Below are 56,828 nucleotides of genomic sequence, written 5' to 3'. Positions count from 1 at the left end.
CCATCGGTTTTCGACGATGTGGGTGACGGGGAGCTCGCTTGAGACGATTGCTGAGAAGGTGAGGCGGGCCGACATGCGCTACTTTCCGCATCGGATCGCCTCGAGCCTCGGGACAGAGTTATACCATGTCACAACTGCAGGAGAACTCGAGCTAGACTCGAACTTCCAGTCACTGTTCCCGTCTGATTTCTCTCGCCGTGTCGAACAGGTCGTGACTCACCATGCGCTCACGATTGAGCCGCAGACGAACATGGGGACGAACGCGTGGATGCACAACTATTATTACTTCGGTGAAGATGAAGTCGAGCTAGAGCGTATCCAAACGGCCGCTCGTGATTTTGGGATCGCGGTCAACGTCAGTCGCTGCAATCCGCTCGCCGGAGATCCCGTCGGGGCGTATGATATCGACTTCATCCCACGCGGAGCCGGGAAGACCGCCGCGGTCGATTACGTCTGTACCCGCTGTGCATTTCAAGTGGGCGAAGCGTATGCGTTCGGTGACAGTGGGAACGACTTGGCGATGTTGAAGCACGTCGGTAACGGATACGTCCTCGGCAACGGGACGGAGCAAGCCATGTCTGAGCACGATCGTGTGACCGCGGGAAGTTATGCGGAAGGAATACTAGAGGTGTTGATGCGGTTTGTGCAGGAGACACGGTCGCACTAGTTCACTTCATGCACTTTAAGCGAAACGGAGTGCCGATTGTTGCGCGCTCGCGAGCAAATAGGACCGAACCGTTCTCGTGGAAAAATCAAACGAGACGTGACTGTGCCAAAGTTCGGTGAACACGGTCACGAGGGCGGCTTCCGCCAAGTCAGGGCGTGTCGTCAAACGCAGTGTAACGGCGTATAAGATTCGTTCGTAACGGTCGTATAGGAGTTCTAAAGCGAGGGTGTCTTTTTGTTGGATGCGTTCGTACAATTCGTGGTCGGTAATAAATGACATTGTAAACTCCTTTAGAGGGTCCAGTTCTCTCATGTTTTGGTCGCGGTGGTCAATCGGCTAAATAAGTAATGGTTATATTTCACTAATCACCGTGCCGTAAACGGTTACTTTGACCGCGGAGCACATTCAAAAACACCCGAAGAACCGTTTGTGCGGGTCTTCGGGTGTTTTAGGTCAAAATGAATGATAGCAGTGGGGGCAAGTTTGGCTACTGCCCGGTGCCCGTTTGAACGTCTGTTTACAGTTCGGGCACGTGACGGTCTTGCTCTCTTGACCGAACAAGCTTCCGCGGTTGAATAAGACGTCTTTCAAGTTCGGCAACGCCTTGGCGGCAAAAATCATGGAAATAAATAAGAAGATGGCCAAAACGGCCAACATGACGTATGTCATGACGGGCGTACCCCTTTCACAAAAGATTCGTTTCTTCTAGCATACGGGAAATTACTCAAACGTACACCTTTAGATTAGAAACAAGAACAAATGTTCTGTATAATGAATGTAACAAAGGAGGGGGCAGGATGAAGGATGAAGTGACGCGTTGGATGCGGATGGGCCGGGTCGTCGAATTGATGTATGTGGATCGTCACGGGATCATCTCGAAGCGACGGGTCAAGTTGATGAAGCTACAAGGGGAACAAGTAATCGCATGGGACATCATGAAGCAAGCCCGGCGGACGTTTTGCATCGAGCGCATCCTCGCCTGCCTCCCGATGGTCGACCGGAAATTTGGAGGAGAAGAGGGAGTCGGATGACGCCACTCCCCAAATGTTCGGCGCCGGCAGAACGCGCACTGCCGCCTCTACTGATACGCTCGAACAACTCATGGCTTATCCGAGAATGAAGATCGCCGTGATGCATGGTGTCGGACCGAGTGTGTTTCGATTGTTAAAGAGTGCTTTCGCTGAACAAGGACTTCGGTTCACGGATAGCGAAATGAATTCCTAGTCCCGTTATGGGCTAGGAATTTTCTGGTTAGACGTATGTTTTCCTATGAAAGAGGGAAGTAATATATTTGTCATCTCTATTTCAGCCTAAAATCTAGTACCATGACGATAAGGTTTGTTAACCTAGCGACACCCATGAGAAAGGAAGTACACAGCATGAGGACGAAACATTTATCCGCCATTCTAGGAAATGAGATGGATGATATCGAATGTGATCCATGGGTGACCGGAATTGAAACAGATTCCAGAAAGGTCAGTCCAGGGAATTTGTTTATATGCATCCGTGGTTATACGGTGGACGGACATGAATTCGCCGAAGACGCTGTCTCTAAAGGAGCGAGCGCGGTGATTTCTGAATCTCCGCTTGACCTCGAGGTGCCAAACATTGTCGTTGCCGATACGAAACGAACGGCCGGAGTGGTGGCGAGCGCGTTTTACGACCACCCGTCCCATCGGATGCGAATTTACGGCGTCACCGGTACGAACGGGAAGACGACGACTGCTACGTTAACATATGATTTATTTCGTTTATCAGGACGTCCGGTCGGGATTGTCAGTACGATTGGAGCCCGTTATAAAGATAAGAAGTTAAAGACGCCTAACACGACGCCAGAAGCCGTCGTCTTGCACCGCATCTTGGCCGAAATGGCAGATGCCGGGGTGACCGACTGTGTCGTCGAAGTATCGTCGCACGCCATGATGGAAGGGCGCGTCGAAGGAGTCCGCTTCCATGCGGCGGCGTTTACGAACTTGACGCACGACCACCTCGACTACCACCGTTCAATGGATGAATACGCACGGGCGAAAGCGCGTCTATTCGAACAAGTTGAAACGACGGACGGCGACGCCATCATCTTGAACGCGGAAGACCCGGCGAGCGAGACGATGGCCGCATTCGCACCGACGCGGCGGAAAGTCATGTACAGTACGCACGCAGACGTCCCGGCCGATATTCAAGTCATCTGGCTAGGTCACACCGTCCGCATCAAAATGAACGCGATGACAATCGAAGCACCTGTTCACTTTATGGGATCGTTCAACGCTGCCAACTTGGCCGCGGCCATCGGTCTCGTCTCGACGTCGGAGCTCATGCTTCGCGCGATTATCGATAATGTTCCAGGGCTCACACTTCCGAAAGGTCGTCTCGAGCGGCTTGACACGGAAGATGCGGAGATTTATATCGACTACGCCCATACACCGGACGGGCTTGAAAAATGTCTGTCCACTTTACAAAAAGGGGAGCGGCAGCTCGTCGTCGTCTTGAGCGCGGCCGGAGACCGTGACCCGACGAAACGGGCTGAGATGGGACGCATCGCGAGCCGCTATTCGGACGATTTGATTGTGACGGTACACGATGTCCGAACCGAAAATCCGAAGCAGATCATCGACGGGCTGCTCGAAGGGGTCGACGCGGACACGCATTATGTGACGTTTGAAGCACGAAGAGACGCGTTGCACCACGCGGCCGTGCAAGCGCTCGACGGCAAGCGCATCGTCGTCGTCGGAAAAGGGCACGACCATGTCGAACGTGTCGGCAGCGAAGCGATCCCGTTCAATGAATCGGATATCTTGTTAGAAGAACTGAAAAAATTAAAAGGCCAAGAACCGGCCGTTTGAATTTCATTACCAAGCATACAGAAGAAGGGCTGAATCGTTGGATTCAGCCCTTCTTTGACGTTTAGTCGTTCATGCGGACGACGGTCCGGCCACTCAGCTCACCGCGCATCATCGCCTCGGCTTGACGCGGGACGTCATGGAGCGGGATCTCGTGCACCATCTGGTTGAGTACGTGCGGTTCGATCAGCTCGTGTAGACGCTCCCACGCCGTCACTCGTCTTGCGATCGGCTGCATGACCGAATCGATGCCGACGAGACGGACGCCTCGCAGGATGAACGGGTAGACGGTCGCAGGAAGTTCGTGCCCTCCAACTAGTCCACAAGCGGCGACGGTTCCTTCGTATCGGGTTTGGCTTAAAATATTTGCGAGTGTGTTACCACCGATCGAGTCGATCGCAGCATCGAACCGTTGGCGAGCGAGTGGTCGGGGGGTTCCTTCCAATTCACTGCGTGGTATTGTCTGTTCAGCACCGAGATCAGTTAAATAAGATGAATCTGTTTTTCCAGTCGAGGCAATGGCGTGATAGCCGAGTTTATGGAGCAAGGCAATCGAGAAACTTCCAACTCCTCCGGATGCTCCCGTGACGAGCACTTCTTGACCGGGATGAACGCCTTCGTGTTCGAGTGCCTCAATCGCGAACATGGCGGTCAGTCCGGGTGTCCCGATCGTGATGGCATCTCGCATGTTCATGCCTTCCGGTAATTTCACGAGCCAATTTCCTGGAACTTGTGCAAACTGGCTGAAGCCACCGAAATGACGCTCACCGATGCCAAAGCCGGTCGCGATGACTTCGTCCCCAGGCTTGAAATCAAGATGATCAGATTCGGTGACTTTCCCGACGAATTCGCAGCCTGGGATGAACGGATAATGGCTGACGATTTTGCCCGATCCGGTCAATCCGAGGGCGTCTTTGTAGTTGAGTGCCGAATAATGGACCTCGACGAGGACGTTGCCGTCCTCTTCTTTAGGTAGTGAGTCGAGCTCGACCTCAGTCACCTCGGAATGGAGTCGGTCGTCACGATTGTCGAGCACGAGTGCTTGAAATGAGTCGTTCATTGTAAATTGGCCCCTTTCTGTATGGCAAATCTGTTCCCTTTGTATCATTACCCACTCTGGAAAATATATACGCGAATGTTTCGTTATAACGAGGTGTGGAATGGTACAATGTAGTAGATTCAATTAGAGTGAGGAGGAATGAAGCATGCGGCACGACGACTATGAGTTTGATGAAGAAGTAGAAGTAGAAGAAGGCGAATTGTTCAACGTATACGACATTCTGCCACCAGATGGAACTATTCTCGAAATGGCGACTGCCGAAGAGATGGTCCGCGCGGCGGAGCTTGAAGCGACACATAACGCGCTCGAGCGAATCCAAGAATCAAACTTCCAGTTGTCAGGAGTAACGTTTAAAGAGTTACTGACAGAGTTCGAACGATACGAGCAAGAATCGATGGAATTCTGGACGGGCGTATATAGCCGACTGCGCATTCCATGGGCATGGACGATTCGAATCGATGTGGCCAATGGCCCGATTCACGTCGTCAATGATCGTGACATCTTTATCGATGAGGCAGACTTCGAAGAGTACGATTTTGAAGAGTTTGCCGATGATGACTTTGAAGATGAGACCGATAACCAAAACTGAATCCAAAACGTCTTTCCCTTATTCAGAAGGGAAAGACGTTTTTTTGACTTCGCTCATGTCCATACGCATACGCATCACTTCCGTGGCACCGAACCAGAGCCCGACGCTACACAGCAGGGACACACCGCTCACCAACGCTCCGACGATCGCGATATCTCCAATCATCGTGAACGATAGCACGAGGCTGAATATCCCGAAAAACAGCAATCCTCCCGCTATAGTCTTCATACATCACGCCACCCTTTCTCATTTGATTTGACTCTAGTGTAGCCGGTCAAACGAGACAGGGTTGGTCTATTTTTATACCTGGTTGAAAATTAGATGAGGTCGTGGATGGTATACGTTTTTCCATTGACAAACGGCTTGTCGATCAACTGCTCGACGAGGACGCGGCCGACCGTCTCAGGCGAGCGGAGTTTTCCTTCCGTCTCGTAAGCTTGAAACTGTTCGACATCTTGAAACGCTTCTCGTGAAGACGCGCGGATCGTCTGTTGCATGGATGTGTCCATCACGCCCGGGTTGAACAAGGCGAGGCGATGTCTCGTTCCTTCTAGTTCGAGCGCGACGGTCTCACTAAAGTGGTCGAGTCCAGCTTTCGTGCCGCAGTAGGCGCTCCACCCCGAGATCGGACGTTTGGCGGCACCTGACGTCACGTGGATGAGCGAGACGGGCACATCGTAAGCGAGGACGGCGTTCGTGATCAGCATCGGGGCGAGCAGATTCGCCTGAACGTGAGCGGTGAGCTGCTCCGTGTCGAGGTGGCCGGCCCGATGAATCGGTTCGATCAACGCCGCATTTTGGATGATGAGTAGCGACGTGGCGTCAGCGATGTACGGCTTGATTTGGTCAAGGGCTCGAAGTGTACTCGATACGTCGGATAAATCGACTTCGATATGTTTGAACGTTAAATCGCGTGATTGCGAGCGTGATAGGTTGATGACGTCGTAGTTTCGTCTCGACAGTTCTTCAGCGACAGCACGGCCGAGACCGCGTGACGCACCGGTGACAAGGGCAAGTTTCAAATAAATTCTCTCCTATTCGTGAATCGTTTTTCGAAAACCGTAGAAGGGGCGGAAGTTCAAGCGTTCATAATACGTATGCGAGGAAGCGCTCGCGAGCATCTCGAGTCGTGTCTCAGGATAGAGTGCATGGACGTGTGTCAATAACCGTTCCCCGAGGCCAAGCCGGCGGTGCGAAGCAGCGATGAGCAACTCGCACACGTAAAGGCTGACTTTTGTGTCGGTCAAACCGCGAAGATAGGCGATCACGTGTCCCGTTTCAGACTCGATGACGAAAGCGATGTTCGAGCGGCGCCATGCTTCTTTTGTCAACTCATCTTGACGAACGAGCTGGTGCCAGCCCTCAGCTTCGTTCAATGCTTGAATCTGTTCAAAATCTCGTTCATCGTAAAGACGGATGATCATCAAGACACACCCACTTTCACTTCAATCGCTTTCATCACATCAAACGCCCCCTCTGACTCGTTCGAACAGACGATCGAAATGACTTTTAAAGCAGGGTAATAGGCAGAATGGAAGCTGACACCGGGATCGTAGCCCATCACGTGATATTTGAATACATCTTCATTGGGTTCGAGTTGAATCCAGACGCCATACCCGTAATGTCCGCCCCGGTCATTGACGGTCACGTGAGGAGTCAACAATCGTGCTGTCATCTGTTGTCCGAGAAGACGGTGCCCGAGCAACGCGTCCCATAGTTTGGCCATGTCGGCCACCGTTACGAACGCCCCTCCGTCCGAACCGCCTTTGACGGGAATAGAGTACTGGTTCGTCCGCCATGAACCGTCCGGATTGTTGATGTAGCCGAGCGCTGTATCAGCAGGCAGGGCGTCAAGCGAGAAGTAACCGGAATCGGTCATGCCGGCCGGTGTGAAGATGAACTGTTCGATGTAATCCGAGAACGTCAATCCGCTCGCTTGTTCGACAATGAGACCGAGCAAAATGTAACCGGCGTTATTATAGTGGAATTCGCCGATTTCATGTTTCATTGACTGTTGCTGGAACATGGGCAAAAAGTCGCTCAATCGTCGTAGCTGATACATCGGCCGAACTTGCCATAACTCTTCAAAGTCGTCCATGACGGATTCATCAAAATAGTCCGGGATGCCTGACGTATGAGTGAGTAACGTTTCGACTGTCACACGTGTATCAAACTTAGGTAAATCAAGGGATAGACAGTCTCGGAGCAGCGAAGTGAACGCCAGCTTCCCTTGTTCGACGAGCTGACAGATGGCGATCGCCGTGAACAGCTTACAGCCAGAGGCGATCCCGAAACGAGTCACGTCACGGTTTGGCAGTCGTTCGGAACGATTCGCATATCCTTGTTGGCGTTCGATTAATAGGTCATGCTTTCGGACAGCGAGACATGTGCCTGAAAAAGCGGATGAGATTTCAAAATCTGACCAATTAGTATTCATGAGTGGACCTCCGACGTTTGGCTGTTCCTTTCCGTTTCTAAGTATGTAAATCATACCATTACACATTAACCTAAATAATGGAAAAATGATAGGTGTCATTCTTATGGTGAGGCGATTTTGCAGATGAAAAAACACCGTTCGAACTGATTCATTTCAGCAGGAACGGTGTTTTTGTAAAGAGGCAGGTCACCCGCCGCTCGCTTTTTCTTCGATCTCAGTTTCGGTCGTTCCAAGGTTGTTCAAGTACACCTCGTATCTCGGGAGCCAGTACCGGTACGATACCCAGACGAGACCGCTCGTCGCGGCGAACAATGTCAGCGTCGCTGGCCAGAACCAGCCCGAGACGATCCCGTCCGCATAGGCGAGACCGATCGGAGAGAAGACGAAGTAGACGAACACCATCGAGGCGACGAGGATGATTGACGTCGAGATCGCATGACGCCAAGGTTTCACCCGACCGAGGTCGATCCGGATCGGCTTGATTTGTTGCATCGGACGCAGTTTGGCGAACAACAACATGATACTCGTCTCGATGACGAACAAGATGCCGTAGATGTGGATGAAGTTGATGCCAAGGTCAAATCCGAACCATTGTTTCATACCCCAGACTAAGAAGTAGTACGTGATGACGTGGAAGCCGATGACGATTTTAGCGGCGATCGGCGGCACGCGCTTGACGAGCATGCCAATCAAGACGACGACGAGAATCGGGATGTTGAAGAAACCGGTGAAACGGCGAATCAAGTCCCAAAGACCGTCCGGCGCGTACATCAAGTTCGGTGCGACGAAGAACGAGACGAGCGCGACGAACGTCCCGAACCATTTGCTGACCCGGATCAAATCTTTGTCCGAGGCATCGGGTTTGAACTTCGGTTTATAAATGTCGAGCACGAACAGTGTGGCGATACTGTTCAGCAATGAGTTGAACGAACTGAACACCGCACCGAGCAAGACGGCGAGGAAGAAGCCCATGAGCCACGTCGGTAACAAGTCGGCGATCAAACTCGGATAGGCGAGGTCTGCCTTGTCCATGTTCGTGCCGTATAAGTGAAACGCGATGATGCCTGGAAGCAGCATAAAGATCGGAACGAGCAACTTCAAATAACCGGTGAAGAGGACACCTTTTTGTCCTTCGGCGAGGTTTTTAGCCCCAAGAGCCCGTTGAATGACATATTGATTCAACGCCCAGTAGAACAAGTTCGCGAAAATCATTCCGGTGAAGATGGATAGGAATGGCACCGAGTCGTTCGATGACCCGATCGCGTTCAACTTTTCAGGGCTCGACGTCGCGATCGTCTTCATTCCTTCGACGACGCTGCCGTCGCCGAGTGCGATAAAGCCGAGCGTCGGGACGAGGAAGCCGATGATGATGAGCCCGATGCCGTTGAGTGTATCCGACACCGCGACGGCGCGGAGGCCGCCGAAAATGGCGTAGATAGCGCCGATGATGCCGATGAACCAAATGACGAGCCAAAGTGACTGTTCAAAGCTGATCCCGAGCAGTTCGGGCACGTCGAAGAGCTGAAGGACCGCGAGGCCGCCGGAATAGAGCATCGACGGAATCGTGACGCACATGTAACCGAACAAGAACAAGAGGACGGTCAAGCGCCGGACGTCCTCGTCATAGCGTTGGCTTAAAAACTCAGGGATCGTCGTGATCCCGATGCCGAGAAAGCGTGGCAGTAGGAATAGTGCCATGATGATGGCGGCAATCCCGGCCGTCACTTCCCACGCCATCGCCGACATGTTGCCTGCGAACGACTGTCCGTTCAAGCCGATCAACTGCTCGGCCGATAAGTTTGTGAGCAGGAGCGACCCGGCGATGAAGAGACCGGTCAGCCCGCGACCAGCCAAGAAATAATCATCGGCGCTGTCGACTTTTCCTTTTGTCAGGCGATAGGATACGTAAGCGACGAGTCCCATGAATAAGGCTCCGGTCACTAATATGTATATAACTTGTTGAATCGTCACGATTTATCCCTCCTTGTATTACTTCTTATCTATAAGTACTTTTCGTAATTACCCGACTGGCACGATAATTATTTCCCATCATCGCTTTTGTAAACAAACCGTAACAAAGCTCACACGAAAAAAGACACCTGAAACGTCAGGTGTCAGAAAAAGCGAAGCAATGAAGTGGCGACAGTGAAGTAGATGATCAATCCGAGATTGTCCACGACCGTCGTGATGAATGGACCCGAGGCCACGGCCGGATCGAGTTTCAGGCGGTTGATCAAGAGTGGGACGAGTGTACCGACAATCGTGGCAACGCTCAGTGAGGCAAAAATCGACAAGCCGACGATCATGCCGATCAAGGCGCTATCGTACAGGACCGTGATGACCCCGAAAATAACGACCATACAGGCGAGTCCAAGCAGGACACCGGTTCCGAACTCCCGGCGAATCATCTTGGCGACATTTTTCCGGTTGATCGTGCCGAGTGCGATCGAACGCACGGCGACGACGAGCGACTGGGTGGCGGCGTTTCCGGCCGATCCCATGACGAGTGGCATGAAGACGGCGAGCAAAACGATCGTCTCGAGCGTATCTTCAAATCCACCGATCGTCGATGCGGTGATCATCCCGAGGAACATGAGGCTGATGATCCAAGGGGCACGTTTTTTCGCTGCCTCGACCGGTCCCATGTTGATGTCAGACGAGCCTTTCGTCGCGGACAGCTCTTCAAAGTCTTCGGTCGTCTCGCGTTCGATGACGTCCATGACGTCGTCGACGGTGATGATGCCGAGCAGGTGATCATCGCTATCGATGACCGGGAGCGCGAGCAAGTCATACTTTTGGACGGTTCGGGCCAAGTCTTCTTGATCGGCCATGACGTGGGCCGAAACGACCCGCCGCCCCATGATGTCAGCGATGAGATGGTCGAGTGGGGAGACGATCAAATCACGGAGCGACACAACGCCGACGAGACGTCGGTCTACATCGATTACATATAAATAGTAAATTGTCTCAGCTTCAGGACCGAGGTCACGCAACTCTTCGAGTGTCGCCCCGATCGTTTTGTCGGCCTGTAACACGATGAACTCGGTCGTCATGATGGCACCGGCCGTATCGTCCGGATAGCGCATCAAGTCTTTGACCTCGGTCGCCTCGGTCTCGTCCATCTGTTCGAATAGTTCGTTCATGAAATCGTCCGGAAGTTCGTTCATGAGATCGGCGGCATTATCCGAGAACATATCGTTTAAGACGCTGACCGCATATGGGCGTGGCATTTCTTGGATGAACTGCGGTTGTTCATCGAGCTCTAATTTTTCAAATAAATCGGTGTACTCTTCAGGTGATAAAGCGCTGTATACAAACGCCCGATCGGGTTGGTTAAGTTCGATGAAGATGTCGGCCTGTTCACCCGGGTGAAGTGTTAAAAACACGTCGCGGAAATCGACCGGATCCCCTTTTTGGATGAGCGCTGTCACTTGGGCTTCATGACGCGCGCGTTCTGTACGTTCGATGGCCATCGACTCACTTCCTTTTCTAAAGTCATTTTTCGTATCCTGTCGTTATCGTACCTTAATTTGAAAAGAAAAAATAATGGATTTTATTCACAGTTCATACATCGTGTATCCATCCTAACCGTTGCCCTCTCCTTGTTCATTGATTCACAACCGTTTGTTCATTCAGTTTGACTTATATTGTATCCATTTTTTTGTGAAATCGACCACAATCAGAACGTCGGAATTACCCGCCTCGGAATCGGGTAAGTTGATAATGTAAGGGTAGAAACACACCCGAATCACTAGGAGGAAGCGAGATGATATCGATGACGGATCAATTGACCGCACGGGATACAACGCTGAAACATCCGATTCACGTGTATTCAGAAATTGGTGAACTAAAGACTGTACTATTGAAGCGTCCAGGACGCGAACTTGAAAATTTGACGCCGGAGTATTTGGAACGACTCTTGTTCGACGACATTCCACATTTGCCGGTCATTCAAAAAGAGCACGACTACTTTGCGAGCGTGCTACAAAACCGGGGCGTCGAGGTGCTCTATTTAGAAAACTTGATGGCAGAGACACTATCGCTGCCTGGCGTACGTGAACGATTCGTCGCCGACATTCTTTCAGAATCAAAATCAAATATTAACGGTTCATACGAGACGCTCAAAGAGTATTTACTCGCTTATGATAACGAACAGTTGATCGAGACGGTCATGGCCGGTATCCGTAAAACCGAGATCAAGCGCGAAAAGCGCCGTCATCTGCACGAGATGATCGAGGACACGTATCCGTTCTTTCTCGACCCGATGCCGAACCTGTACTTCACGCGCGACCCGGCCGCGGCGATTGGGAACGGCTTGTCGATCAATCGCATGAAAGAACCGGCGCGTCGCCGCGAATCACTGTTCACGCAATATATTATGAGATACCATCCGCGCTTTGCGAAGCATGATATCCCGATCTGGTCGGATCGTGACTATCGGTTCGCGATGGAAGGCGGGGACGAACTCGTCCTATCAAAAGAAGTCGTCGCCATCGGGATATCGGAACGGACGACCGCCCAAGGAATCGAGCGCGTCGCCCTCAACTTGCTCGCGAACGGAGGCACGTTCAAGAAAGTCATCGCCATCGAGATTCCGAAGTCGCGTGCGTTCATGCACCTTGATACCGTCTTCACGATGGTCGACCACGATAAGTTCACGATCCATCCGTTCATCCAAGGACCGGGCGGCAAGATGAACATCTTCGAACTGACGTTGAACGCAGAAGGTGAGCTACACATCACGCAACACACTGATTTGTTGAAAGTGTTGAAATCAGCTCTCGGTCTAGAGGAAATCGTGTTGATCCCATGTGGTGGGGGCGACCCGATTGCTGCGGCGCGCGAGCAATGGAACGATGGGTCGAACACGCTCGCAATCGCCCCAGGTGTCGTCGTTACGTATGACCGGAACTACGTTTCGAACGAGCTGCTCCGTTCAGAAGGGGTCGAAGTCATCGAAATCATGTCGAGTGAGTTATCACGAGGCCGTGGAGGCCCACGTTGTATGAGTTGTCCAATTATCCGTGAAGATATTTAACGAGGAGGAGAAACACATGTCCACAACGTTCAACTTTGATTTGAAAGGTCGTCATTTTTTATCGCTTAACGAGTTTTCGCGGGACGAACTGAACTACTTGATCGACTTATCGGCAGCGTTCAAACGTCAAAAGAAACAAGGGATTCCCCACCGGATTTGTGAAGGCAAGAACGTGGCGCTCTTGTTTGAAAAACCGTCGACACGGACGCGCTGTGCGTTCACCGTTGCGGCAATCGACCTCGGCATGCATCCTGAATACCTCGGGAAATCGGATATCCAGTTCGGGAAAAAAGAATCTGTCCGTGATACGGCGATCGTGCTTGGACGCATGTTCGACGGCATCCAATTCCGTGGCTTCGCTCACGAAACGGTGGAAGGTCTTGCACGGGATGGCGGGGTCCCGGTTTGGAACGGTTTGACGGACTTGTATCATCCGACGCAAATTTTGGCCGACTTCTTGACCGTCAAAGAACAAAAAGGTGATTTGGCTGGCATTCGTTTCGTCTACGTTGGAGATGGACGCAACAATATGGGCAACACGCTGTTGATCGGTGGTGCCAAAGTCGGCATGGACATGCGAATCTGTGCGCCGAAATCGCTCTGGCCGTCTGACGAGGTCGTCGATTACGCGCGTTCGGTCGCGGCTGAAACAGGAGCACGCATCACCTTGACGGAGAGCATCGACGAAGCTGTCGCTGATGCGGACGTCATCTATACCGATGTGTGGGTATCGATGGGCGAAGAAGCTGAATATGAAGAGCGGATCAAGCTCCTTCATCCGTACCAAGTGAATATGGACATGGTCGAGAAGACCGGAAATAAAGACGTCATGTTTCTGCATTGCCTGCCGGCTTTCCACGATTTAGAGACCGAGGTCGGGCGAGCGATTCATGAACAATATGGGCTGAAAGAGATGGAAGTGACCGACGAGGTGTTCCGCAGCCGCCATTCATACGTGTTCGATCAGGCGGAAAATCGGATGCACACGATCAAAGCCGTCATGGCGGCGACACTCACCGATACGTTTGAATGGCTCGAACGCTGACGAACGAGGAGGCATGTCCTCCTCATTCGTACTAAACGAAAGGGATGAGTTATATGTCTACTAAATTAGATCATGACTCAAGTGGTTCGGCTGGTGCGAGTCCTGGTAAAAAAGATCAACGGTTAGGTCTTGGTGCACTGACAGCCCTCGTCGTCGGTTCGATGATTGGAGGGGGCGCCTTCAACTTGGCGGCCGATTTGGCCCAAGGCGCGAACGCCGGAGCTATTTTGATCGGGTGGGTCATCACCGGTATCGGGATTATCACGCTCGGTCTCAGTTTTCAGAACTTGACGATGCGTCGCCCTGACCTAGACGGCGGGGTATACAGTTACGCTCGCGCCGGCTTTGGCCAGTTCGTCGGCTTCAACTCGGCGTGGGGCTATTGGTTATCCGCTTGGCTCGGTAACGTCGCCTACGCCACACTATTGTTCAGTTCGGTCGGTTACTTCTTCCCGATCTTTGAAGGTGGTCAAAACATCGCCTCGATTATCGGCGCCTCCATCATGTTGTGGCTCGTGCACTCGTTGATTTTACGAGGCATCCACGAAGCATCGATGATCAACATCATCACGACAATCGCGAAACTCGTTCCGATTTTTGCCTTTATCACCATCACCTTGTTCTTCTTCAATATCGATAACTTCACGTTCGACTTTTGGGGCCAAGGCGGCTTCTCGTGGGGCAGTGTGAGAGACCAAGTCGTGTCGACGATGCTCGTCACGCTTTGGGTATTCATCGGTGTCGAAGGGGCGGTCGTCTTGTCGGGCCGGGCCCGTAAGCGCTCGGACGTCGGGAAAGCGACCGTCATCGGCTTACTCGGTACGCTCGTCATTTACTTGCTCATCTCGATCATGTCACTCGGATTGCTGAACCCTGAGAGCGTGGCGAACGCTTCGCAACCGGCGATGGCGTACTTGCTCGAATCGGCTGTCGGACCGTGGGGCGCGATGCTGATCAACGGGGGCCTCGTCATCTCGGTACTCGGTGCTTGGCTTGGATGGACGTTGCTTGCGGCGGAAATCCCATTTGTTGCCGGTAAAGACGGCGTCTTCCCGAAATGGTTCACGAAAGAGAATAAAAATAACGCACCGGCCAATGCGCTCTGGCTCACGAACGGGTTGATTCAGTTGTTCCTCTTCACCTTCCTGTTCTCAGACGCTGCTTATAACTTTGCGTTCTCACTCGCTTCGAGCGCCATCTTGATCCCGTATGCGTTCTCGGCGTTCTACCAAGTCAAAGTCGCCAAAAACGGGCTCGGCTATAATGTTGGCGAACGTCGGACGCGTGACCTTATTATCGGTGCGGTCGCCTCGATTTACGGGATTTGGCTGATCTACGCGGCCGGTATCGACTATTTACTGCTCACGACACTTCTGTATGCACCAGGGACGTTGCTCTATATTAAAGCGCAGCGTGAGAACGGAATTAAGACGTTGACGAAAACCGAATGGATCGTGGCTGGTATCTTGACCGGACTCGCGATCTTGGCAGTCGTACGGATTGTATCAGGCAACATCTCAGTCATATGATCGGGGGAATCGAGCATGCGTAACAAACGAGTAGTCATCGCCTTAGGCGGGAATGCGATTCAACAAGGAAAAGATGCGACGGCGGGCGCTCAAATTCGGGCCGTCGAGGCGACGGCCCAGTCGTTGGTCGCCCTTATCGAAGAAGGCGTCGACGTCATCATCACGCACGGGAACGGTCCGCAAGTCGGAAACTTGATTTTGCAACAGGCGGCCGCGGACAGTGCGGCGACGCCGGCGATGCCGCTCGACGTCTGTGGAGCGATGACGCAAGGGATGATTGGGTATTGGTTCGAGAACGCCCTCACGAAGGCGCTTCGGTCGCGCGGTCTCGAACGTTCCGTCGCCCCGATCGTGACGCGGTGTGTCGTCGATCCGAACGACAGTGCCTTCAGTCACCCGACGAAGCCGATCGGTCCCTTCTATTCAGAAGCGGAAGCGTCGGTGCTCGAACGGTCGACGGGTCACGTGTTCAAAGAAGATGCGGGCCGCGGTTATCGCCGCGTCGTACCAAGTCCGTACCCGACAGCGATTTGTGAGCATACGGTCATCCGTGACCTCGTCGACAACGGCCACATCGTCGTCGCGTCCGGCGGTGGCGGGATTCCCGTCATCGACACGCCAGACGGATACGTCGGGGTCGAGGCGGTCATCGATAAAGACTTTGCCGCCGCGAAGCTCGCGGAACTCGTCGAAGCGGACATGTTGCTCATCTTGACGGCCGTCGAGCACGTCTACGTCAATTTCGGGACGACCGAGGAAGCCGCGTTAACCGAAACGACGAACGAGCAACTCGAGACGTATATCGCCGAAGGTCAGTTCGCACCGGGCAGCATGTTACCGAAAGTTCGGGCCGCCTTGCAGTTTGCCGAGTCGGGAACGGGACGCGTATCCGTCATCACGTCGCTCGAGCAGGCGCACGCTGCTGTCCGAGGAGACGTTGGGACGAGAGTCCGGCTCGCCGCGACGCTCCAACAATGATCAACGCCGTAGACATCTCGTCTACGGTTTTTTTTTGTGCATAACGCGGACTGGCCGTTTTTGAACCGCGAACAAGGGGAAGGGTTGTTGTATGTCAAACCTGACATTGCTATCATCATCTGTAAACGGTTGCACTAATATGGGGGAAGGATGTGACGAAGAGCGGAAACGCTCGAACTTATGCGTCTATTTGAACAGGAGAACGTATACACACAGCAAATGAAGCCACTTGCAGATGAACGTGCCGTCGTCCAAGGGAGCTGCTATCGCTTCACGGTATTGACGAGCCAGTTGATCCGGATGGAGTACGCCGAGGACGGTGTGTTCGAAGACCGACCGACCCAAGTCGTTTGGAACCGGGACTATGACGTCCCTGACTTCCGGATCATCGAGGACGAGAGTGAACTGCAAATCATCACCGATCACGTTCATCTGTATTATACGAAAGGACCGTTCGCGCCGAACACGCTCTACGTCGACGTGAAAGGGAACTTTAGCACGTATTATAGCCGCTACACGTTCAACGGCCCGGAACGGACGCTGAAAGGGACGGCCCGAACGCTCGATCATGTCGATGGAGCGACCGAGCTCGGGGAAGGGATCGTCTCCAAGCAAGGCTATGCCGTCATCGACGACTCGGACTCGTTTCTCATGACAGACGACCGCTTCGTTGAGCCGAGACGAAAAGGCATCCATGATTTGTACTACTTCGGCTACGGGCACGAATACAAGCAAGCGCTTCACGATTTTTATAAGCTGACAGGTCCGACACCGATGTTGCCGCGAAAAGCACTCGGCAACTGGTGGAGCCGCTACTGGCGCTATGACGAGACAGAGTACAAAGGCCTCATGCGCCGGTTCAAAGAGGAAGACATCCCGTTCTCTGTCAGCGTCATCGATATGGACTGGCACGTCACCGACGTCCCTGAAGAATACGGGAGCGGCTGGACCGGCTACTCATGGAACAAGAATCTGTTCCCGGACCCAAAAGGCTTCTTGACGTGGTTGAAAGAAGAGAACTTGCTCGTCACGCTGAACTTGCACCCAGCCGACGGGGTCCGGGCGTTCGAAGACCAATACGTGGCGATGGCCGAAGCGATGGGGCTTGACCCGTCGAACGGGGATCGCATCCCGTTCGATTTCTCTGATAAACGCTTCATCCAAGCGTATTTTGAACAGATGCATCATCCGCACGAGGTAGACGGCGTCGATTTTTGGTGGATCGACTGGCAGCAAGGGTCGACCTCGAAAATGGAAGGGCTCGACCCGATGTGGATGTTAAACCATTATCATGCGGCCGATATTTCCCGGGACGGAAATCGTCCGCTGATCTTCTCGCGTTATGCCGGACCGGGAAGCCATCGCTATCCTGTCGGTTTCTCGGGAGATACGCTCATCTCTTGGGCATCGCTTGCGTTTCAGCCTTACTTCACGGCGACGGCGTCGAATATCGGTTACGGTTGGTGGAGCCACGACATCGGCGGGCATTACCGAGGGTCGAAAGACGATGAGCTCGCCGCGCGCTGGGTCGCGTTCGGGGTGTTCAGCCCGATCATGCGCTTGCATTCGACGTTCAGTATCTTTAACGGCAAAGAGCCGTGGCGCTTCGGTCTCGAGTCCGAACGGTCGATGAAGTCGTTTTTACGACTCCGCCACCAACTCATCCCGTATTTGTACACGATGAACCGGCGTAATCATCAGGATGCGCTCCCGCTCATCCTCCCGATGTATTACGATCATCCCGACGAAGAAGCGGCGTATGGCGTACCGAATGAATACTACTTCGGCAGTGAACTCGTCGTATCACCGATCGTCGAGCCGATGAACAAGCGGCTTCACGTCGCGGCGACGAACGTCTGGTTGCCGACAGGCGATTGGTTCGACTTCTTTACGGGTCATCGCTACGAAGGTGATAAGTCGATCCGAGTGTTCCGTGGGCTTGACGAACAGGCCGTGTTCGCGAAAGCTGGAGCAATCGTCCCGCTGGCCGCTCATCGCTCTGGACGCAACGACACCGACAACCCGACCGATCTCGAAGTCGTCGTCTTCCCAGGGGCATCGAACACGTTCACGCTCTATGAGGATAACGGGACCGACCGGGCTTATGAGACCGGGGCTTACGCCGAGACGACGTTCACCCTCGACTGGGACGAGCGCAGCCTGCACGTTCATGTCACGGGCGACACGTCCGTCTTGCCGTCAGACCGGACCGTCACATTACTCGTACGCGGGGTGACCGGTTCGGGTGAGTATAAACCGGAGACGCAGACGTTACGACTCGAACTCGGTAAAATTGATGAGGAAGTGACGGTGTCGCTCCCTGTCGAGGTGACGAACAACGGTCATCGACTGGAGCGCCTGTATCGCTTCATTGACCGCGCCGAGATATCTTACGATTTGAAAGACCGCCTCTACCGGATGGCGGCGTCGAAGACGAGACTCGAAGCGTGGCTGTTCGATCTCCATGCGCTCGAACTCGAACGCGATTTGCAAGATGCGATCATGGAATTGATGCTCGACTGAGGAGAGGGGGCAACCCCTCTTTTGTCTTGTCAGAAAACTGTCGGAATTTGAAAGCGTTTTCACAAGCTGGGTCTCGTATACTAAGAGAAAGATCACCAGTTCGGGAAGCGAGGGATTGATCATGAGACAGCAATGGACAGTCGACGATTTAAGACAACTCGATATCTTCAATAAATGCACGAGCCGCGAGCTAGAGAGCTTGCTACCGCACGTATACTGTCGGACGTACCGCAAAGGGCAGCTTTTATTCATGGAAGGCGACCCGCGTGAGCGCGTCTACTTTTTAATCAGTGGGTATGTGAGGCTCGAGCGGTGCAATGAAACGGCGACCCATCAATACACCGACTACTTGAAGCCGAAGCAGCTGTTTCCGTACCGGGGACTGTTGACGGAAACGTATTACCAACATTCGGCGGAAGCGCTGACCGATATTGAAGTCATTTATATGCCGACGGATCGCTTTGAAGCGCTTGTCTCAAGAAATGCGACGATGCTCTTGCATATCGTCGGTCAGATGAATCGAATCCTTGACCTTCACGAACGCCGTGTTCAGGAAATCATCACGCCGAGCGCGAGCGACCGGGTGATCAATACGATCCATTACTTGATTGAAGACCTCGGAGAAAAAGAAGCCGACGGTGTGCGCGTACGTTGTCCGTTCACGACAGTTGAAATCTCGAGACTGTCGGGGACGTCACGCGAGACCGTGTCCCACATCTTGTCGCGACTGCGAAAAGAAGACATTCTCCAGTTCGACGCCCGTCAACTCGTGACGTTGCACCCTGAGTATTTCGAACAAGCGACACACTGACGCCACGCTGCATTCGTGGCGTTTTTTTTGCACGTCTCGATAAGCGAAGCGTTCGCTATGGACACTTACATCAGTTATAATTAGTGAGAATCATCACAAAGAAAAATTGTCATGCACGTTTAGAAAGGATGAACGCAGTGAAACGACTGCAAGCTCTCGCTTTGGCCGAGAAAGGACATATCGTCGGGCTCGTCATCGCCGCGGTGATGATCGGGTTGTCCATCTTGGCTCAGGCTTATTTGATCGTCGACGTCGTCGACCGAGTATTTTTAAAAAACGAATCGTTCCAAAGTGTCATCCCATCTCTAGGTTGGCTCGTGCTCGCGTTGCTCGCACGTGCCTTGTTCGGATATGTCTCAGGACGCATCGGTGCCAACTTGTCGGAGCGGGCGAAGCGGACGCTTCGACGTCAACTGCTCGACCGCTACACATCGAATCCGATCGAGACGTCTCTATCCGGACAGTCCGGGAAGAAAGTCAGTGTCTATATGGATGCGGTCGATGAGGTCGATGCTTACTTTAGCCAGTACTGGCCCCAAGTCATCCAGACGTCGATCATCCCGCTGCTCATTCTCGTCGTCGTCTTCAGTCAGCACTGGATCTCAGGTGTCATCATGATGGTGACCGCGCCGTTCATTCCAATCTTTTTCATCATCATCGGTATCGCGACCCAGAAGAAGTCTGAAGAGCAGATGGAGAAAATGAACCAGTTCTCGGGGAAATTTTTAGACGTCCTTCAAGGATTGACGACACTCAAGCTATACGGACGTGCCGAGCAAGAAGCGCAAGCGATCGAGAAGAGCAGTCTCGACTTCCGGGGTGCGACGATGGTCGTCTTAAAGACCGCTTTCTTGTCAGGGCTCATGCTCGAGTTCATCTCGATGCTCAGCACCGGCGTCGTCGCCTTAGAAGTGGCGCTCCAGATGGTCGTTTGGCAAAACTTGACGTTTTTCGCCGGCTTTTTGATTCTTGTCTTGGCCCCGGAATACTATTTAGCGATCAAGGACCTCGGCAGCGCCTTCCATACGGGGCGTGGCAGCATGGGTGCGGCCGATCGCATTTTCGAGGCGCTCGACGCCCCGGACGATCGTATCGAATGGGGAGACAGACCGCTAACAAACCGGACGCCCGAACTCGTGCTCGATGCGGTCTCGTTCCAATATGAAGGGGGTCGCTTCACGCTCCACCCGCTGAGCGGGGTCATCCCGGCACGGTCACACGTCGCCTTGGTCGGCGCGAGCGGATCAGGCAAGACGACCGTGTTGAACGTGCTGTCCGGTCTTGTGAAACCGGATAGCGGCCGCGTCCTCGTCGACGGGGAGCCGCTCGAATCGTTCACCGATACGTCTTGGTACGGGACAATCGGGTATATTTCGCAAAACCCGTACTTGTTCGCCGGCAGTCTCGCCGCTAATATCGCCCTCGGTGAGACGGCGGACGAGACTGACATCATGCGGGCGGCTGAAGCCGCCGGCCTCGTCGAGGTCATCGCCAATTTGCCGGACGGGTTGAATACCGAGCTCGGAGAAGGCGGTTACGGATTGTCCGGTGGTGAGCGGCAACGCCTCGCCCTGGCCCGTGCCTTCTTGAAGCGTCCAGGTATCATCTTGTTCGATGAACCGACGACCGGTCTCGATTTGGTGACCGAGAGAATCGTTCGGCGCTCGATCGAGGAGTTGTCGCGTGACGCGACGCTTGTCACGGTCGCGCACCGTCTCCATACGATCAAGCAAGCGGACGCGATTTGGTTCATGGACGAGGGGAACCTCGTCGCGAACGGCACACATGAACAGTTGCTCGCTGTCCCGGCCTACGCCGACTTGTTCACGTTACAGAAAGGGGTGAGAGGATGAACTCACTTTGGACGATCACAAAATGGATGATGAAAGAGAAAAAGGATATCATCCTCTCGATCTTCTTCGGTTATACGGCAGGCCTCGCGGCTGTCGCCTTGTTCGCGGCGAGTGGATATCTCGTGTCGCGGGCCGGCCTTGTGCCGCCCCTCTATGCGCTCATGGTGCCGGTCGTCCTGATCAAGCTGTTCGGCGTCATTCGGGCGGGGAGCCGCTACCGCGAACGCTTGGCGTCACACCGGGCGACGTTCACGATTTTAAGCGAACTGCGCGTCCGGTTTTATCGCCAGCTCGAACCGCTCGTGCCGAACATCTTCGCCAAATACCGGAGCGGGGACTTGCTCGCCCGTGTCGTCGGAGACGTCGAAAGCCTTCAAAACTACTTTTTGCGGGTGTTTTATCCGCCAATCATCTTAGTGCTCGTCTTCTTGAGCACGATCTTCTTCGTCACGTTCTTCTCGATGACGGTCAGCCTTTGGCTCGTGTTCGGGGTGTTCGTGACCGGCTTTTTGATTCCGATCTTGTTTGCCGGCATCCGAGCGAAGCATGACCAGGAAATTCGGGCCTTGCGCGGCGACTTGTCGAGCGGGGTGACCGAGATGATGTACGGGTACCGCGATCTATTGTTGCACGACCAGCTCGGCCAGACCCGTGACGACTTGCTCGCTCGAAGCGATCGTTACGCCGCCGCACAGCGCCAAGACGTGACGAACCAGTTCTTCAACTCGTCGCTCGTCGTCGCCGCGTCACTGCTCGTGTCGTGGGGCGTGCTCGCGATCGGTGCCTACCTCGTCGTCGATGGCGAACTGGACGGCCTGTTCTTGGCCATGCTCGTCATGATGTCATTGACCGCGTTTGAGAACGTGACACCGATGGCGGTCTTCCCGGGTCACTACGCCGATAGTAAACAAGCGGCAAACCGCTTACTTGAGGTCGTCGAACCGAGTGATCACCTCGTGGCGGCAGAAGCGGCCCGTGACGACATAGCGCTTCAGACGGCACCTGACATTTCGTTTGAACGTGTAAGTTACCGCTATCCGGATACGTTCCGTGCCGTCCTAGACACAGTTGATGTGACGTTACCGCGCGGATCGAAGACCGTGATCGTCGGTCCGAGCGGGTCTGGTAAGTCGACGCTCCTGCAACTGTTGCTCGCGTTTGTAAGGCCAGAGACAGGCGAAGTACGAATCGACGGTCAGCGCTTGAATGAGGTCACACAAACATCGGTCTGGTCTCAAGCGAGTGTCGTCATGCAAGAGAACCACTTCTTTTTCGGTACCGTCCGAGACAACTTGGCCCTTGCCGGAGACTTCTCCGATGACGAGATGGAGCTGGCGCTGCGAAGCGTCCGCCTCGGTTTCGCGCTCGATGAGCCAATGCTCGAGAAAGGGGCGAACTTGTCCGGAGGGGAACGGCAACGGCTCGCCATCGCCCGGGCGTTGTTGAAGAACGGGTTGCTCTGGATTTTAGATGAAGCGACGTCGGCGTTAGACGCGCGGACCGAATCCGATGTGTTCGCTGAAATCTTCCGGAAGGCGGACGAGGCGACACTCGTCATGGTCAGCCATCGTCTGACCGGGCTCGAACGGTTCGACCAAATCATCGTCATGGAAGCAGGTCGCATCATCGAGTCAGGGTCATACGACGACTTGATGCGCGCCCGCGGCATGTTTTATGAGTTGAAACAAATTGAACAAGATGTGTTCGCCTGAACGAAAAAAACGAGCGGCTCCGTCGGAGAGCCGCTCGTTTTTATATGGCAAATCTGGGTGCAACAAATGGGGGTTGTCGCAATGCTTTCAAAAAGAGTGTCGTGGAGGGGAATCCACGGGCCGTAACAAGTTTGGGGAACGGTTACGTCCAGCTGTGGCAGCTACAACTCGAGTATAAGTGATAACGATTCTCATTGTCAATTGGAAAAATAAAAATAAACCGCAGACGGGATGTCTGCGGTCGAGGTCATACGAGTCGAGTCAGTTTGACGGGACGCCTTTACTGAGTGTAAAGCGGATCAAGCTGAACAAATAACGGATGTAGAACAAGGCGAACGCGTAAAATACAGCGACTGCCGGTGCGTTCAATTCGACACCCGGGATGTTCATGAGAAACTCCAAGATGAGAATCGACAGCAAGAAGACGTAGAGTCCAGCATCGAGATAGAGCGGCATCAGCTTGCCGCGTTGATGCCAAAACGTCCGGACGAGCGGGGCGACGATCATCCCGATGATGCGCTCGGCGAAGCCGATGCTAAGCACGGCGATCATAAAGGCGGCTACCGTCTCGAACGTCACAAGTTTTGAGAAGGCAAACATGGACATAAGCAGGAGCGGCCCGATGAAAATCATCATCGAAAGGGACGTGCGTAAAAAGATGAGTAGGTTCTGTTTGATTGTGTCGACTCCCCCAAAGAGCGACTGTCGGAACGTCTTGCCACGTTGATAGTCGAGGACGAACGATCCCACGAACATCAATCCGAATAGCGATAACAATATTGTCATGAAATGTGTTTCCCCTTTTTCTAGTCAAATCTATGATTAATTATGTTTATTCTAACCAAAGTCTAGCCTAGTGTACCGATTCGCTAGTTGAAAGTAAAGCGGGAAAACTGTCAAAGTTAGTAAAGTTTTGAGAACGTTATCGGCTTCATCAAGCCAAAATGAAACGGTTTCGTCCAGATTCTTTTGCGTGGTATAACGCTTCGTCGGCATGCTTCAAAACGCTATCGACTTCGATATCGTTCGAATGGCAGGCTCCGAGCGAGACCGTGATGTGAAGCGTGCCTGCACTCGTCTCGAATGGGAACGTCGAGACTTTTTCTCGTATAGATTCGGCGAGACGGGTCACTTCGTCCTTTTTGGCGTTCGGCATGATGATCAGAAATTCTTCACCACCGAAGCGACCGACGAGATGTCGGTCGTCACTTTCTGTGACGAGCAACATGCCGAGCTCGCGTAGTACGTCGTCCCCGACATCATGACCGTACGTGTCGTTGACGCGTTTGAAGTGATCGATATCGACGAGGATGAGGGCGTACGCTTCCGCCTCGACGGTCAAGTTGGCCATCGCCTCATTCAACAGACGGCGGTTGGCGATGCCGGTCAAAGCGTCGGTACGGGCCAGTTGCTGCTGATGCTGAACGTTCTCAAAGTGACGTCTCAGCTCTTGTAGCAAGCGATAAGCGGCACATGCCCCGGCGTAGATCACAACGATATAGACGAATAAAATGGGATAGAACAGTTCGAGCGGGAGGGCATAGTAGAGCGCCGGCCCGAACGCGGCGACGCTGATCGTCGTGAAGACAAGGAGCGTGTTACGGGTGTTGTCGAGCTTGAGCCGCAACAGACTTGTCGGCAGGACGAGTGCGACCATCGTCGCGATAGCTAAGTAAAATCCGACGTATTCGCCATCCGTTATCATGAAAAAACGACCGATGAGAAACAACATACCGGCGACGACACCGCTCACCCAACCGCCGAACAAGACGGCGAGCATAATCGGGATGGAACGAAGGTCGATCAATATTTTTTCGAGATGAAGCGCGTTCGCGAGCAAAATCAAGGCGATGAGACCGCTCTGGATACCGAGCAGGATACGCAACTTTAAAAACGACTGCGGCGTAATTCGAGGCCGGTTACGAAACGGCAAGAACGAGATGGTGAACAGGGTGAACAGAATACAAAGGTTGATGAAAAAAGAGTTGATGATGGTGAGCATACACGTGTCCCCTTGTGCGAGATAGAAATCATTAATTCAAGTATGACAACTGTGGATCGCGATGAATCGTCAAACTGTTACCATTCACGCCATTCCTCCGTGACGTCTTCATCGGTTTCATACCCGGCGATGGCTGCACCGGCTCGGATGAAGTCGTACAGCTCTTCACGCTCGAGCGTCTCGATAAAATGGTCGTGCTCTTCGTCGAGGCCGTTCAAACGCAGGACGACATCGCGGACTGCCGATAGGATCGAGGATTCTGTGCCGTCGGAATGGGTCAAAGCGCTCGTATAACGCCGGAGCGCGGCGTCGACAGCGAAAATCGCCGACAGCGTATAGACGTCGTCGCCTTCGTTCAGCCGGTCTTCCCACAACAAAGTCGGGCGGTTCGCCCACAACTGGTCAAAATCCATGGATGGATCCTCCTTCTGGCCGTGATTGTATCTTCCTCTCTATAATAGCAAAAAAGTTTGGTATGATAGATGAAAAGGGGGACTGTCCGTGCGTTATTGGGATCATTTTAAACGAGCGTTCATTCCGATCGCGCTCATCTTAATCGGTTTAGCCATCTTTTACACATTATCGGCACGAAACAATCTGGTGTTGACCATACTCGGGGCAGCGATTGTCGGTGTGATTTTATTTTTAGTGATGCGCCATATGAACCGGGTCGAAGACTGAAGACGAGAACACGTTTGGGGTTCTCGTTTTTTGTTGTCGGCGTGCTTTTTTGGGTACACTACATAGTAAGGAGGGATTCATTATGGCAAAAGCTACATTTGCGGGAGGCTGTTTTTGGTGCATGGTCAAACCGTTTCATAAATACGAAGGGGTTGAAGGCGTCATCTCGGGTTATACCGGTGGACACGTCGACAATCCGACATACCAACAAGTCTGTTCGGAGACGACCGGTCATCTAGAAGCGATCGAAGTGACGTTCGACCCGGAGGTCATCTCATACGAGGAGCTGCTTCGGATCTACTGGCGACAAATCGATCCGACAGACGGGGGCGGACAGTTCAACGACCGCGGCGAATCGTATCGACCGGCCATCTTCTATCATTCGGAAGAGCAACGGGACACGGCCGAGCGCTCGAAGCAAGAAGTCGAGAATTCGGGACGGTTCGACCGTCCGATCGAAGTCGAGATCCGTCCGGCCAAGACGTTTTGGGAAGCCGAGGACTACCATCAAGACTACTATAAGAAAAATCCGTTCCGCTATGAGATGTACCGGGTCGGCTCGGGTCGCGCCAAGTTTGTGAAAGAGGCGTGGAGCGATAAGAAACAAAAACAAGAACTGAAAGACCGTCTGACGCCGATGCAGTTCAAAGTCACGCAAGAGAACGGGACCGAACCGCCGTTCCAAAACGAGTATTGGGATGAAGAACGGGAAGGATTGTATGTCGATGTGATCGATGGCACGCCGCTGTTCACTTCTCGCGACAAGTTCCAGTCGAACTGTGGCTGGCCAAGCTTCGCGCGACCGATCGAAGAGAAGCGGCTCGATGTGAACATGGACACGACGCACCACATGGTCCGGACGGAAGTGCGCTCGAAGCATGCCGACAGTCACCTCGGTCATCTATTTGACGATGGTCCGAAAGAACTCGGCGGCTTACGCTACTGTATCAATTCGGCTTCGCTCCGATTCATCCCGAAAGAAGAGCTCGAGTCTGCGGGATACGGGGAATACAAACATCTATTCGACGCATGAAGGGGAGACAGCCATGTTCACATCCGTCAAACAACAAATTCGCCGTGATACGATCGCGACGGTTCTAGATTATTACGATCATTCGATCCGGAACCTGACCGAAACGGCACGGCGTGAAAAGTACGACAAGATGAGTACGAGTCCGTTCTCGTTCTTTCGCGGAAGCTCGCATTTGTTCTATTACGATTTTGCGAAAGTACCGCTTGCTTTCGACACGAGCGAGGCCTATCCGACGTTCATTCAAGGGGATCTTCACTTTGAAAACTTTGGGGTGTTCGGGGACGGGGCTGGGACGATCCTTTATGATGTGAACGACTTTGATGAGGCATACCTCGGTTCGTATTTGTTCGATGTGCTCAGAATGGCCATTTCTGTCGACTTGTTCGCCGCTGAATCGGGCTTCGATTCCAACGAAGCGATTGAAGTATACGCCGAGACGTATGCGCTCGCCATCAGACGGTACGCGAAAGGGAAAGACGAAGACGTGCAGTTCACGAAAGCGAATACGTCTAAAGCCATCAAAAAAGTGATCAAGAAGGCAGAGAAGAAGCAAGACGCGTTCATGTCGGAACGGACCGAAGTCCGGGACGAAGAACGTTACTTCGCGACGAGCGATGACTTAATACCGGTCAGCGAGAAGACGGCGACGAAAATCAAACAGGCTTGGCCTGAGTATTTGAACTCGTTGTCGGAAGAGCATCGCCATCACGCCGATCATTACGACATCAAAGACATCGCCATTAAACGCGAGAGCGGGACGGCCTCAATCGGGCTCGAACGGTACTATATCTTGATCGAAGGGGCCGATGAGGAACATGACGAGGACGTCATCTTAGAGATGAAGCAAGCGCAATCGGCCGTCCCGTCCTTGTTTTTGCCGACCCATCCGTTGTTCGAGGACGGTCTGTCCCATGAAGGTGCGCGGGTCATCGCTGCCCAACGTGCCATGGTGCATAGCCAAGACCCGTATCTCGGTTACTTCACGATCGACGGCAACGAGTATTATGTGCGGCAACGTTCGCCCTACAAACGGAAAGTGAAAGCGAAGCACATCAAGAACGAATCGTCGCTGATCGAAACGTTAAAAGTCCAAGCCGAGATCACGGCGAAAATCCATGCCCGGGCCGATGCGGACGCGAACGTTCTCGAGTACGAGGCGAGCGAGCGGATTGCGGAAGCCATCGGAGACGCGCTGCCGTTGTTCGTTCGTCAAATCTCACGCTGGGCCCATTTTTACGCCAATCAAGTCCGTTTCGATTTCGAGGCGTTCACATCATGGGTCGAGACACGGTCTGAATCCGACTGAGCCGAGCAAGACACTTGCGGCGAGGGACGGGTTTGTTTCAAAATGAGAGGGAAAAGGATGTGTTCGACCTATGATCACTGAGCAACAAGTCATCGCGCAAATGAAACACGTGATGAGTCAAATCGAACAGTCGAGCGGAGAGACGCAAAAGCGCCATCTGGCCAAGTTGATGGGTTACTGTGAGCTCATGTTGGCGGAGGCGACACCCGCCGCACCGGTCGCGCAGGCACCTGTCGTCTCGGCGGAGCCGAAGCAACCGTTAGACCGGCAAATGGCCGCATTCCTCGGCATCCCTCTAGAGGATGAGGACGAACCTAAAACCGATTCGCTGCTCGATTTTTAAACTACGCCATCTCCGGCGTAGTTTTTTTAATGCGTCTTCATTGACTTGTATACCATAGGGGGTATAATGGAGGTACTAAAACTTTTGAACAACGGAGGCGTGCCCATGCTTGATTTTTTGTTTGTCGCAGTGGTGATCGGATTGATTTATTTTTGGTGGACGAAGCGAAACAGCACGAAAACAGTATCGACGGACGAGTTGAAGCGAAAGATTGCGGAAGAGCGCAACATTCAACTGCTCGATGTGCGGGAGCCGCACGAATATAAAGGCGGACACATTAAACAAGCGAAAAACGTACCGCTCTCAGGGTTCGGTAACGCGGCAGCACAATACCCGAAAGACAAAGAACGTCCCGTTTACGTCATCTGCCAAAGTGGGATGCGGAGCCAGCGGGCAGCGGCGATGCTGAAGAGTGCCGGCTATACAGACGTCTACTCGGTCAAAGGCGGCATGAGCTTCTGGCGTGGCTGAGCAACAACCGGTTGAACGATCTCGTTCAGCCGGTTTTTTTGTGGGCTGATGTTTCTACTTTTGATTTGGAAGCGAGTCTGCTACGGTAGGAGAATAGGAAAGAGAGAGGGGATACCGACATGGCAGTCATTTTATTTGATATCGATGGGACGCTCGTCGACACGACCGTTCCGATGACGAAAGCGATTCACGAGGCACTCGAACAGCTTCCGCATCTTGAAAAACCGAGCGAGGATGCGGTCCGGTCTGGCTACGGTTTGGCTGGGGACGCCTTTTGGGAGCACGTCATCCCGGAGGCGACGCGCGAAGAGATCCGTCAAATCCGTAAACTTCGTCACGAGACACTCGAGCAGGCGATGGCGGGGCAAAACGTCTTGTTTGACGGCATCTACGACATGCTCGAGACGCTTCGCGCGAACGGGCATACGTTGACGACGGCAAGCAACTGTGGCGTTCACTATATGAACTTGATCCTCGATACGCAAGGCATCCGTCAGTTCATGACGGCACCTGAATGTCTCGAATCGGTTGGTGGCGAGAAGAAGGCCGATATTTTGACGGCGCACCGCCTGCGCCACGGAGATGCACATTATGTCATGGTTGGTGACCGCAAGTCGGACGTCGAAGCGGGCCGGGCCCATGATTTCCCGGTCGTCTTGACCGGATTCGGCTTCGGGAACGAGGACGAGTGGGCGCTCGCCGATTATGTGATCGCGACGCCAAACGATTTGGTGACGTGGCTCGACAACTGAAAAAGCGCCTGTTGAAAAAATTCAACAGGCGTTTTTTTATAATCCGAGCGAAATGTATTTCACTTCTAAAAACTCTTCGATGCCGTGATGACCGCCTTCACGGCCGAGACCGCTCTGTTTCCAGCCGCCGAACGGCGCTTGCGGGGTCGAAGGTAGCCCGTCGTTGACGCCGACAATCCCGTATTCGAGCGATTCCGCCAAGTAAAGGGCCTCATTAATATCTTGTGTGAAGATATAAGACGCGAGGCCGAACGGCGTGGCGTTCGCCCGCTCGATGACTTCGTCGAGCGTGTTGAACGAGGCGATCGGGGCGACGGGACCAAACGTCTCCTCGTTCATGCAGAGCATATCCTCGTTCGCGTAGCGGACGACGGCCGGCCGGACGAACAAGCCGTCAAGCTGTTCGCCGCCCGTGATCTCACCCCCACGGATTTGGGCGTCCTCGAGGTGCTTCATCACTTTCTCGACCGCAGCCTCGTCGATGAGCGGACCGATGTCGATGCCGTCGTCGAGCCCGTTCCCGACCTTGAGCGCTTGCACGGCCTCGATGAACCGCTCCGAGAATTCGGCGACGATCGAACTCTCGACGTAAATCCGATTGGCACAGACGCATGTCTGTCCACCGTTACGGAACTTAGTCGCAATCGCTTGTGGGACGGCCTTGTCGAGGTCCGCTTTCGCCGTGACGATGAGCGGGGCATGGCCACCGAGCTCGAGCGAGATCTTCTTCATCGTGTCGGCGGCACCGCGCATGAGCGTCTTGCCGACTTCGGTCGACCCGGTGAACGTCAGCTTGCGTACACGTGGGTCGTGCTGCCAAACGTTGACGATACGAGCGGCACTGCCGGTCACGAGATTGATGACACCTTTCGGGAAACCGGCCTTCTCGGCCAATTTGACGAGTTCGATTGCTGTGAGCGGTGTCGCCGAGGCCGGTTTCAAGACGACGGTGCAACCGGCTGCTAGAGCCGGTGCCAATTTGCGGGTGATCATCGCCGCCGGGAAGTTCCATGGCGTGATGGCAGCGATGACGCCGACCGGTTGTTTGATCGCGAAAATACGTTTCTCGTTTGAAGAAGCAGGGATCGTCTCACCATAGACGCGTCGTCCTTCCGCGGCATACCACTCGATGAATCCGTTGGCGTAACGAATTTCGCCGATCGCTTCTTTCAGCGGTTTGCCTTGTTCTTCGACCATCGTTCGCGCGAGCGCTTCCGTCTCTTCATCGATCAAGCGATGCCATTCGAGCAGTAGGGCGCCCCGGTCTTCGGCTGTCCGCTGTTGCCAGTCTTTTAAAGCGGCCTGGGCCGCGTCGACAGCGAGGCCGGCCTCGGTCTCGTCACTCTTTGTCACGTTTGCTATTACGTTACCGGTCGCCGGATTTCGGACCTCGATCGTCTCATTCGTCTCGATCCAGTCACCGTTAATGAAGTTGTTCTCAGCTCGCATCGTGTTCTCCCCTTTCATCTAGGTCACATTGTAAAAGTACCCGATTTCAAAAAACATACACAATTTTACAGCGGGGCACGACAAAAAACCGTCACTCGAGCGAGTGACGGTCCGATTAGACGCGGAAATCTTGACGGGCCAAATGGCGAATTTTGCGACCGAGGCGTCTTGAATTAAAGTAGGCGACGACGGCGACGACACCACCCGACCAAAACAGCCATTCATCAGGCCGGATATAGCCGAACAGACCGACGAGCAATCCGAGAACGATGACACCCGAGTTGAACGTCTGGCGATGGAGCAATTCTTTCGATTCGAGCTCGCGTTGGAACATCGCCTGCTCAGACAACCGTTTCCGGGTCGGCTCTTTCAAATAGTTCTCGAGCAACGGCGGTACGTTCAACAGTTTCTTGCCGTAGTTGAGCGCCGTCATGACGTAGCGGTTTTGGATTGTCGTCCCGTCTGATTCGAGCCATTGAATCACAATCGGTTTACCGAGCGTGAACAAATCGATTTTCGGGTCGAGAATCTGTAAAATCCCGAGCAACGTCGAGGCGGCACGACCGAAGAAGGCGAACTCGGCCGGCAGTTGGATCGGCTCGTTCTTCACGAGCAGTTGGATATCTTGGAGCACTTTTTCGATCAATTTCGTATCGACCGTATCAATGTCGGTCTCTAAATAGAATGTGACCGCCTTTTCGATTGCTTGGCGGATGTTATGTTTATTCGCTGTCGGCAACAAGAAGCGCAAGTCTTCGAGGGCATCGACGACACCGTCGTAATCGAGCGAGATGAACGCCTGCAAGATCTTCCGGATCGTCGCCATGTCTTGCGCGGTCGACGATCCGACCATGCCGAAGTCGAGCAGGATGATCGTTCCGTCGGCCCGGATCTGGACGTTCCCAGGGTGAGGGTCGGCGTGGAACTGTCCGCCGAATAATAGCTGTTCCGCGGCCATCGTGAACAGCCGTTCGGCGAGAGCGGAGCGGTCGATATTGTTTTCTTTTAAGAACGCAATATCGGTGATGCGACGGGAGTCGACCCAATCCATCGTCAATATCCGATTTGTACATAAATGATCGTAGTAGCCCGGGATGTAGACGTTCGGATTTTCAGCATACTTCGCTTTGAAATACAGCGCGTTTTTTAATTCGGTTTGGAAATTTAGTTCATCCCCGATGACAAAAATCATTTGGCGATATAAGCTATCTAAGTCGGTCGATTTGGCGAGCGGCGTCCGTTTGAGCATCGTCGTGACGATTCGCATCGCTTTGAAGTCGGTACGGATGATTTTTTCGATGTCCGGACGCTGGATTTTGAGCGCGACCCGTTTCCCGTTTTCAAGGAGAGTGGCCCCGTAGACTTCCCCGATCGAGGCGGAGGCGACGGCGTCGATGCCGACGTCTTTCACGACTTGGGTGTACGGTACGCCCCATTCGGCCTCGAGGATGGCACGAGACTTATCCCAACCTGACGTCGGTACGCGGTCGACGAGCTCGGACAACTCATTGAGGACGGACGGCGGCAGCAAGTCGGCCCGGATCGACAAGAATTGACCGAGCTTGATCAACAGTCCCTCTAGGCGGAGCGCGTTACGTTTATACTCGCGGGCGAGCTGCAACATGAGCGCCTCGTACTCTTCCGGAGAGGCGAGACCTTGCTGCTGTTTGCGGGAGAATGCATAAATCTTAATGATGAATCGGGCGAACATTGTGACGATGATCCATATGCGGAACAAGGCGATTCGTTTCATAAAAATACCGACATCCTTTACAAGCAGTCGCTCGACTGATCTGATTTTTTTGTATCTTTACTTTACCATATAATGCTTTCGAGAAAGGGCAAGGGATGTTTATGGAGTGGGAATTATTGAACGTCGTCGGAACGATTGCGTTCGCGGCGAGTGGAGCCATCATCGCGATGGACGAAAAGTACGATATTTTTGGGGTTTGGTTGCTCGCCTTCACGACGGCTTTCGGCGGCGGGGCAATCCGTAACGTCTTGCTCGGCAACCCCGTCAGTTTGATTTGGCAACAAAACGATTTATTTATTCTCTGTTTTCTCGTCGCGCTCCTCATCTTCCTGCTCCCGAGCGTCGTCTTGCCGCATTGGGAAAGATGGGGCGTCATCGTCGACGCGATCGGCTTGGTCGCGTTCTCTTTCCAAGGGGCGCAAGTCGCCATCAAATTGGATTTGCCGTTGTCGGCAGCGATTGCGGCGGCCGTCCTGACCGGAGTCGGCGGTGGTGTCGTCCGCGACTTGCTCGCCGGACGGAAACCGCTCGTCTTGCAGGCGGAAGTGTACGCGATTTGGGCGATCATCATCGCGGTCGTCACGTACTACTTCCGGCTCGAAGGCGGACTTCCGGTGTATGCGTTATTGATTGTCGTAGCGACGCTTCGAGTGATATCCTACTATCGGAAGTGGAATTTACCAGCACGAAAAGTGAGATAAGGGGGAAATTATATGAAATTGTTACTCATTATCGGTGCTGCCTTGATGGCGCTCGGTGTCGCGCTCGGCGCGTTCGGGGCTCACGCATTGAAAGAGCGTCTGGCACCGAACATGCTCGCGAACTGGCAGACGGGGGTCTTGTACCACATGATCCATGCGATCGGCATCATTGCGCTTGCTAGTATTTTGACGAAAGTGAGCATCAGTCAATTCAACACAGCCGGTTGGCTCATGTTTGCCGGCATCCTATTCTTCTCGGGCAGCTTGTATGTCATGGCGCTTACAGGTATCACGAAACTTGGAGCGGTCACACCAATCGGCGGTGTTCTTTTCATCGCGGCATGGGTGTTCGTCATTATCGGTGCATTCAAACTGTAACGAAATATCCATCGAGCGTTAACACTTCGTCTGTATCCTTAGACGTGTGAGACCCCTCGATTTCACACCCGCAACGAACATTCGGTCAGTCCTGTCATCTTCGCCTTGAGCGAGAAGTCAGACTGACCCTTTTACGTTTTTTGGAAATGGATGAGTTTAGAAAAAATGCTGAAATATGCTTTTTCGAAATAAGGTAAATGATTTACGGTTTTCAATTACTATTACAGAAACGTTTCAAACCATAAAAAATCGAAAAAACGTTGAAATACAAAGAAGAGGGAATGCCAACGGCTCTCCCTCTTCTTTGTCGTAATCAAAGTGAAATATAACTTTAACAGGAAAACATTCGACACTTCGATATAATTAGTCGTGTTGAAACTGAAAAATTAATCGTTTTTGTTACATAGCAAAACGACCGACTTAAATAGAGTATGTAAAACTAGCCCGTCAAATTAGAAAGGATGTCTGCATTGATCAATTGGAAACGTACGATCTCGACACTTACGCTGAGCGCCTTGCTCCTCGGCACGCACTCGGTAGCCGATGCCTCGACGACAATCAAAGAGAAGCAAGAGCAACAGAAAAAAGTGAAAGAACAACGCAATAGCGTCAAACAGAATCAATCGAATACGTCTTCGAAAATCGAACAGAACACTAAAGAAATCTCGAAGGTACAAGAAGAAGTCAATAAAATGGACGCTCAGCTTCAAGACATCATCTACGACGTAGCGGCGAAACGCCAAGAAATCAAACGTACCGAGATGAAGATTGAAGATCTCGAAGCGGACATTAAAGGTTACGAGAAAAAGATGATCGCTCAAGAAAAAATGATGAAAGAGCGGATGGCCACGATGCAAACGAACGGTGGCGGTTCAATCAACTGGGCAGAATTCATCTTTGGATCAAAAAACTTCTCTGACTTGATCACACGCATGATCACGGCTGGTACGATCCAACGTAGCGACCAAGAGTTGTTTAACGACTACGAAGCGACACGTCTGTCTCTTCAAGAAGCACAAGCCGCACTCAAAGCAGAGCGGGCCTCACTTCTAGAGCAACAGAAAGCACTCGAAGCGCGTCAAGCCGAACTCGAGAAGAAGATGAAACAGCGTGAAGCTCGCATCAAAGAACTCGAAGAGAAAAATATCGAATTTGAAACGCAAATCTTCGACCTACAAGAAATCGAAGCGACGTTGATCGCTCAAGAAGAAGCGATTGCAGCTGAAATCGAAGCACAGCGCCGTGAAGAAGAAGAAGCGCGTCGTCGTGCGGAAGAGGCAGCACGTCAAGAAGCGGCTCGTAAAGCCGAAGAGGCACGCCAAGCTGAGGCTGCCAAAGCAGCGGCCGCGCAACAAGCTGAAGAAGCGAGAGCGGAAGCGGCTCGTCAAGAAGAAGCGGCTAAAGCTGCTGCTGCACAAGCTGCTGCTCAGAAAAAGCAGAACAGTAATACTAATTCCCAGTCATCGTCATCTTCAAACCAAACGACAAAAAATAATGTGACAGCTTCTAAACCGGCTGCACCACCGGCACCTAAGCCTAAGCCAGCACCAAAGCCGGCACCAAAACCGGCACCGGCTCCTAAACCGGTACCGACTACGCCGACAGCTTCGGCACCGGCACCATCGAGCGCGAAGTTCATTCAACCAACGACTGGCCGTTTCTCGCAAGGTTTCGGACCGGCAAGCGGACAGTTCGGCTATACGTTCCATAACGGTGTCGATATCGCCGGACCAGTCGGTACACCGATCCGGGCTTCGGCAACAGGAACGGTCATCCGGGCTGGATGGGGTGGCGCTTATGGGAACCACGTCATGATCGCCCACGTCATTGGCGGTCAAGTTTGGACGACTGTCTATGCGCACATGAACTCGGTATCAGTTAGCGCTGGTCAGCGTGTGACGCAAGGATCAAACATTGGAACGCTCGGGAACACTGGAAACTCTTCAGGCCCGCACCTTCACTTTGAAATCCACCAAGGCAGCTACTCGTACTCGTCTTCGAGCGCCGGTAGCACAGTCAACCCACGTCAGTTCTTCTAATCCTAAACAAACGAGCACTCGTCAATCGCGACGGGTGCTCGTTTTTGCGAAAAAACAGTGCCCATCCATTGCGGATAGGCACTGTTTTTAGTTAGCTTGCTCGATGTCGTCTTGTTTTGTGTCAGTCTTACGGAATCGCTCGCGAACGAGATAGATGATCGTTAAGCCAACCAACCATGGGATCCCGAACTTGAGTAAGATGTTGAAATCGGTAAACCATGTCGTGATCATTAAGCTGAGCAGCAGTCCGGCACCTAGGAGCGGTAAGAACGGATAGCCGATCATACGGACAGGGAGTTTACGCCCCGTCCATTTTTTGCGGAAGAACAAGTGTGAGACGAAGACCATGAACCATGTGAAGATCGCTCCGAACATCGAGATGCCCATGAGGAACGGATACGACGTCTCCATGAATACTTGAAGCAGTGCCGCGAGGACGATCCCGCCTGTCGAAACGAACAAGGCAGGCATCGGAATCCCGCTGGTGCTTACTTTTTTGAAGATACGCGGTGCGTCGCCGGCTTCGGCGAGCGAGTACATCATGCGCGTCGAGGCATACAATTGCGCGTTCATCGCCGACAAGGCGGCGACCAAGATGACGAAGTTCAAAATACTAGCCGCGCCAGGCACGTCAAACTGCTGCATGACGAGGACGAACGGGCTTTGATCGATACCGGCCTGCTGCCATGGGATGAGCATGAGCATGATGGCGATTGTGATCAAATAGAAGAACGTCAAGCGGAACACGGTCGCCCGCAACGCCTTTGGTACGGCGCGGTCCGGGTCTTTCGCTTCGCCAGCCGTGACGGCGACGAGCTCTGTCCCGAGGAAGCTGAAGAGCGAGATGAAGATCGTCACCCACATGCCGTAAAATCCGAAAGCGAAGAACCCTTCATTTCCGGTCGTGATCGATTCGATCGGTGAGCCTGGTTGACCGAACAGTGCGGCCGCGCCGAGGACGATGAATAAAATGATGGCAGTGACTTTGATGAATGATAACCAGTATTCGGTCGTCCCGAACGTATGGACGTGCCGAGCGTTGACGTAAATGAGCAATCCGCCGAACACGGCGACCCAGACGAATCCGTTCACATCCGGGAACCAGTAGCGCATGTAAATCGCGATCGCACTCACTTCGACCCCGATAGCGAGGACGTTGGCGATCCAGTATGAGTAACGGACCAAGAAGCCGGCGAGTGGATGGACATAACGCTCGGCGATCGTGCCGAACGAGCCCGAAGTCGGATGGGCGACGGTCATCTCGGCGAGACAACCCATGAGCAAGAGGACGATAAACGCCCCGATGGCGTAACTGACGAGCACGCTCGGTCCTGCCGTTTGGATGGCGAGGCCGCTTCCGAGGAAGAGGCCCGTTCCGATGGCGCTGCCAAGCGAGATCATCGTGAGCTGTCGGGTCGACAGTTCACGTTTTAGTTTGCTAGTTTCCAAAGTCAAATCTCCTTTAGTTGAGTGAAGTGTTGTTGGGGACGACTATAGCAGACAAAAAAATCACGTGTCAACTTGCGACGTTCTGAAACATGCGGTCGATTCGTCCGCACTTATAGAAGCAAAGTTTTTTTTGCACACTTTTGTTTGACAGGATGAATCGGGAACGGTATAGTACGAGTTAACTTAACTGAAACGAACAAAAGCGTCGACGAAGAGAAGTAACGACGGTCCCCGCATGACAGAGAGCTGATGGTTGGTGTGAATCAGTATGTGGGACGTCGCGAATGGACTTCCGAGCTCTAAACCGAAATTTTTAGTAGGCTTTAGCGGGTTACCCACCGTTATCACGGGGAAGCGGATGATTGTCCGTGAAGTGGGTTCGACATGAACCAACGAAGGTGGCACCACGGGGTTACTCGTCCTTCTCATAGCGTGAGCTGTGAGTTGGACCGAGTGACCCTTTTTTGTTTTTCAAATTGAATCTTAAATCGATGATTGAGAAGAGTAGCGTGAAGAAGTCTCGTACAGAGAGTCAGGGGTGGTGGGATCCTGACCGAGACCGTCACGTGAATGGGCTCATGAGAGCACGGCTGAATGTTAGTAGGCCGTGACGGCTTCCACCGTTATCAGGATACGATGTGATAGCATCGGAAAGTGGGATCGATTGATCCAACGAGAGGTGGCACCGCGGTCCATACCGTCCTCCATACGACAGACGTCGTATGGAGTTTTTTTATACCCAAATCGCTTAAGGAGGAACGGACATGTTAACAAGACTACTGACGAACCAAGTGACGACGACCGAGATGAAACAGGCGGCTTCCGAGTTGTTTCAAGCGGATGAAACGCAAATCACCGAGGTGCTTCTCGCATTGAAAGCACGCGGCGAGACGGCCGAAGAGATGGCGGGGCTGGCCGATTATATCCGTGAGGCGGCGACGTTCCCGGAGACGACGCTCCCTGTGCTCGACGTTTGTGGGACCGGCGGTGACGGAGCGAACACGTTCAACATTAGTTCGACCGTCGCGTTCGTTCTCGCCGGACTTGGTATCCCGGTCGCGAAACATGGGAATCGGAGCGTGTCGAGCCGGTCGGGTAGCGCCGATGTGCTCGAGGCGTTGAATATCCCGATTGTCCAAAGTGCTGACGACGTGTTAGCTGAACTTGAGCGGACGAACTTGAGCTTCTTGTTCGCCCAACACGTCCATCCGATCATGAAACATGTCATGCCGGTGCGAAAACGGCTCGGGACGGCGACGATCTTCAATCAAATCGGTCCGCTGACGAACCCGCTCAAGCCGAGACGGCAATTGATCGGCGTCTACCATCCAGACTTGATTGAGAAGATGGCTACGGCGATGCGCCATCTCGGAGTCGAACGGGGCATGGTCGTCCATGGGGCCGGCGGGCTCGACGAGGCGAGCCTCGTTGGTGCGAACGAGGTACTCTTCTTTGACGGAGAGCAGACGGCACGATATCAAGTCGACCCGCGAGACGTCGGGTTGATGCGGGCACCGCTGTCGGCGCTACAAGGTGGTACACCCGAAGAGAATGCGAAGACGCTCGTCGCCGTTTTGAACGGCGCGGCAGGACCGGCGCGTGACGTCGTCTTGTTGAATGCGGCACTCGCGTTATGCACATACGGCGCCGTCAAGACGTTACGTGAAGGTGTGGCCGAGGCGAGCCGGAGCATCGACGAGGGCCACGCCGCCCGCGTCCTTAAGCAACTACAAAAAACGGAGGTGGGCGCATGAGCTACTTGACGAAAATTATTGGGACGAAAATCGAAGAGGTCAATCAGATGCAAGACGTCACGGTCACGGCGACAGAGCCGATCTCGTTACAGCGGCTGGTCGCGGACGGGTTTCATATCATCGCGGAAATTAAGCGGGCGTCCCCATCAAAAGGCGTGATTCGAGCCGAACTGGATGTGGCCGAACGGGCTCAGGTTTACGAACGGGCCGGTGCGACGATGATCTCGGTGCTGACCGATACGACATACTTTAACGGATCGTTCGATGACTTACGCCAAGTCGCTGACGCCGTCAATATCCCGGTCCTGTGTAAAGACTTCATCATCGATGAACGACAGCTCGACCGGGCGAAAGCGGCCGGTGCGAGCGCGGCGTTGTTGATCGTCGCGGCGTTACATCCGACTCGCCTGCACGCGTTGAAGCAACACGCGCGCCTGATCGGCCTCGACGTGCTCGTCGAAGTGCACGATGAAGCCGAGCTCCAGACGGCGCTCGAACTTGAGGACGTGTTGATCGGCATCAACAACCGGAACTTGAAGACGTTCGACGTATCGCTCGAGACATCGATTGAATTGATGAAGAGTTATCCGAACGTGGCGTTCGTCAGTGAGAGCGGAGTCAGCACCGGCGAAGCAGCAGGCCGACTGCGAGACGCGGGAGCCAAAGCGATTCTCGTCGGAGAGGCGCTTATGCGACAGGATGACCCGACGGCGTTGATTGAGGAGTTGAAGACGTGTTCGTTAAAATATGTGGATTGAAAACAGAAGCAAGTGTGACGGCGGCGGTTGAAGCCGGGGCCGATGCGATCGGCTTCGTGTTCGCGAACAGCTCACGCCAAGTCGATGTGACGACGGCGAAACGGCTACGACAGTTGATCCCGAATCACGTCCGTGTCGTCGGAGTGTTTCTCGACCCGACGCTTGATGAGGTCGAGACGGCAATCACGTGTGGATTGACGGATATCCAACTGCACCGGCGCACGTTGCCGCTTGAGACGTTCCGACAGTTCAATCTGCCGATCATCGAAGCGAGCAGCGAGACGGAGGCGGATATCGTCTTACTGGATGCACCGACGCCCGGGAGCGGGGAGACGCTCGACTGGTTGCAGTTGGAACGTCCGCAGCGAACGTTCTGGCTCGCCGGTGGTTTGACGGCCGACAACGTGAGACAAGCGATGCACGACGTACGGCCTGACGGGGTCGACGTCTCAAGCGGCGTCGAGACAGATGGAGAGAAAGATATCGATAAAATTCGCACGTTCATCAGACGTGCCAAGGAGGAAACACTATGTACACACAACCAGTGAACGGAAAGTTTGGCCCATACGGAGGCAAATATATACCGGAAACACTCATGCAGGCCGTTGAAGAACTCGAGGTGGCTTATGAGGAAGCGAAGTTAGATCCTGAATTTCAAGAACGCTTCGACGCGTTGCTCAGCGAATACGTCGGACGGGAGACCCCGCTTTATTATGCGGAGAACATGAGCCGACGCCTCGGGACGAACGTTTACTTGAAACGGGAGGATTTGAACCATACCGGTGCCCACAAGATCAACAACACGATCGGGCAGGCGCTCCTCGCCAAGCGGATGGGGAAACAGAAAATCGTCGCCGAGACCGGTGCTGGACAACACGGTGTGGCGACAGCGACGGTGTGCGCGTTGCTCAACTTAGAATGTACGATTTTCATGGGTGAGGTCGATGTCGAACGGCAAGAGTTGAACGTGTTTCGGATGGAACTGCTCGGGGCGACGGTCATTCCGGTGAAGTCAGGCAGCCGAACGTTGAAAGATGCGGTCAACGAGGCGTTACGCTACTGGGTCAAACACGTTGACGATACACACTACGTCATGGGCTCTGTACTTGGGCCACACCCATTCCCGACGATGGTGCGTGACTTCCAAAGTGTGATCGGAACAGAGACACGGCGCCAAATTTTAGACAAGACCGGACGCTTGCCGGATGCCGTCATCGCTTGCGTCGGTGGTGGCAGCAACGCCATGGGGATGTTCTACCCGTTCTTGAATGACGAGGATGTCGCCTTGTACGGGGTCGAGGCAGCAGGAAGCGGCGTCGACACGGACAAGCATGCGGCGACGCTCACGAAAGGTGAGGTCGGCGTGCTCCACGGCTCGCTCATGTACGTGCTGCAAGACGGGGCCGGGCAAATCCAAGAAGCGCACTCGATCTCGGCCGGACTCGATTATCCTGGGGTCGGACCAGAGCATAGTTTCTTGAAAGACATCGAGCGTGTCCGCTACGCGGCGGTCACCGATGAGGCGGCGTTAGAGGCATGTATGTCACTCAGTCGACATGAGGGCATCATCCCGGCACTTGAGTCGTCACATGCGCTCGCCTATGCCGAGACGCTCGCCGCGACGATGGACGAGGACGATCTGCTCGTCATCTGTCTGTCAGGCCGAGGTGATAAAGATGTGCATACGATTCGTGAAAGGGTGGGACAGAAATGAGCTTAGAGACAGCGATTCGAAATAGAGACGGGGCAGCATTCGTCCCTTACATCATGGCCGGAGACGGCGGACTCGATCAACTCATTCCGACGATCGAGCGGCTCGAAGCGATGGGCGCGACGGCAATCGAGCTCGGGATCCCGTTCTCAGATCCTGTAGCGGACGGACCAATCATCGAGGCGGCCGGGATGCGTGCCCTCGCGGACGGGGTGACACTCTCTGGCGTGTTGGATTGTTTAATAGAAGGAACTGAGCGTTTCTCAGTCCCGATCGTCCTGATGACATACTTGAATCCGGTGTTCCGGTTCGGAATCCAGCCATTCTTCGACCGTGCGGCCGCATGCGGCGTCAGCGGTGTCATCATCCCCGATTTGCCGTTCGAAGAGAGCCTCGAACTATTCGCGGGGATTGAACGGAACGGGGTCGCGGTCGTCCCGCTCGTCACATTGACGAGTAACAAACAACGAATCGACACGATCTTAAGTCAGGCCGAAGGGTTCGTCTACGCGGTGACGCTCAAAGGGACGACCGGAAAAGTCGACGCGTTCCCGGACGAACTGCTCGCCCATTTGCGCTCGTTGACAGAACGGTCTCCGGTCCCGGTACTCGCCGGATTCGGTGTCCATCGCGAAGACCAGGTCCGAGCACTCGGTGAGGCGTGTGACGGGGTCGTCGTCGGCAGTTTCATCGTCGAGGCGCTCCACGCCGGACGCGAGCAAGACGTCGCCGATTTGATCGCAGCGGCGCGTCGAGTCAAAGCATAAAACAAGGACCGTGCCTCGGGCACGGTCCTTGTTCGTTCATAGCTCGACGCGCTCAAGCCCGTCTTCGCCGAACTTGCGATCGAGTTGGTCGTGACGATACGTCGAGGCGAGGACGTACAATAAGTCGCCCGGCTCAATTTTCGTTTGACCCGTAGGCGGGATGAGATAGTCTTTGCGGACGATCGCATTGACGACCGTGTTCGGCGGTAACGTGATGTCGGCGAGCGTGCGTCCGATCATCGATGACGTTTCTGTCGCCACGTACGGAACGAGCTGATGCTGCGACTGTTTACTCGACACGAGCGCGATCGTATACGGCGAGCGGATCTTATCCGGCCCGAGCAGGTTCAGTCTGGCCGCGAGCGGTGTGAGCGTCGTTCCTTGAATCAACGCGCTCGTCACGACGACGAAGAAGACAGCGTTGAAGATGAGTTGGCTGTTGTCGATCCCAGCGATGAGCGGGAACGTCGCTAGCACGATCGGGACAGCTCCTTTTAGGCCGGCCCAGGAGATGAACAGTTTTTCCTTATGCGTGAACGGCATCGCGATCGTCGATAAGTAAACGGCGATTGGACGGGCGACGAACATGAGGAAAAATGAAATCAACAGCCCTTTCCAAATGAGTTCTGGATCGAACAGTTGTTTCGGATAGACGAGAAGCCCGAGGATGACGAACATGATAATTTGCATGATCCAAGCGAGCGCCTCCGAAAATTGGACGATGGTCACTTCGTGGGCGGTGTGGGCGTTCCCGACGATCATCGCGGCAAGATAGACGGCAAGCAAGCCGCTGCCGGCGAAGTAGGCGGCCACGCCATACGTCATGAACGCCATCGAAATCATGAGGACGGCGTGCAGGCCGCTCGATTCAAGGCGCAAGTGATTGAGCATGAGCCGTGACAGGTTCCCGAGCATGTACCCGGCGAACGCCCCGACGATGATCTGGAGGATGAACATCCCAATGCCGTCCCAAATCGTCGTGTCCGGTTTCAACATGAAGTCGAGAGCGAGGATTGTTAAAAACATCGCCATCGGGTCATTCGTGCCGGACTCGGCTTCGAGTGTCGCGCCGACTTTCGGCGCGATATTCTTTCCTTTGAAAGCGGCGAATACGGCGGCGGCATCGGTCGAGCCGATGATGGCACCGAATAGGAAAGACTCAATCCAGTCGAAACCGAATACGAAACGAACGGCTACGGCGACAAGCCCGGCCGTCAATAAGACGCCGATCGTCGCGAGCGAGGCGGACGGAGCGAGGACACTCCGAAGCGAGGCCCATTTCGTCTGCAGACCACCTTCGAACAAAATAACGATCAGAGCGGAGATTCCGATCATCTGGGCAAGGTTCGAGTCATCGAAGAAGATTAAGCCGGTGACGTCACTGCCCATGACCATGCCGATTCCCATGAACAGAATCAACGCAGGAAGGCCGAAACGGGTGGACACGCGCGTGGCCAAAACCCCTGCGACGAGGAGGAGACCGAACAAGAGGATTAAAACGTCTGTACTTAAAATAGGTGCAGTCAAACACATCACTTCCCTTTGAAATTGTCACTTTTCACATAGATTATTAAGTTCATTATACCATGAAACCGTTATGAAATAAGAATGAACGTATCGTCAATTATGCTAATTGGAATAGTCGGATATCGGTGTGGTACATTAGGAGTATCAAAGGGGGATTCATATGGCTAAAATTCACGTTTTGCATGAAAACAATGAGTGGACGGACCATCTCGTCAAACGGCTCGAGGAGTTATCGCTTCCATATGAACTGTGGCATTTAGATGAAGGAATCATCGATATTGAAGCGACGCCGCCGGATGGTGTGTTCTATAACCGGATGAGTGCGTCGTCACATACGCGCGGGCATCGCTACGCGCCAGAGCTGACGGAAGGGGTACTTGCCTGGCTCGAGGCGAACGGACGGACCGTCTTCAACGGGACACGGGCGATTCGCCTCGAAGTGAGCAAGGTCAACCAATATACGGCGCTTCGTCAAGAAGGGATCCGTGTGCCGAGGACGATCGCTGCTGTCGGAAAAAAACAAATCATCGAGGCGGCCGAGAAGCTTGGCATGAGCCCGTTCATCACGAAGCATAACCGGGCCGGTAAAGGGCTTGGCGTGCAGCTATTCCATTCGATTGAGGCGTTGAAAGGGTATGTGTACGGACCGGCGTTCGAGGACTCGGTCGATGGCATCACGCTCATCCAACAATATATCGAAGCGCCGAAACCGTTCATCACGCGCTGTGAATTTATCGGCGGAAAGTTCCTCTACGCGGTACGGGTCGACACGTCGGAAGGGTTCGAACTATGCCCGGCGGATGCGTGCTCGATTGAAGACCAATTCTGCCCGGTCGGCGAGACGCCACCGGCCAAATTTGAAATCGTCGACGGGTTTGCCGATCCGATCATCGATCAGCTAGAAGCGTTCTTGGCAACAAATAATATCGCAGTCGCGGGGATCGAGATTATCGAAGACCGTGACGGCAACGTCTATGCGTACGACGTCAACACGAATACGAACTATAACTCGGACGCGGAAGCGAAGGCAGGTCAATACGGCATGCTGGAACTCGCGACGTTCCTTGGCGACGCGCTTCACGCGAAGACAAAATAAGGGTCAGGCTTTCGCCTGACCCTTTCGCTGTGTATGTTGTAATTGTTGTTCAAATCGAATTTGGACTAGCTCTGCTGTCGGGGCCATTCGTTCAATGAACGAATCTAAACGTTTTGCAGTGTCTCGATCTGATTCCTTGAACACGCGCATCGTTGTTCACCTCATTGATCATTGTTGTAAGTGCCTCTACAACGATGTTTCCCGAGGGGGTCGATGCGTAAACCTCAATCAACCGAGGAATGTGCCGAGTTCTTCTTTTGGAAGGATGTTTCCGACGTAGAAGTCACCAAACTCGCCATATTTGGCGCTGACTTCATCGAAACGCATCTCGTAAACAATCTTCTTAAATTGGAGCGAGTCTTCCGCGAAGAGCGTGACGCCCCATTCCCAGCCGTCAAATCCGGTTGATCCGCCGATGAACTGCTGGATCTTGCCGGCATAGCTGCGGCCGATCATGCTGTGGCGGTACATGAGGTCTTTCCGCGCGTCCATCGACAGCGTATACCAGTTATCCTCGTCACGGCGCGCTTTGCTCATCGGATAGAAGCAGATGTGGGCTGCTTTCGGCAACGTCGGGTACAAGCGCGAGCGGATGTGCGGGTTCTCGTATGGATCCCCGTCACCAGAGCCACGGTACATGCCGAGCTCGATGACCGAGACGTAAGAGTACGATGGGATCATATAGTCGTACAGTTTCGTCTTACGAAGGGCGAGTTCGACTTGTTCGAGCTCTTTGAACGTCGGACGAAGGACCATGAGGACGACGTCCGCTTTTTGACCGAGGATCGAATAGAAGGCGTGACTGCCTTCTCCGCGTGTTTCGACGTCTTCAAGCGAGGCGAGGAAGGCGACGAACTCCTCAATCATTTCTTGACGCGCCTCTTTGTCGACTGCTTTTAGACGTGTCCAATCGATCGAGCGGAAATCATGGAGCGTATACCAACCGTCTAATGTGGCGGCTGCGTGCTGTGTTTCGGTTGTCGGTGCTGGACGTTCTGACATGAAAAAACTCCTTTCAAGACTTGGCTTCGCTGTTTATTTTACCACAGACACTTTACCGCCTGGCAAATTTGGCGCTGTCTGTGAGGGTAATCACAATCGAGACGGGGGAAAGGGAAAAGCGGACACGGAAATGTAAACGGCTTCACAGCAACCTGTATCAGTCATAAATACATAACTGTTCTATTCATATAATGACTGATTTCAAGCGATTTATGACGATATGGGCAGAATAGTTTATTTTAAAAAAAGGACTGTGTATAATAAAACACGCATACGGACAATTGTGTCCTAAAGAGAAAACATAGATATCTTCCAATCGAAAAGGAGTTCACTTACCATGAAATTATTTGACACGTTGAAGCAAAAAGTCAGCCCGATTCGTCCGACCATCGTCTTAGCAGAAGGCGTCGATGAGCGCGTCCTTGGAGCTGCAGTCCGTTTAAAAAATGACGGCATGGTCAACCCGATCGTCGTCGGTCCGAAAGCGGACATCGATGCAGTCGCAGCGAAACACGGCTTTGATATCTCGAACTTGACACAGTACGACCCAGCGACATACGAAGATATCGACACGCTCGTCGAATCGTTCGTCGAGCGCCGTAAAGGCAAAGCGACGGCTGAACAAGCTCGTGAATTGTTGTCGTCAGATGTGAACTACTTCGGTACGATGCTCGTCCACACGGGCAAAGCGGAAGGTCTCGTCTCGGGTGCGATGCATGCGACGGCCGACACGGTCCGTCCGGCACTTCAAATCATCAAGATGCAAGAAGGCATCAAAAAGACGTCAGGTGTGTTCATCATGGTACGTGACGATGAGCAATACGTCTTCTCGGACTGTGCGATCAACATCGCACCGGATGCGGCCGACCTTGCCGAGAACGCCTACTTGTCAGCGTTGACGGCGAAGACGTTCGGCATCGAGCCGCAAGTCGCGCTCCTCAGCTTCTCGACGAAAGGTTCGGCGAAGTCGCCTGAAACCGAGAAAGTCATCGAAGCGACGCGTCTCGCCAAAGAGAAAGCGCCAAACCTTCCAATCGATGGTGAGCTTCAGTTCGACGCAGCGTTCGTCCCGAGCGTGGCAGCGAAGAAAGCACCGGGCTCTGACGTCGCCGGTAACGCCAACGTGTTCGTCTTCCCGAGCCTCGAAGCCGGGAACATCGGCTACAAGATGGTTCAACGTTTCGGCGGATTCGAAGCGATCGGACCGATCTTGCAAGGTCTCAACAAGCCAGTCAACGACTTGTCGCGTGGCTGTAATGAAGAAGACGTCTATAAATTGACGCTCATCACAGCGGCACAAGCGATTGACGAGCGCAACGAAGCGTAAGTCAGAAGCATCTTCCCACAGCGGAGGATGCTTTTTTTGATGCGTAGTTGTAAACTATTGGAAAAGGAGGCGGTCACATGGAGGAGATTGAGGGAGCCATCACTTTACCGGAAGGACATCGCTACGCTATGTTCGGCGGTGGAGATGATTTTCCGATTAAAACTTACTATGAGGGCGTGTTTGAAGAAGTGTTCGTCGCGTACCATCCGTTTCTCGGACCGATAGAAAATCCTACCGCAATTGACCGATATGTCGAGATGAACAAAAACGAAGTGGAACAGCATTTTCGTGCCGTCGCATGGGAAGATATGCGCCGCCAACTTGGTTTTGAAGACGTCAAACGTATCGATCACGCACTCCGAACGATGATTGGGGCATTGAAACCGCATGCCGAAGATAAAGAAGGCGCAAATCGAATCATCGAATTTTGCGAGCGCGAGAATTTGCTCCCACCTGGCGAAGGCGAGCTGTCTGATTTCTTAAAGAATCGAGTATTAAGGGCGCTTCTGGAGACGGGAGAAGAATGGATATGGAACGGCGACGAATTTTGTACGGAGCGCCATCTTATCAACATTCAAGAAGTTCTTGCAGCCGATACATGGGACATGAATCATCGCACGTTTTTCGGCTATCAGCATGATTGGCTCATCGTACCGCCATGGGATAGCCACTTCACTTTATTTTGCGGCAGTCAGTCTTGGGTAAGTGACATGGTCGAACGTTGTGGTCTGAAAGGTTTCTATTGCGATGACGAGACGACCATCAATTGGAGTTTGTCCGACACGAAACTGAGGTAAACTAGTAGGGGATAACAATTTAAGGGGGAAACAGCATGCAAAGCATCCATGCAACCGAATTACGTGAAAAGCTTGAGAACGGGGAGTCGCTCCACATCATCGACGTGCGCGAACAAGACGAGTACGACGCGGGCCATATCCCGAACGTGCCGCTCTATCCGCTGTCTGAATTCCCGGGCGTGACCGAGAAGCTCGCGCAAGACAACGTCTATCACGTCATCTGCCGCTCGGGCGGACGCAGCCAGACGGCGTGCGACTATTTGGAATCGGAAGGGTTCAAAGTCGTCAACGTCGAGGGCGGCATGCTCGCTTGGGACGGTGACGTCGAAGCGTGATGCTCGACAATCCGTGGGTCGTCATTCCGCTCTTGATCGTCCTCTATTTGACGGTATACGCGTTCGTGAAGCGTCTCGACTGGAACAGATGGCGCACCATCTGGGCGGTGTGGATCGTCCTGATTGTCCTTTTGTTGACGATCCGCCTCATACAAAGTGTATAAAAAAACGAGTGAAGCCAAGTACATGGCTTCACTCGTTTTTAGTTGTCACGTTTATCGAACGTGATTGACGCGATGGCGTCGTGCTGGTGGATCGACTCTTCGTTTCGGCATTCGACGAAGAAGTTGACGACTTGTTTCATCTCGTACAAGTCGGCTGCAATCAAGCGGACCATATCTTCTACGAAACGTGGGTTTTCGTAAGCGATTTCTGTAGCCCGTTTCTCATCCGGACGTTTTAAGACCGGGTGAAGTGGTGCCGATGCGTTCGACTCCGCCGCATCGAGCAATGCGAGTCTCCAGTCGAAGCCGTCGAGCGACGCTTCGTCAAGACCGGCTTCGATTGTGATGTAGCCGCGCTGGTTATGGGCGCTGTATTCGCTGATCTCTTTTGAACATGGGCATAGCGTCGTCACGTTGATGACGAGACCGACCGTCACGCTCGCCATACCTGTCTCGAGGTTGTACGTCACGTTGTGCATGACGTCAGCGTTCATAAGACCGCTGAGGCCCGTCGCCGGTGCTTTCCGGCTGAAGAACCATGGGTAGCGGACCGTCAATTGACCTTCCGTTTGTTCCATACGCTCGGCGAGTTCTTGGGCGAACTCGATGAGCGAGCGGTTTGATAACGTCCAGCCTTGCGTATGGTACGCGTCGAGCTGTTCCGTCAAGCGTGACATGTTGATGCCTTTACGATCTTGGACGAGTGATGTCGTTAATTCAAACGTTGCGACCGTCGCTTGGATGCCGTCTGGAGTTTCGATGTTGACGGGATGTTTGACGTTCGAGATCCCGACGCTGTCGAGTGCGAACAAGAAGTTCTTAGGTGTATTTTGAAGATCGACCATTTTATCTTTTTCTGTCGGTTTCGTACCTTTGACCGGCGGGACCGAGCCGAATAGTTTATGTCGTTCTGCTTTAGTAGGTAAAGCGACATGGCTTGTAGACATAATCGGATTCTCCTTTTTTAAGAGGGCAAATGACCGCCACTCGTTCTTGTTAGGATTTTATCACGAAATGGATACAAACTGGGTATCATTTTGCTTCGTGAACATGCTTTGAACCTGTTCTGCGGAAAAAACTTCAGACATTGAACGAAAGAAGATTGATTTAATTTACGCACGGGAATAAAATGTTCCTGTGAACTTAAAAATAGATCACTATTAAATATGAAAGAACACAAACAAAAAGGGGATGTTTTAATGGATTGGCAGTTAATCCTGCAGTACGCCTGGATCATCGTCGTACTCGTCGGTCTTGAAGGGCTACTATCTGCAGACAACGCGCTCGTGTTGGCCGTCATGGTCAAGCACTTGCCGCGGACAGAACAGAAGAAAGCGCTATTCTACGGTTTATTAGGAGCGTTCGTCTTCCGCTTCATCGCATTATTCTTAATCTCGTTCTTAATCAACGTCTGGCAAGTCCAAGCACTCGGTGCCCTTTACTTGATCGGGATGAGCGCGCGACATCTATATATGACGTACAAGGCGCGCAAGATGGATCCAAGACAAGACCTCGCCGCCGAGGCGAAAGCAGAGACGGCAATTACCGAGAAGCCGGTCACGAAAAAAGAGTTTTGGTGGACGGTCGTAAAAGTCGAGTTCGCCGACATCGCTTTCGCGGTCGACTCGATCTTGGCAGCGGTCGCACTCGCAGTCAGCTTGCCGCCGCTCGGTCTTGGAGAGATCGGTGGTATCGACTCAGGTCAATTCTTCGTCGTCTTGACGGGTGGACTCATCGGGGTCATCTTGATGCGATTCGCGGCCCGCGTCTTCGTGAAGCTGCTGCATCAACGTCCGACACTGGAGACGGCCGCCTTCCTCATCGTCGGCTGGGTCGGTGTGAAGTTGACGGTACTCGTCCTCGAACACCCTGGCTTCAAGGAATTGATTGCCGGTACACCGTTCGCGTTCATGGGTCTTCCAGACGGTTTCGTCCACTCGTTAGGTTGGACACTGTTCTTCTGGTCGGTCATGGTCGGGATTGCTGTTTGGGGTTGGTTCTCTTCCAAACCGACAGCGGTCAAGCATTAAAAAAGTCCTGTCTTTCGCGTATGCGGAAGGCAGGATTTTTTGTTAGGCAGTCACGTCTTGTTTCTCGTAGATCGGCACCCAGCCCTCTGTCGTCACGAAGATGCGGACGGCGACGACTTGGCGGTCGTCTTGAAGCGTGAAGTAGTGGCGCGTGTTCACCGGGACCGAAATCAAATCGCCCGGATTGAGCTCGATATTGAAGTAACCGCGTTCGGCGTCGTCGATGGCGAAGATGCCGTGACCGCTGACGATGAAGCGGACCTCGTCGTCCGTATGATGGTGTTCCTTTTGGAAGTTGACGAGCAGTTCGTCCAAGTTCGGTGTCGCGTCAGACAGCGAGATGACGTCGGCCGTCTGATAGCCGCGGCGCTCCGACACGTCTTGAATCTCGTCACGGAACGTTGCGAGGATGGCTTGCTTGTCGTCGTCCGTCAGTTGGTAGTTTTCTTGAAGCGCGACCGGAAGTTTAGCGATGTCCCACTGCTCGTACAGGATGCCGCGCGATTCTAAAAATACGCTCACTTCAGTTTGGTCGACGAGACGCTCTTCAGTTTGTTGAAAATAGACAGTTGCCATAGATAGTTCCTCCTTATGAATGGACGCCTAAGGCGCGTAGTTTTAGCGTGTAGCTGAACAAAAATTCGTATGCTTCTAAATAGCGCTTCGCCGCATCCGGCGTCTCGCCCCAGACCGTGATGCCGTGATTACGGATGAGGACGGCACCGGCGCTTGAATGGACGTGAGGCGCGAAGGCGGCCGCGAGCGTCGGGATGTCGGCATGATTGTCGATGATTGGGACCCGGACGACCGCGTCCTCTTCCCAATAACCGAGTGCCTTGATGATCTCTTGCCCCGTGAAGACGACCTCATCGTTCACGGCATGGAGCTCGGAGATGACGTTGTTGTCGACCGTATGTACGTGGAGTGAACACGCCGCCGCGGTCTTGTTGAACACCTCGACGTGTAACAGCGTCTCAGCGGACGGTTTACCAGTTTGTTCGCCAAGCAAGCGACCGGCCGCGTCGACGAGGACGAAATCGTCCGCGGTCCGTTTTCGTTTATCGCGTCCGCTCGCCGTGACGAGGAAGGTCAGCGGGTCGTCGGAGACACGAATCGCCAAATTGCCACTCGTTCCGGGGAACCAGTCGCGCGCGGCGAGTTCGTCTTTAATGTCGGCGAGTTCAAGCCAACGTGCGGTCACGCTCATACGTGCACCTCCTTCATGTGATGGGTGATGTCGTCGAACGTCTCGAACGGGGCGTAGGCGATGCCTTCCGCTTCACAGAGCGTGATGAGCTGCCCACGGGCGTAGACGAAATCGGCCCGTTTGGCGATCTCGAAGTCGGTCACCGAGTCACCGATGACGATCAAGCGATCAACGGGATCGACGATCGTCCGGGCGATTGTCGGTTTGCAGCAACCACAATCATTCGTACAATGCGCGTCACAGGCGTAGGGCCAGTCGACGCGTACCGTCTCATCCGAGAAGTCGGCGACGTTACAGTAGATGTGGTCCGGCGCGACGTGGTCTTGCAAGATCGGGTGTACGAAAAAGTTCATGCCGCCGCTGACGACGTCGAACTTCCAAACTTGTTGCCGGACTTCTGCCAAAAACGTCGAGAACCCTGGGCGCAAGGTGATGCGGTCCAGCAAGTAGTCACGGTACGCCGAAGCGTCAGCGCTCGGCAACAGCTGGAACATCTGCCCGACCCCGGAGCGGATCGAGATGTCTTGAGCGAGCACGTCGTCTTTGAGCGCGTGCCATTCGGGCGGTGCGAACGCCCGCATCAAAGCGATGATGTTGTCCTCGGCCGTGATCGTCCCATCGAAGTCACACAAGATGTGAATCGTCATTGTTTTGACCACGCCTTTAACGCGGCCTCGAGCTCGTTCGTCTGGCTCGCCACGCCCAATACTTGCTCAATCGCTTGTCGGAACGCCCGGGCCCCGGCGGCCGCGCCGTCTGGGTGACCGTGGATGCCGCCGCCGGCGTTGATGACGACGTCTGTGCCGAAATCACGGATGATGTCCGGGACGAGCCCCGGATGGATACCGGCCGATGGGACCGGTAGAATCGGTTTCGTCCAGTGCGGCCGAGCACTGCCATCCCGAATCGTGAACGCCTCATCAGGCGGTGTCGCAAGTGAACCGTATGGGGACGGGAACAGCGTCAAGTCGGCCCCCGCGAGGCGGATCAATTTTCCGAGCAAGAGCGAGTGGCTGATCGAGCCGGTCAAGGCCCCGGCGAACGCCGGGTGCGCCAAAATCGGGACGTTAATTGTTGGATCGCTCGCGAGTTCGCGGAGTGTGTCGAGCCCGTATGTATAGACGTTGAACAACAGTGCCGTCGCGCCCGCCTCGATCAAGCGGAGCGCTTGGTCACGCAGCCCGAACACCGGACCGCTGAGCGTGATGGCATAGAGCGAACGTTTCCCGGTCGTTTCGAACTGTTCTTGGATGACGGCCGCTCCGATTTTAGCTCGTTCAAGCGACGGAGTGAGCGGGTTGTCGTATAGGATTTCATCATCTTTGACGATGTCGATGCCGCCGGCGAGCTGGTCTCGAAGTTGCTGTTCTAAGAAGCGTAAATCACGGCCGATGATCCCTTTAAAGATGCTCATGACGAGCGGGCGATCATGTACGTCGAGCAACTCACGAACGCCTTGAACACCGAACTTTGCTCCGGGGAATTCAGACGCAAGCGTTTCGGGTAACGTTAAGTCGATCAAGCGTACCGAGTCATCGAGCGATAATTTCCCGAACGTCGTCGTCAAGATGGATGAGAAGTCGGGCGTGACGTTATGGAGCGGATAACGGATCGTGAAGCGGCTCGTCGTTTCCGTGTGCGTCGTTGAGACGACCTCGCCCCGATACGCCTTTAATTGTTCTTGTTCTAGGTGAGGCAGTTCCGTCCACGTGCCGACGGTCAGTTCGAGGGCGATTTTCTCGGCGACAGTCGCGACGCGGTCCGTCCGGCTGATTTCATATGTGGCAGTAATACTCATGTTCGTTCCTCCTTCCGGTCAAACAAAAAATGACCCCATGCCGAGGCAAGAGGTCATCATAAAAAAATGAACTCTTATCTCTCAGCTTACGCTGCAAGAATTAGCACCGTGCCCAATCGGGTCGGTTGCTGCGACATCATCGGGCTTGTCCCCTCCGTCTGCTCTTGATAAGAATGTATTTTGAAGTTGTGAAATTTAATTGAATTTTGTCACACAATATCCGGTTCGTCAATTCCTTTTTTTGATAAAAAATAGTTGAATTCATTGTTTCTATATATGCCCGGGAAAAGACAACACCGGGTCCGAAAATTGACGTTGACAACTTGGTGCTCGAGTAAGTAACATTCATCACAACAAGTTCACACAATCGAATATGACACTCTTATCGCGAGTTGGCAGAGGGAATTGGCCCGATGATGCCGCAGCAACCGACCAGTAGGCACGGTGCTACATCCACCAGACATACGTCTGACAGATGAGAGGAACAACCGTTACGGCTGTGCCTCTTTCTCGCGGAGAAAGGGGCTTTTTTTGTGGGGAATATACCGAAAGGGGAAACAGACATGGCTTATCAACCATTTACAGAACAGACAGTCGTCGAGCACGTCAGAACGTTAGGGTTACTCGAAGATGGGGGCATCGCGCATTGCGAGGAGATCGGGGACGGCAACTTGAACCTCGTCTTCCGCATCCGTCAAGGCGAAACGAGCCTCATCGTCAAGCAGGCGCTACCGTATGCGAAAGTCGTCGGCGAGAGTTGGCCGCTCACACTTGAACGGGCGTGGATCGAGCAGCTCGCGTTGCGCGAATTCGCCAGCGTCGTCCCGCGTTTCGTCCCGGTCGTTCTCGGCAGTGACCGGACGCTCGCCTATACGATTTTAGAAGACTTGTCCGACTTTGATATCGTCCGGACGGGCTATTTGGAAGGGAAAACGTATCCTGAACTTGCCCGTCACATCGGTGAGTTTTTAGGACAGACATTGTTTGAGACGTCCGACTATGCGGCCGGCCCGATTGAGAAGAAGCGGAAAGAACGGGATTATTACAACCCGGAACTATGCGATATCACTGAAAAACTGATCTTCACCGATCCGTACAAAGATGCCGAATCGAACAACATCGAAACCGCGCTCCGTCAGGACGTCGAAGCGCTTTGGCGTGACCAGAAATTGAAAGTGGAGGTCACGAAACTGAAAGTCGGTTTCGTCACGAAACACGACGCGCTCTTGCACGGGGACTTACATACAGGCAGCATCTTCGCGACGCAACAAGAGACGAAAGTCATCGATCCGGAGTTCGCTTTTTATGGACCGTTCGGCTTTGACATCGGGCAAATTGTCGCCCATTTGACGCTATCGACGTTCCATGACCCACTCAAACGGTTCGAGCGGTTCACCGACGTATTGACGGTATGGGAGACGTTTGAGAAGACGTTCCGGACGAAGTTTGAGACGGCGGTCGAACCGTTCAACACGGACGGATTCGTCGATGAACTACTTCAAACCATCTTTAGCGACACGATCGGCTATGCCGGATGCGAACTGATTCGCCGCGCCATCGGCCTCGCCGGAGTCAATGACCTCGAGACGTTACCGGAAACGGTCCGGCTCGAGCGGAAACGGGAAGCGCTCACGCTCGGCACGACGCTCATTAAACAGCGCCACGATATCCGTTCGATCGATGATTTAGTAACGGTGTTAGCGGGGGTACGCGTATGACAGTCCAAAACATTCGCTTCGAACCGTCCCGGGACGAGCTCGTCATTTTAGACCAAACGTTACTGCCGCATGAAGAGCGGTACGTGACGATCGCGACGCTCGAACAGGCAGAGCACGCCATCGAGACGTTACAAGTCCGAGGCGCGCCGGCCATCGCCTATTTCGGCGCATTCGTGCTCGCGAAAGAAGCGGTCCGTCTCCAGGATGACCCGGACTTCACACGCCGGCTCGACCTCGTCGGCCGTCGATTGATCGCGACCCGGCCGACGGCGGTCAATCTGCAAAACGTGATCGAGTCGCTTCTCGGATTCAATGTAGGTGACGACTTTGAAATGATCGCGACTGACATCAAACATCGGGCCATCGCGCTGTTCGAGCGAGACGTCGACACGTATCGGGCCATCGGGGAGCATGCGCTCACGGTGCTGCCAGCAGGGGGGAACGTCTTAACGATCTGTAACGCCGGGGCGATCGCGACGTCGCGTTACGGGACTGCGCTCGCTCCGTTTTACGTCGGGAAAGAGCGAGGTATCGCGTTTAACGTCTTCGCTTGTGAGACGCGGCCGCTCCTCCAAGGGGCACGCCTGACCGTCTGGGAGCTCGACCAGGCCGACATCGACGTCACGCTCATCACCGACAATATGGCCGCTTGGACGATTCAGGCGAAAGGGGTCGACGCCATCATCGTCGGCGCTGACCGCATCACACGGACGGGTCACGTCGCCAATAAGATCGGCACGCTTCAGCTCGCCGTCCTGGCTAAACATTACGGGATCCCGTTTTACGTCGCGGCCCCGCATTCGACGTTCGATTTGACGGCGGACGATGTGATTCAAATCGAGGAGCGGAGCGCGCTAGAAGTGACCCATATCGGCGGACAACCGACGGCGCCGGTCGGGATCACCGTCTTTAACCCGGCGTTTGACGTCACACCGCCTGAACTGATCACCGGACTCATCACCGAAGCGGGCGTGTTCGAGCCGAATGAAGCAGCGATCACACACCATGTAGGGGGAACGGTTCACGTGTGAAACAGCAGCTCCGTACTTGCCCGAACGATGAAGTGTGACCGTCTTGGTATGAGACGGGAATGGCCAGATTTACTTAGTCGACAAAGGCACCGGGCAGCAGAAAAGCCCTCAGAATCTATCCGAGGGCACTGAAAAACCTCCGCTCTATCCGAGCGTGAACAGAAAAAAGGGCGATTGGACCGACTCAAGTCGGGACAATCGCTCTTTTTCCTTGCCCTTATCCTGTTTTTTCTTTTGAGAGGGTGATGATCCGCTTCAGGTTTACCGCGATGATCGCCATCACGCTCTGTAACGTCATGCCTTTCAGGTCTGACGTTTTGTTTCGCGCCAGACCTTGCGGGTTCTTCAGTTGGCTGTTCTTCGGCTCAAT

Annotated in this window: 56 protein-coding genes, 2 riboswitches and 2 other annotated features (1 of these 60 running past the window's edge); of the genes, 34 read left to right on the top strand and 22 right to left on the bottom strand. The window is 53.6% G+C overall.

The annotated features are described in order from the left end of the window. Positions 1-667, top strand: the 3' portion of a protein-coding gene (locus BJU60_RS12425; RefSeq protein ID WP_167615745.1) for an HAD-IIB family hydrolase. Its footprint begins 131 nt before the window's first position; only the last 667 of its 798 coding nucleotides appear in the window; its start codon lies beyond the left edge, outside the window; it ends in the stop codon at positions 665-667. A gap of 15 nt (positions 668-682) precedes the next feature. On the opposite strand, the gene BJU60_RS12420 is transcribed toward BJU60_RS12425, so the two are convergent. Next, on the bottom strand, positions 683-946 hold the full coding sequence (locus BJU60_RS12420; protein ID WP_070329165.1) for a hypothetical protein: 264 nt from the start codon (positions 944-946) through the stop codon (positions 683-685). 174 nt (positions 947-1,120) lie between these two features. After that, positions 1,121-1,336: a zinc-ribbon domain-containing protein gene (locus BJU60_RS12415; protein WP_236636574.1), complete on the bottom strand. Its 216-nt coding sequence runs from the start codon at positions 1,334-1,336 to the stop codon at positions 1,121-1,123. A gap of 128 nt (positions 1,337-1,464) precedes the next feature. Here BJU60_RS12415 and BJU60_RS12410 point away from each other — a divergent pair, with 128 nt between their 5' ends. Both BJU60_RS12410 and BJU60_RS12400 read left to right on the top strand, forming a co-directional pair. After that, positions 1,465-1,698: a hypothetical protein gene (locus BJU60_RS12410; RefSeq protein WP_070329164.1), complete on the top strand. Its 234-nt coding sequence runs from the start codon at positions 1,465-1,467 to the stop codon at positions 1,696-1,698. 294 nt (positions 1,699-1,992) lie between these two features. Then, complete coding sequence (locus BJU60_RS12400; protein ID WP_328591040.1) at positions 1,993-3,507, top strand: UDP-N-acetylmuramoyl-L-alanyl-D-glutamate--2,6-diaminopimelate ligase; 1,515 nt, start codon at positions 1,993-1,995, stop codon at positions 3,505-3,507. Positions 3,508-3,568: 61 nt separating this feature from the next. Here the strand turns inward: BJU60_RS12400 and BJU60_RS12395 are convergent, their stop codons facing one another. Further along, a complete protein-coding gene (locus BJU60_RS12395) occupies positions 3,569-4,564 on the bottom strand; it encodes an MDR family oxidoreductase (RefSeq protein WP_070329161.1) in 996 nt (331 codons plus the stop codon). Positions 4,565-4,709: 145 nt separating this feature from the next. Here BJU60_RS12395 and BJU60_RS12390 point away from each other — a divergent pair, with 145 nt between their 5' ends. Beyond that, on the top strand, positions 4,710-5,153 hold the full coding sequence (locus BJU60_RS12390; RefSeq protein WP_070329160.1) for a hypothetical protein: 444 nt from the start codon (positions 4,710-4,712) through the stop codon (positions 5,151-5,153). Positions 5,154-5,171: 18 nt separating this feature from the next. On the opposite strand, the gene BJU60_RS12385 is transcribed toward BJU60_RS12390, so the two are convergent. The 6 genes from BJU60_RS12385 to mgtE all read right to left on the bottom strand — a co-directional run bounded on the left by BJU60_RS12385 (position 5,172) and on the right by mgtE (position 11,063). After that, positions 5,172-5,381, bottom strand: coding sequence for a hypothetical protein (locus BJU60_RS12385; RefSeq protein ID WP_070329159.1), 210 nt, complete (start codon positions 5,379-5,381; stop codon positions 5,172-5,174). Positions 5,382-5,470: 89 nt separating this feature from the next. Beyond that, complete coding sequence (locus BJU60_RS12380) at positions 5,471-6,175, bottom strand: SDR family NAD(P)-dependent oxidoreductase (RefSeq protein WP_070329158.1); 705 nt, start codon at positions 6,173-6,175, stop codon at positions 5,471-5,473. 12 nt (positions 6,176-6,187) lie between these two features. After that, positions 6,188-6,577, bottom strand: a complete 390-nt coding sequence (locus tag BJU60_RS12375) for a GNAT family N-acetyltransferase (RefSeq protein WP_070329157.1) — start codon at positions 6,575-6,577, stop codon at positions 6,188-6,190. Beyond that, positions 6,577-7,590: a serine hydrolase domain-containing protein gene (locus BJU60_RS12370; RefSeq protein ID WP_070329156.1), complete on the bottom strand. Its 1,014-nt coding sequence runs from the start codon at positions 7,588-7,590 to the stop codon at positions 6,577-6,579. The genes BJU60_RS12375 and BJU60_RS12370 overlap by 1 nt, the downstream gene beginning before the upstream one ends. A 186-nt stretch (positions 7,591-7,776) precedes the next feature. Next, positions 7,777-9,561 (bottom strand): solute:sodium symporter family transporter, encoded by a 1,785-nt coding sequence (locus tag BJU60_RS12365; protein WP_070329155.1) that lies wholly within the window; start codon positions 9,559-9,561, stop codon positions 7,777-7,779. A gap of 143 nt (positions 9,562-9,704) precedes the next feature. Beyond that, entirely contained in the window at positions 9,705-11,063 is a 1,359-nt protein-coding gene (gene mgtE, locus BJU60_RS12360) for a magnesium transporter (protein WP_070329154.1), read from the bottom strand. Positions 11,064-11,398: 335 nt separating this feature from the next. Between mgtE and arcA the strand changes: the two genes are divergently transcribed. From arcA to cydC, 8 genes are all read left to right on the top strand, one after another. Further along, positions 11,399-12,628: an arginine deiminase gene (gene arcA / locus BJU60_RS12355; protein ID WP_070329178.1), complete on the top strand. Its 1,230-nt coding sequence runs from the start codon at positions 11,399-11,401 to the stop codon at positions 12,626-12,628. A 16-nt stretch (positions 12,629-12,644) separates the two neighbouring features. Further along, entirely contained in the window at positions 12,645-13,673 is a 1,029-nt protein-coding gene (gene argF / locus BJU60_RS12350; protein WP_070329153.1) for an ornithine carbamoyltransferase, read from the top strand. Between the two features lie 53 nt (positions 13,674-13,726). Beyond that, the gene (gene arcD, locus BJU60_RS12345; protein ID WP_070329177.1) at positions 13,727-15,202 is read left to right on the top strand and encodes an arginine-ornithine antiporter; all 1,476 of its coding nucleotides are present in this window, start codon (positions 13,727-13,729) and stop codon (positions 15,200-15,202) included. A 15-nt stretch (positions 15,203-15,217) separates the two neighbouring features. Further along, positions 15,218-16,180, top strand: coding sequence for a carbamate kinase (gene arcC / locus BJU60_RS12340; protein ID WP_070329152.1), 963 nt, complete (start codon positions 15,218-15,220; stop codon positions 16,178-16,180). A 180-nt stretch (positions 16,181-16,360) separates the two neighbouring features. Continuing rightward, the gene (locus BJU60_RS12335) at positions 16,361-18,703 is read left to right on the top strand and encodes a TIM-barrel domain-containing protein (protein WP_070329151.1); all 2,343 of its coding nucleotides are present in this window, start codon (positions 16,361-16,363) and stop codon (positions 18,701-18,703) included. Between the two features lie 121 nt (positions 18,704-18,824). Continuing rightward, complete coding sequence (locus tag BJU60_RS12330; RefSeq protein WP_070329176.1) at positions 18,825-19,514, top strand: Crp/Fnr family transcriptional regulator; 690 nt, start codon at positions 18,825-18,827, stop codon at positions 19,512-19,514. A 128-nt stretch (positions 19,515-19,642) separates the two neighbouring features. Further along, positions 19,643-21,367, top strand: coding sequence for a thiol reductant ABC exporter subunit CydD (cydD, locus tag BJU60_RS12325; protein ID WP_070329150.1), 1,725 nt, complete (start codon positions 19,643-19,645; stop codon positions 21,365-21,367). Continuing rightward, positions 21,364-23,079 carry a thiol reductant ABC exporter subunit CydC gene (gene cydC, locus BJU60_RS12320; RefSeq protein WP_070329149.1) on the top strand — a complete coding sequence of 572 codons (1,716 nt, stop codon included), beginning with the start codon at positions 21,364-21,366 and terminating at the stop codon, positions 23,077-23,079. The genes cydD and cydC overlap by 4 nt, the downstream gene beginning before the upstream one ends. A gap of 261 nt (positions 23,080-23,340) precedes the next feature. Here cydC and BJU60_RS12315 read toward each other — a convergent pair whose 3' ends face one another. The 3 genes from BJU60_RS12315 to BJU60_RS12305 form a co-directional block, all read right to left on the bottom strand. After that, complete coding sequence (locus BJU60_RS12315; RefSeq protein ID WP_070329148.1) at positions 23,341-23,865, bottom strand: hypothetical protein; 525 nt, start codon at positions 23,863-23,865, stop codon at positions 23,341-23,343. A gap of 148 nt (positions 23,866-24,013) precedes the next feature. Next, complete coding sequence (locus BJU60_RS12310) at positions 24,014-25,081, bottom strand: diguanylate cyclase (protein WP_070329147.1); 1,068 nt, start codon at positions 25,079-25,081, stop codon at positions 24,014-24,016. Positions 25,082-25,158: 77 nt separating this feature from the next. Beyond that, complete coding sequence (locus BJU60_RS12305) at positions 25,159-25,494, bottom strand: hypothetical protein (RefSeq protein ID WP_070329146.1); 336 nt, start codon at positions 25,492-25,494, stop codon at positions 25,159-25,161. An 88-nt stretch (positions 25,495-25,582) separates the two neighbouring features. On the opposite strand from BJU60_RS12305, the gene BJU60_RS12300 reads away from it, so the two are divergent. From BJU60_RS12300 to BJU60_RS12275, 6 genes are all read left to right on the top strand, one after another. After that, the gene (locus BJU60_RS12300; protein ID WP_016510109.1) at positions 25,583-25,762 is read left to right on the top strand and encodes a hypothetical protein; all 180 of its coding nucleotides are present in this window, start codon (positions 25,583-25,585) and stop codon (positions 25,760-25,762) included. An 82-nt stretch (positions 25,763-25,844) separates the two neighbouring features. Continuing rightward, positions 25,845-26,795, top strand: a complete 951-nt coding sequence (gene msrA, locus BJU60_RS12295; protein ID WP_070329145.1) for a peptide-methionine (S)-S-oxide reductase MsrA — start codon at positions 25,845-25,847, stop codon at positions 26,793-26,795. A gap of 13 nt (positions 26,796-26,808) precedes the next feature. After that, the gene (locus BJU60_RS12290; RefSeq protein WP_070329144.1) at positions 26,809-28,101 is read left to right on the top strand and encodes a DUF2252 domain-containing protein; all 1,293 of its coding nucleotides are present in this window, start codon (positions 26,809-26,811) and stop codon (positions 28,099-28,101) included. A gap of 70 nt (positions 28,102-28,171) precedes the next feature. Next, positions 28,172-28,444 (top strand): DUF5327 family protein, encoded by a 273-nt coding sequence (locus BJU60_RS12285; RefSeq protein WP_070329143.1) that lies wholly within the window; start codon positions 28,172-28,174, stop codon positions 28,442-28,444. A gap of 105 nt (positions 28,445-28,549) precedes the next feature. Next, positions 28,550-28,915: a rhodanese-like domain-containing protein gene (locus tag BJU60_RS12280; protein WP_070329175.1), complete on the top strand. Its 366-nt coding sequence runs from the start codon at positions 28,550-28,552 to the stop codon at positions 28,913-28,915. Positions 28,916-29,034: 119 nt separating this feature from the next. Next, positions 29,035-29,667: an HAD family hydrolase gene (locus tag BJU60_RS12275; RefSeq protein WP_070329142.1), complete on the top strand. Its 633-nt coding sequence runs from the start codon at positions 29,035-29,037 to the stop codon at positions 29,665-29,667. Positions 29,668-29,703: 36 nt separating this feature from the next. Here the strand turns inward: BJU60_RS12275 and BJU60_RS12270 are convergent, their stop codons facing one another. Together BJU60_RS12270 and BJU60_RS12265 are read right to left on the bottom strand one after the other, a co-directional pair. Then, positions 29,704-31,116 carry an NAD-dependent succinate-semialdehyde dehydrogenase gene (locus tag BJU60_RS12270; RefSeq protein ID WP_070329141.1) on the bottom strand — a complete coding sequence of 471 codons (1,413 nt, stop codon included), beginning with the start codon at positions 31,114-31,116 and terminating at the stop codon, positions 29,704-29,706. Positions 31,117-31,231: 115 nt separating this feature from the next. Continuing rightward, positions 31,232-32,869 carry an ABC1 kinase family protein gene (locus BJU60_RS12265; RefSeq protein WP_070329140.1) on the bottom strand — a complete coding sequence of 546 codons (1,638 nt, stop codon included), beginning with the start codon at positions 32,867-32,869 and terminating at the stop codon, positions 31,232-31,234. Between the two features lie 95 nt (positions 32,870-32,964). Here BJU60_RS12265 and BJU60_RS12260 point away from each other — a divergent pair, with 95 nt between their 5' ends. The 3 genes from BJU60_RS12260 to BJU60_RS12250 all read left to right on the top strand — a co-directional run bounded on the left by BJU60_RS12260 (position 32,965) and on the right by BJU60_RS12250 (position 35,987). After that, positions 32,965-33,570, top strand: a complete 606-nt coding sequence (locus BJU60_RS12260; protein ID WP_070329139.1) for a trimeric intracellular cation channel family protein — start codon at positions 32,965-32,967, stop codon at positions 33,568-33,570. 12 nt (positions 33,571-33,582) lie between these two features. After that, positions 33,583-33,948, top strand: a complete 366-nt coding sequence (locus tag BJU60_RS12255; RefSeq protein WP_070329138.1) for a DUF423 domain-containing protein — start codon at positions 33,583-33,585, stop codon at positions 33,946-33,948. A gap of 461 nt (positions 33,949-34,409) precedes the next feature. Further along, positions 34,410-35,987 carry a murein hydrolase activator EnvC family protein gene (locus BJU60_RS12250; RefSeq protein WP_070329137.1) on the top strand — a complete coding sequence of 526 codons (1,578 nt, stop codon included), beginning with the start codon at positions 34,410-34,412 and terminating at the stop codon, positions 35,985-35,987. An 87-nt stretch (positions 35,988-36,074) separates the two neighbouring features. On the opposite strand, the gene BJU60_RS12245 is transcribed toward BJU60_RS12250, so the two are convergent. Continuing rightward, entirely contained in the window at positions 36,075-37,442 is a 1,368-nt protein-coding gene (locus BJU60_RS12245) for an amino acid permease (protein ID WP_370252057.1), read from the bottom strand. Between the two features lie 190 nt (positions 37,443-37,632). Beyond that, positions 37,633-37,863: a binding site (T-box leader), on the top strand. A gap of 55 nt (positions 37,864-37,918) precedes the next feature. Continuing rightward, positions 37,919-38,144 (top strand) — a binding site (T-box leader). Positions 38,145-38,200: 56 nt separating this feature from the next. Between BJU60_RS12245 and trpD the strand changes: the two genes are divergently transcribed. Genes trpD through trpA form a run of 5 tightly spaced genes read left to right on the top strand, consistent with a single transcriptional unit; the run spans position 38,201 to position 42,426 of the window. Beyond that, on the top strand, positions 38,201-39,190 hold the full coding sequence (gene trpD, locus BJU60_RS12240) for an anthranilate phosphoribosyltransferase (protein ID WP_070329136.1): 990 nt from the start codon (positions 38,201-38,203) through the stop codon (positions 39,188-39,190). Continuing rightward, positions 39,187-39,948, top strand: coding sequence for an indole-3-glycerol phosphate synthase TrpC (gene trpC, locus BJU60_RS12235; RefSeq protein WP_070329135.1), 762 nt, complete (start codon positions 39,187-39,189; stop codon positions 39,946-39,948). Before trpD ends, trpC begins: the two co-directional genes overlap by 4 nt. After that, positions 39,924-40,496: a phosphoribosylanthranilate isomerase gene (locus BJU60_RS12230; protein WP_070329134.1), complete on the top strand. Its 573-nt coding sequence runs from the start codon at positions 39,924-39,926 to the stop codon at positions 40,494-40,496. The genes trpC and BJU60_RS12230 overlap by 25 nt, the downstream gene beginning before the upstream one ends. Then, positions 40,478-41,662: a tryptophan synthase subunit beta gene (gene trpB, locus BJU60_RS12225; protein WP_070329133.1), complete on the top strand. Its 1,185-nt coding sequence runs from the start codon at positions 40,478-40,480 to the stop codon at positions 41,660-41,662. Before BJU60_RS12230 ends, trpB begins: the two co-directional genes overlap by 19 nt. Continuing rightward, on the top strand, positions 41,659-42,426 hold the full coding sequence (gene trpA / locus BJU60_RS12220; protein ID WP_070329132.1) for a tryptophan synthase subunit alpha: 768 nt from the start codon (positions 41,659-41,661) through the stop codon (positions 42,424-42,426). The genes trpB and trpA overlap by 4 nt, the downstream gene beginning before the upstream one ends. Before the next feature lie 36 nt (positions 42,427-42,462). Here the strand turns inward: trpA and BJU60_RS12215 are convergent, their stop codons facing one another. Further along, positions 42,463-43,959 carry a potassium/proton antiporter gene (locus tag BJU60_RS12215; protein WP_070329131.1) on the bottom strand — a complete coding sequence of 499 codons (1,497 nt, stop codon included), beginning with the start codon at positions 43,957-43,959 and terminating at the stop codon, positions 42,463-42,465. Positions 43,960-44,113: 154 nt separating this feature from the next. Between BJU60_RS12215 and BJU60_RS12210 the strand changes: the two genes are divergently transcribed. Then, positions 44,114-45,049: an ATP-grasp domain-containing protein gene (locus tag BJU60_RS12210; RefSeq protein ID WP_070329130.1), complete on the top strand. Its 936-nt coding sequence runs from the start codon at positions 44,114-44,116 to the stop codon at positions 45,047-45,049. Between the two features lie 228 nt (positions 45,050-45,277). Here the strand turns inward: BJU60_RS12210 and hemQ are convergent, their stop codons facing one another. After that, on the bottom strand, positions 45,278-46,051 hold the full coding sequence (gene hemQ / locus BJU60_RS12205) for a hydrogen peroxide-dependent heme synthase (protein ID WP_070329129.1): 774 nt from the start codon (positions 46,049-46,051) through the stop codon (positions 45,278-45,280). Positions 46,052-46,388: 337 nt separating this feature from the next. Here hemQ and pta point away from each other — a divergent pair, with 337 nt between their 5' ends. From pta to BJU60_RS15275, 4 genes are all read left to right on the top strand, one after another. Then, complete coding sequence (pta, locus tag BJU60_RS12200) at positions 46,389-47,378, top strand: phosphate acetyltransferase (RefSeq protein ID WP_070329128.1); 990 nt, start codon at positions 46,389-46,391, stop codon at positions 47,376-47,378. A 77-nt stretch (positions 47,379-47,455) separates the two neighbouring features. Beyond that, complete coding sequence (locus BJU60_RS12195; RefSeq protein ID WP_070329127.1) at positions 47,456-48,175, top strand: DUF2711 family protein; 720 nt, start codon at positions 47,456-47,458, stop codon at positions 48,173-48,175. 35 nt (positions 48,176-48,210) lie between these two features. Then, positions 48,211-48,510: a rhodanese-like domain-containing protein gene (locus BJU60_RS12190; RefSeq protein WP_016508292.1), complete on the top strand. Its 300-nt coding sequence runs from the start codon at positions 48,211-48,213 to the stop codon at positions 48,508-48,510. Next, positions 48,510-48,674 carry a hypothetical protein gene (locus BJU60_RS15275; protein WP_016508312.1) on the top strand — a complete coding sequence of 55 codons (165 nt, stop codon included), beginning with the start codon at positions 48,510-48,512 and terminating at the stop codon, positions 48,672-48,674. Before BJU60_RS12190 ends, BJU60_RS15275 begins: the two co-directional genes overlap by 1 nt. Positions 48,675-48,712: 38 nt before the next feature. On the opposite strand, the gene folE2 is transcribed toward BJU60_RS15275, so the two are convergent. Beyond that, positions 48,713-49,621, bottom strand: a complete 909-nt coding sequence (gene folE2, locus BJU60_RS12185; protein WP_016508342.1) for a GTP cyclohydrolase FolE2 — start codon at positions 49,619-49,621, stop codon at positions 48,713-48,715. A gap of 252 nt (positions 49,622-49,873) precedes the next feature. On the opposite strand from folE2, the gene BJU60_RS12180 reads away from it, so the two are divergent. Then, on the top strand, positions 49,874-50,704 hold the full coding sequence (locus BJU60_RS12180) for a TerC family protein (protein ID WP_070329126.1): 831 nt from the start codon (positions 49,874-49,876) through the stop codon (positions 50,702-50,704). Between the two features lie 42 nt (positions 50,705-50,746). On the opposite strand, the gene BJU60_RS12175 is transcribed toward BJU60_RS12180, so the two are convergent. Genes BJU60_RS12175 through BJU60_RS12160 form a run of 4 tightly spaced genes read right to left on the bottom strand, consistent with a single transcriptional unit; the run spans position 50,747 to position 53,709 of the window. Beyond that, entirely contained in the window at positions 50,747-51,280 is a 534-nt protein-coding gene (locus BJU60_RS12175) for a 1,2-dihydroxy-3-keto-5-methylthiopentene dioxygenase (protein WP_070329125.1), read from the bottom strand. A gap of 13 nt (positions 51,281-51,293) precedes the next feature. Then, a complete protein-coding gene (locus BJU60_RS12170; RefSeq protein WP_070329124.1) occupies positions 51,294-51,911 on the bottom strand; it encodes a methylthioribulose 1-phosphate dehydratase in 618 nt (205 codons plus the stop codon). Continuing rightward, positions 51,908-52,558 (bottom strand): 2-hydroxy-3-keto-5-methylthiopentenyl-1-phosphate phosphatase, encoded by a 651-nt coding sequence (locus tag BJU60_RS12165; RefSeq protein ID WP_070329123.1) that lies wholly within the window; start codon positions 52,556-52,558, stop codon positions 51,908-51,910. The genes BJU60_RS12170 and BJU60_RS12165 overlap by 4 nt, the downstream gene beginning before the upstream one ends. Next, the gene (locus BJU60_RS12160) at positions 52,555-53,709 is read right to left on the bottom strand and encodes a 2,3-diketo-5-methylthiopentyl-1-phosphate enolase (RefSeq protein WP_070329122.1); all 1,155 of its coding nucleotides are present in this window, start codon (positions 53,707-53,709) and stop codon (positions 52,555-52,557) included. The genes BJU60_RS12165 and BJU60_RS12160 overlap by 4 nt, the downstream gene beginning before the upstream one ends. 71 nt (positions 53,710-53,780) lie before the next feature. After that, positions 53,781-53,883: riboswitch (SAM riboswitch) on the bottom strand. A gap of 205 nt (positions 53,884-54,088) precedes the next feature. Further along, positions 54,089-54,191, top strand: a riboswitch (SAM riboswitch). An 81-nt stretch (positions 54,192-54,272) separates the two neighbouring features. On the opposite strand from BJU60_RS12160, the gene mtnK reads away from it, so the two are divergent. Next, positions 54,273-55,427: an S-methyl-5-thioribose kinase gene (mtnK, locus tag BJU60_RS12155; RefSeq protein ID WP_070329121.1), complete on the top strand. Its 1,155-nt coding sequence runs from the start codon at positions 54,273-54,275 to the stop codon at positions 55,425-55,427. Beyond that, positions 55,424-56,458: an S-methyl-5-thioribose-1-phosphate isomerase gene (gene mtnA / locus BJU60_RS12150; protein ID WP_070329120.1), complete on the top strand. Its 1,035-nt coding sequence runs from the start codon at positions 55,424-55,426 to the stop codon at positions 56,456-56,458. The genes mtnK and mtnA overlap by 4 nt, the downstream gene beginning before the upstream one ends. The last annotated feature ends 370 nt before the right edge of the window (positions 56,459-56,828 follow it).

Origin of the sequence: Exiguobacterium aurantiacum, from assembly GCF_001766415.1 — a bacterium.
Lineage (GTDB): Bacteria > Bacillota > Bacilli > Exiguobacteriales > Exiguobacteriaceae > Exiguobacterium > Exiguobacterium aurantiacum_A.
Note: the sequence above shows the minus strand (reverse complement) of the source record. Positions and strands in the feature narration are given on the sequence as shown.

What these genes read in the sequence shown, in the direction of transcription:
- BJU60_RS12420 (WP_070329165.1), bottom strand. Translation starts at nt 946, where the DNA reads ATGTCATTTATTACCGACCACGAATTGTACGAACGCATCCAACAAAAA.
- BJU60_RS12415 (WP_236636574.1), bottom strand. Translation starts at nt 1,336, where the DNA reads ATGACATACGTCATGTTGGCCGTTTTGGCCATCTTCTTATTTATTTCC.
- BJU60_RS12410 (WP_070329164.1), top strand. Translation starts at nt 1,465, where the DNA reads ATGAAGGATGAAGTGACGCGTTGGATGCGGATGGGCCGGGTCGTCGAA.
- BJU60_RS12400 (WP_328591040.1), top strand. Translation starts at nt 1,993, where the DNA reads ATGACGATAAGGTTTGTTAACCTAGCGACACCCATGAGAAAGGAAGTA.
- BJU60_RS12395 (WP_070329161.1), bottom strand. Translation starts at nt 4,564, where the DNA reads ATGAACGACTCATTTCAAGCACTCGTGCTCGACAATCGTGACGACCGA.
- BJU60_RS12390 (WP_070329160.1), top strand. Translation starts at nt 4,710, where the DNA reads ATGCGGCACGACGACTATGAGTTTGATGAAGAAGTAGAAGTAGAAGAA.
- BJU60_RS12385 (WP_070329159.1), bottom strand. Translation starts at nt 5,381, where the DNA reads ATGAAGACTATAGCGGGAGGATTGCTGTTTTTCGGGATATTCAGCCTC.
- BJU60_RS12375 (WP_070329157.1), bottom strand. Translation starts at nt 6,577, where the DNA reads ATGATCATCCGTCTTTACGATGAACGAGATTTTGAACAGATTCAAGCA.
- BJU60_RS12370 (WP_070329156.1), bottom strand. Translation starts at nt 7,590, where the DNA reads ATGAATACTAATTGGTCAGATTTTGAAATCTCATCCGCTTTTTCAGGC.
- mgtE (WP_070329154.1), bottom strand. Translation starts at nt 11,063, where the DNA reads ATGGCCATCGAACGTACAGAACGCGCGCGTCATGAAGCCCAAGTGACA.
- argF (WP_070329153.1), top strand. Translation starts at nt 12,645, where the DNA reads ATGTCCACAACGTTCAACTTTGATTTGAAAGGTCGTCATTTTTTATCG.
- arcD (WP_070329177.1), top strand. Translation starts at nt 13,727, where the DNA reads ATGTCTACTAAATTAGATCATGACTCAAGTGGTTCGGCTGGTGCGAGT.
- arcC (WP_070329152.1), top strand. Translation starts at nt 15,218, where the DNA reads ATGCGTAACAAACGAGTAGTCATCGCCTTAGGCGGGAATGCGATTCAA.
- BJU60_RS12335 (WP_070329151.1), top strand. Translation starts at nt 16,361, where the DNA reads ATGCGTCTATTTGAACAGGAGAACGTATACACACAGCAAATGAAGCCA.
- BJU60_RS12330 (WP_070329176.1), top strand. Translation starts at nt 18,825, where the DNA reads ATGAGACAGCAATGGACAGTCGACGATTTAAGACAACTCGATATCTTC.
- cydD (WP_070329150.1), top strand. Translation starts at nt 19,643, where the DNA reads ATGAACGCAGTGAAACGACTGCAAGCTCTCGCTTTGGCCGAGAAAGGA.
- cydC (WP_070329149.1), top strand. Translation starts at nt 21,364, where the DNA reads ATGAACTCACTTTGGACGATCACAAAATGGATGATGAAAGAGAAAAAG.
- BJU60_RS12315 (WP_070329148.1), bottom strand. Translation starts at nt 23,865, where the DNA reads ATGACAATATTGTTATCGCTATTCGGATTGATGTTCGTGGGATCGTTC.
- BJU60_RS12310 (WP_070329147.1), bottom strand. Translation starts at nt 25,081, where the DNA reads ATGCTCACCATCATCAACTCTTTTTTCATCAACCTTTGTATTCTGTTC.
- BJU60_RS12305 (WP_070329146.1), bottom strand. Translation starts at nt 25,494, where the DNA reads ATGGATTTTGACCAGTTGTGGGCGAACCGCCCGACTTTGTTGTGGGAA.
- msrA (WP_070329145.1), top strand. Translation starts at nt 25,845, where the DNA reads ATGGCAAAAGCTACATTTGCGGGAGGCTGTTTTTGGTGCATGGTCAAA.
- BJU60_RS12290 (WP_070329144.1), top strand. Translation starts at nt 26,809, where the DNA reads ATGTTCACATCCGTCAAACAACAAATTCGCCGTGATACGATCGCGACG.
- BJU60_RS12285 (WP_070329143.1), top strand. Translation starts at nt 28,172, where the DNA reads ATGATCACTGAGCAACAAGTCATCGCGCAAATGAAACACGTGATGAGT.
- BJU60_RS12280 (WP_070329175.1), top strand. Translation starts at nt 28,550, where the DNA reads ATGCTTGATTTTTTGTTTGTCGCAGTGGTGATCGGATTGATTTATTTT.
- BJU60_RS12275 (WP_070329142.1), top strand. Translation starts at nt 29,035, where the DNA reads ATGGCAGTCATTTTATTTGATATCGATGGGACGCTCGTCGACACGACC.
- BJU60_RS12270 (WP_070329141.1), bottom strand. Translation starts at nt 31,116, where the DNA reads ATGCGAGCTGAGAACAACTTCATTAACGGTGACTGGATCGAGACGAAT.
- BJU60_RS12265 (WP_070329140.1), bottom strand. Translation starts at nt 32,869, where the DNA reads ATGAAACGAATCGCCTTGTTCCGCATATGGATCATCGTCACAATGTTC.
- BJU60_RS12260 (WP_070329139.1), top strand. Translation starts at nt 32,965, where the DNA reads ATGTTTATGGAGTGGGAATTATTGAACGTCGTCGGAACGATTGCGTTC.
- BJU60_RS12255 (WP_070329138.1), top strand. Translation starts at nt 33,583, where the DNA reads ATGAAATTGTTACTCATTATCGGTGCTGCCTTGATGGCGCTCGGTGTC.
- BJU60_RS12250 (WP_070329137.1), top strand. Translation starts at nt 34,410, where the DNA reads ATGTCTGCATTGATCAATTGGAAACGTACGATCTCGACACTTACGCTG.
- trpD (WP_070329136.1), top strand. Translation starts at nt 38,201, where the DNA reads ATGTTAACAAGACTACTGACGAACCAAGTGACGACGACCGAGATGAAA.
- trpC (WP_070329135.1), top strand. Translation starts at nt 39,187, where the DNA reads ATGAGCTACTTGACGAAAATTATTGGGACGAAAATCGAAGAGGTCAAT.
- trpB (WP_070329133.1), top strand. Translation starts at nt 40,478, where the DNA reads ATGTACACACAACCAGTGAACGGAAAGTTTGGCCCATACGGAGGCAAA.
- trpA (WP_070329132.1), top strand. Translation starts at nt 41,659, where the DNA reads ATGAGCTTAGAGACAGCGATTCGAAATAGAGACGGGGCAGCATTCGTC.
- BJU60_RS12215 (WP_070329131.1), bottom strand. Translation starts at nt 43,959, where the DNA reads ATGTGTTTGACTGCACCTATTTTAAGTACAGACGTTTTAATCCTCTTG.
- BJU60_RS12210 (WP_070329130.1), top strand. Translation starts at nt 44,114, where the DNA reads ATGGCTAAAATTCACGTTTTGCATGAAAACAATGAGTGGACGGACCAT.
- hemQ (WP_070329129.1), bottom strand. Translation starts at nt 46,051, where the DNA reads ATGTCAGAACGTCCAGCACCGACAACCGAAACACAGCACGCAGCCGCC.
- pta (WP_070329128.1), top strand. Translation starts at nt 46,389, where the DNA reads ATGAAATTATTTGACACGTTGAAGCAAAAAGTCAGCCCGATTCGTCCG.
- BJU60_RS12195 (WP_070329127.1), top strand. Translation starts at nt 47,456, where the DNA reads ATGGAGGAGATTGAGGGAGCCATCACTTTACCGGAAGGACATCGCTAC.
- BJU60_RS12190 (WP_016508292.1), top strand. Translation starts at nt 48,211, where the DNA reads ATGCAAAGCATCCATGCAACCGAATTACGTGAAAAGCTTGAGAACGGG.
- BJU60_RS15275 (WP_016508312.1), top strand. Translation starts at nt 48,510, where the DNA reads ATGCTCGACAATCCGTGGGTCGTCATTCCGCTCTTGATCGTCCTCTAT.
- folE2 (WP_016508342.1), bottom strand. Translation starts at nt 49,621, where the DNA reads ATGTCTACAAGCCATGTCGCTTTACCTACTAAAGCAGAACGACATAAA.
- BJU60_RS12180 (WP_070329126.1), top strand. Translation starts at nt 49,874, where the DNA reads ATGGATTGGCAGTTAATCCTGCAGTACGCCTGGATCATCGTCGTACTC.
- BJU60_RS12175 (WP_070329125.1), bottom strand. Translation starts at nt 51,280, where the DNA reads ATGGCAACTGTCTATTTTCAACAAACTGAAGAGCGTCTCGTCGACCAA.
- BJU60_RS12170 (WP_070329124.1), bottom strand. Translation starts at nt 51,911, where the DNA reads ATGAGCGTGACCGCACGTTGGCTTGAACTCGCCGACATTAAAGACGAA.
- BJU60_RS12165 (WP_070329123.1), bottom strand. Translation starts at nt 52,558, where the DNA reads ATGACGATTCACATCTTGTGTGACTTCGATGGGACGATCACGGCCGAG.
- BJU60_RS12160 (WP_070329122.1), bottom strand. Translation starts at nt 53,709, where the DNA reads ATGAGTATTACTGCCACATATGAAATCAGCCGGACGGACCGCGTCGCG.
- mtnK (WP_070329121.1), top strand. Translation starts at nt 54,273, where the DNA reads ATGGCTTATCAACCATTTACAGAACAGACAGTCGTCGAGCACGTCAGA.
- mtnA (WP_070329120.1), top strand. Translation starts at nt 55,424, where the DNA reads ATGACAGTCCAAAACATTCGCTTCGAACCGTCCCGGGACGAGCTCGTC.